Source organism: Pseudomonas fortuita, assembly GCF_026898135.2.
Classification (GTDB): domain Bacteria; phylum Pseudomonadota; class Gammaproteobacteria; order Pseudomonadales; family Pseudomonadaceae; genus Aquipseudomonas; species Aquipseudomonas fortuita.
This window is the reverse complement of the sequence record NZ_CP114035.2, coordinates 2017332-2075002: the sequence shown is the minus strand read 5'-3', so window position 1 is coordinate 2075002 and position 57671 is coordinate 2017332. Positions and strand designations below refer to the sequence as shown.

Here is a 57671-nt window from a genome sequence, read left to right as displayed (position 1 = left end):
CTTCGTGATGGGCGCCGGTTTTATCGCCGACACCGCCAGCCTGCCGTTGGTGGTATCGAACCTGGTCAACATCGTGTCCGCGGACTACTTCGGGCTCGGCTTCAACGCCTACGCCGCCGTGATGGTGCCGGTGAACCTGGTGGCGGTAGCCGCCACGCTGCTGGTGCTGTGGCTGTATTTTCGCCGCGACATCCCGCTGCGGTACGCCACCGACGACCTGCAATTGCCTGCCCTGGCAGTGCGCGATCGCGCCACGTTCCGTGCGGGTTGGGTGGTACTGGTGGTGTTGCTGGCCGCGCTGTTCGTGCTGGAGCCGCTGGGCATCCCGGTCAGCGCCGTGGCCTCGGCCTGCGCCGCCGTGCTGTTTGCCGTGGCCGCCCGCGGCCACGTGATTTCAACCCGCCGCGTGCTGCGCGAAGCACCGTGGCAGATCGTGGTGTTCTCACTGGGGATGTACCTGGTGGTGTACGGGCTGCGCAATGCCGGCCTGACCGACGCCCTTGCCGGGGTACTGGACTGGCTCGCCGGGCATGGGCTGTGGGCGGCTACGCTGGGCACCGGGCTGATTGCAGCGCTGCTTTCGTCACTGATGAACAACCTGCCCAGTGTGCTGATCGGCGCCTTGTCGATCCATGCCAGCGAAGCTCAGGGCGTGGTGCGCGAGGCGATGATCTACGCCAATATCATCGGCTGCGACCTGGGGCCGAAGATCACCCCGATCGGCAGCCTGGCCACGTTGCTGTGGCTGCATGTGCTGGCGCGCAAAGGGGTGGTGATCGGCTGGGGGTATTACTTCAAGGTCGGCGTACTGCTGACCGTGCCGGTGCTGCTGGTGACCTTGGCGGCCCTGGCACTTTGGTTGAGTGTTTGAGGTTGCCGAGCAGCTGGCTCCAATCCCTGGAGCACAGCTTCAGCCAGCGCAAAACCTCTCGTCAACCAATGCTCAGTTGCCGTCAGCGGTTTCAGCCGTCTTGCGCAAGAAGCCCTGCTGGCCACCGTTGCGGTTTGGCGCGAACCCATTGGCCTGCAGGCTTTCTTCGACGGTGTCGTAGAACACGCCGATCTTGCTGATTTCGCGGGCTTGCCTGGCGGTGGCGATCGGCCGACCGAACTCGCGCGACATGCGCACCAGCTGCTCGATCTGCTGCACCGTGGACATCTTCTCGGTCTGCGCCTGGTTCCACAGGTTGTCCTCGATGCCGCAGCGCACGTGCAGGCCCATGGCGATGCCCATCATGTTGATCGGCAGCACGTTGCGCATCGAGCTTTCCACGGTGAGCACGGCGCCGTCCGGCACGGCCCGCACGATGTTGGCGAGGCTGTAGATGTTCGGCACGTCCATGCCGCCGCCGATGGCCACCCAGTTCATCACCAGCGGGCCTTTGTAGATGCCACGGCGCATCAGGCGCTCGACCGACTCGAAACTGTTCAGGTTGTAGCACTGGAAGGCACTCTGGATACCCGCGGCGCTAAGGCGGCGCACGTGCTCCTCGACCCAGCCGGGCTGCGCGGGCACGGTCATTTCCTTGTAGGCCTCGTACACCGCCGGGTCTTCCATCGAAGTCCCGCGCACATCCTGATAGCCCCAGTGCTCGACCACGTTCATCTGCGAGGTGTTGACCGTCACCGTGACCTGATCGGGCTTGGGATCGAGCTCGGCCAGCATGTGGCGAGTATCGTCGCTCAGCCACTTGGCCGCAGCGCCTTCGGTCTCGGGGGCAAAGCTGATCGAGCCCCCCACCTGGATGATCATTTCCGGTACCGCTTCACGCACACCGGCAATCAACTCGTTGAACTTGGACAGGCGCTTGGAGCCCTTGCCATCCAGCTCGCGCACATGCAGGTGGAGCACCGTGGCACCGGCGTTGTAGCAATCCACGGCCTTCTGTACCTGCTCGGCCATGGTCACCGGGATGTCCTCGGGGAAGTCGGACGGCACCCAGGAAGGCGCATAGGGCGCTGCGGTGATGATCAACGGCTGCTGGTTCTCGGTGAACAGGTGGCCATCAAGGAAGTTCATGGGGTGTTCCTTATATTGGGATTGTTGGAAAGGTGTCGGTACAGACCGACGGCTATTGGGTTTCAGCAATGCATCTCGCGGATCAGCTTCTTGTTGATCTTGCCGACACTGGTCTTGGGGATGTCCGCCACGAAGTGCACCTGGCGCGGAATCGCCCACTTGTTGATCTGGCCACTGTCGACAAACTGCTTCAGGTGCGCTTCGAGCCCTACCTGATCGAGGCTGTCACCCGGCATGCACACCACCAGCGCAATCGGCCGCTCGCCCCAGTGCTCGTCGGGAATGCCCACCACCGCCACGGCATTGACCGCAGCGTGCTGGCTGATCAGGTTCTCCAGCGCCAGCGAGCTGATCCACTCACCCCCGGTCTTGATCACGTCCTTGATGCGGTCCTTGATCTCCAGCACCCCGTGGCGGTCGATCGAGCCCATGTCGCCGGTGTGCAGCCAACCGTCCTGCCACAGTTCGGCACCCTTTTCCGGCTCGTGCAGGTACCCCTGGGTCAGCCACGGCGAACGCACCACGATCTCGCCCAGCGACTCACCGTCGTGGGCCACCTCGACGCCCGCCGCATCAACGATGCGCAGGTCGACCATCGCCACCGGGGCGCCGGTCTTGATCCGCTGCGCCACCTGTTCGCACATGGGCAAGGCCAGGTCTTCGTCGTGCAGGTGGGTCAGGGTCAGCAGCGGGCAGGTTTCCGACATGCCGTAACCGCTGAAGATCAGCATGCCGCGCTCGCTGGCCTGACGCGCCAGGCCGTGGGTAAGCGCGCTGCCGCCGAGCAGGATCTTCCAGCGGCTGAAATCGGTGTGCCGGCCTTGCTCGCTGTCGAGCATCATCTGCAGCAAGGTGGGTACGCAGTGGGAGAACGTCACCCCCTCATCGCGGTACAGGCGCACCAGCTTGTCCGGCTCGTAGCGGCCCGGATACACCTGCTTGATGCCCAGCATCGTGGCCGTGTAGGGCACGCCCCAGGCGTGCACATGGAACATCGGGGTGATCGGCATGTACACGTCGCTGGATCGCAGCAACGGCTGGCCGTCGTAGGCGGCGAAAGTGCCTAACTGGTTCAGGGTGTGCAGCACCAGCTGGCGGTGCGAGAAGTACACCCCCTTGGGGTTGCCGGTGGTGCCGGTGGTGTAGAACAGCGTGGCCACCGACTGCTCGTCGAAGTCCTCGAACTCGGCCTCGGGGCTGGCTGCATCCAGCAGCGCTTCGTACTCGCCGAGCACCGGCAGCGACGTGGCCGCAGCCTCCCGGTCCGTCAGTTGCAGGTAGCCTTTGACCTTACCCAACTGGCCGTGCAGCTGCTCCAGCAGCGGCACGAAGTCGTCATGCACCAGCACCAGGTCATCCCCGGCGTGGTTCATGGTGTAGGCCACCTGCTCCGGCGACAGGCGAATGTTCACTGTGTGCAGCACCGCGCCAATCATCGGCACGGCGAAGAAGCATTCCAGCGAACGGTGGCTGTCCCAGTCCAGCAGCGCGACGGTGTCACCGGCCTGCACGCCGGCCGCGCGCAGCACGTTGGCCAGGCGCCGCACCCGCTGCTCGAGCTCGCGGTAGGTGTAGCGCAGCGTGTCGGCGTAGATGATCTGCTGGTCCGGCTGGTGTTGCACACCCGACATCAGCAGGCGTTTGATCAGCAAGGGGTAGGCATAGGCGCCGGCTGCCGGCGGCATTATTTTTGTCTTGGCCATGACGTTGGTTCCAGTTTCCATGTTCGAATCGACTAAGAGCTGACTACGCCTGCACCCGCGCTTGCGCGCGTGGTACCTGGGCACTGTCACGGGGCTGTGGTGCGGCTTCGCAATGCGCGGGGGCCGCCGCGACAAAGCGCTTGTCCGGCAGCAGGAAGTGCGACAGGGCCGGGATCAGCAGCAGTGCGCCGAGCATGTTCCAGAGGAACATGAAGGTCAGCAGGATGCCCATGTCGGCCTGGAACTTGATTGGCGACCACGCCCAGGCGACCACGCCGGCAGCCAGGGTGATACCCACCAGCCCGACCACCCGGCCGGTGAAGGCCACGGCGTTCTGGTACGCCTCGCCCAGGGTGCGGCCCTGCCGCTGGTAGTGCAGCTGCACACTGAGCAGGTACAGCGCGTAGTCCACGCCGATGCCGACGCCCAGGGCGATCACCGGCAAGGTGGCCACTTTCACGCCAATGCCCATGGCCACCATCAGCGCTTCGCACAGCACTGAAGTCAGCACCAGAGGCAGCAGCGCCACCAAGGTCGCGCGCCAGCTGCGGAAGGTGATCAGGCAGAACAGCGTGACCGCCAGGTAGACGAACAGCAGCATGGTGCGGTTGGCTTCGCGCACCACGATGTTGGTGGCAGCTTCGATACCGGCGCTGCCGGCGGCCAGCAGAAACTGCCGGTCGGGGCTGCTGTTTTCGCGGGCGAAGCGGTCGGCGATGGCCACCACGTCGTCCAGGGTCTGGGCCTTGTGGTCCTTGAGGTAGGCGATCACCGGCATCATCGAGCAATCGGTGTTGAACAGCTCCGGGGCGTTGACCGAAGCCTGCTGGGCGGCGTAGTTGAGCATGTCCTGGTTGCGCTGCAGGCTGCTCATCTTCGGGTTGCCTTCGAAGGCGCCTGCGGTGATCTGGCGCACGGCGTTGACCAGCGACACTGTGGTCTGCACCCCGGGGTACTGCTGCAACTGCCAGGCCAGGCGGTCGGCGAGGATCAGCGTCTTGTAGCTCAGGCAGCCTTCCGGCGGGGTCTTGATCATCACCGCGAACAGGTCGCTGGACAGCGCGTAGTGGCTGGTGATGTAGGCGTTGTCGCGGTTGTAGCGCGAATCGGCGCGCAGCTCCGGCGCGCCGCTGTCGAGGTCGCCGATCTTCAGCTGCAGGCTCACCCAGAAACCGCCCAGGCCCAGCAACGTGGCTACCAGCAACGCGCCGGTGGCCCACTTGCGCGTGGTAAAGCGGTCGAGGGCGTCCCACAACTTGCCAAAGCCCCGGTGCTCGGCGGCGCGCTGGTCGATACGCAAGGCACGCTCCGACGCCTTGCGGCCAACGCCAACGTAAGACAGCGACACTGGAATCAACAGCAACGACGTGAAGATCAATACCGCCACGCCGATGCTGGCGGTGATCGCCAGGTCCTTGATCACCGGAATGTCGATCAGCATCAGCACGGCAAAGCCCACGGCGTCCGCCAGCAGCGCCGTAACCCCGGCCACGAACAGGCGGCGGAACGTATAGCGCGCCGCCACCAGCTTGTGGGTGCCACGGCCGACGTCCTGCATGATGCCGTTCATCTTCTGCGCCGCGTGCGACACGCCGATGGCGAAGATCAGGAACGGCACCAGGATCGAGTACGGGTCGATGGCATAGCCGAGCCAACCGACAATGCCCAACTGCCACACCACCGCCGCCAGGGAGCAGAACACCACCAAGAGGGTACTGCGCACGCAGCGGGTGTACAGGAAGATAATCACCAGCGAGGTGACCACCGCCAGGGCGAAGAACATCATCACCTGGATCAGGCCGTCGATCAGGTCGCCCATCAGCTTGGCAAACCCGATGACCCGCACCTTGTACTTGCCCTCGCCTTCCTTGCCAGACGCGCGCGCCTTGCTGTCGCCGCTGTATTCGTACGTGTCGCGCAACTGCTGTTCGAGCATCTGCGAGAACTGCCGGTAGTCGATACCGCGCCCGGTAGCCAGGTCGTGGTCGAGCAGCGGCACCACCAGCATGCTGGACTTGAAGTCGCTCGCCACCAGGCTGCCGACAATACCGGCACGGTTGATGTTCTGGCGCAACTGCTCGATGTCGGCCGGTTTGCCCTGGTAGTCATCGGGCATCACCGCGCCACCCTGGAAGCCCTCCTCCGTGACCTCGGTCCAGCGCACGCCCGGGCTCCACAACGACTTCATCCAGGCACGATCGACGCCCTGGGCAAGGAACAGCTCGTCGTTGATCTTTTTCAGCACGTCCAGGTATTCGGGGTCGAAGATATCGCCCTGGGTGTTCTCCACCACCACCCGCACCGAGTTGCCCAGGCCGCGCAGCGACTTGCGGTTGTCCAGGTAGTTCTGGATGTAGGGCTGGCTCTGCGGGATCATTTTCTCGAAGCTGGGCCGCAGTTCCAGGCGAGTGACAGCCACATAGCCGAGCACCAGCGTGGCCAGCACCATGAACAGCATGAACAGCGGGCGATAGTTGAAGATCATGCGTTCGAGCAGGTTGCCGGAACGTGGATCGAAATCCCGCAGGTCGCGGATCACCGGCATGGTGTCTTGCTTGATGTTGGCCATCACGAGGCTCTCTTGGAATACTTGTGGGTCTTAGCGGGCTGGCAGCACGCGCACGCCGCGCTCACCTACCAGCACGGTGCCGTTGCCGCGGGTCTGCAGGGCAGCCGCCACAGGTGCCAGCGGCACCTGCGGTTGCAGGGCGAAGCTCTGACCGCCGTCGTGGCTGCGCAGCACATGCCCGGCCTGGCTGAACAGCCAGTAGTCACCCTGGCTGTCGAGGCTGGCGGCAGTGATGCTCTGGCCCAGCCCGGTGTCCACCTTGGTCCAGCTCTGGCCGCCGTCGAGGCTGCGCGCCACGTGGCCACGCAGGCCGTAGGCAAGCACTTCGCCGGGCTTGCCGAGAATGCCGAACCAGGTGCCCTGGTAAGGGCCAGGCAGGGCGACGAAGCGCTGCTGCCGGGCATTCCACTTAAGCAGCAGGCCCTGTTCGCCGGCCACGTAAAGGTCATCGCCGACCGCCCGGATGGCATTGAGGTGCAGGCCTTGCGGGTTGTCGGTGCGGTCCTGCATCGGCACCCAGCTTTCGCCACCGTCGTCGGTGCGCAGGATCAGGTTGAACACGCCCACCACATAGCCGTGCCGGGTGTCGGTGAACCACACACCCAGAAACGGCTTGTCGGCACCCTCCTGCTCCAGGCGCTGGCCTTCGGCGGCGAACTGCGGCCATTGCGCATCGTCGGGGTGGGCCTGTGCCAAGGCCTGGTAATGGGCCGTGACCAGTGCACCGATCTTCCGGCCATCGAGCTGCACGGCCCAGTTCACACCGCCATCACGACTGTGCAGCACCACGCCATCGTTGCCTGCCGCCCACCCTTCCTGGGGGGTTGGGAACGCCAGGGCATTGAGGTCGGCGCTGACTGGCACGCTGGCCTGGCGCCAGTCCTGGCCCTGATTGTCGGAATACACGATGTGCCCACGGGGCCCCACCGCGACCAGCCGCTCGCCGGCCCGCACCACATCGCGCAGGGCGCTGTGCACCGCTAGCGCGCTAGGCTCGGCCGGCAGGTCCAGCACATCGACATAGGCCGCCTGGGCCACACCGCAGCTGCCGCCCAGGGCGAGCGTGATTGCCAACGCCCACGGCGCATACTTGTTCAAAGAAGCCATGCCACATCCTCTGCAAAACCTGACGGCGGCCACTTGCGGGCCGCCGCCAGACGGGTCATCGGGGTCAGCGAATGCCGGCGCCGGCCAGGGCTTCCGGTGACCACTGCGCCTTGGACAGAGGGGCGATGTACTCGATACCGCCGTGCGGGCCGATCAGGCCGTTGACGTTGTAGGTGCCACCGACCAGGTCGTAGACCACGTGCGGGTTGTTGTTGGGAATCTGCACGTCGTAGCTCTGGGTGAAGAAGCTGAACGAGCCGCGATACAGCTGGCCACGGGCGTCGTACTGGTCAGAAGCCAGTGCAAACCAGCTGTCCTCGTCAAGGTAGAAGCGGCGCTTGGCATAGATGTGGCGGGCATTGCCCTTGAGGGTGCCTTCCACTACCCAGACACGGTGCTTTTCCCAGCGCACCTGGTCGGGCGAGAGGTGGTTCGGCGTGGTCAGGGCCTTCGGGTCGTGGATGTAGGTGAGCTTGTAGGTGTTGTACGGCACGTACATTTCTTTCTTGCCGAGCAGTTGCCAGTCGTATCGGTCCAGCGCACCGTTGAACACGTACACGTCGTCGAAGGTACCGGAGCCTGCGGTGCCTGGGTTGGGTGTGTCGTAGGCCAGGTTCGGCGCCAGCTTCACCCGGCGCTGCCCTGGCAGGTACTGCCAGGCGCGGCGCTCTTGTACCAGCGGGTTGGCGGCGTCCTTGAGCATCATCGACTCACCGGCGCGGCGCGCCGGGCCTTCGAAGTACAGCTTGGTCTGGAAGTAGATGTCCTTGGGTTCGATGACTTTGTTCATGTCTTCGTAGATCGGGTAGGCGTTGTACGCCAGGCCCGTGGTGGCCAGGGCCGCGACACCGGCGGAGTCGACGTTCCAGGAGTCATACTTGGCCTTCTGGGCCACACCCTGGTAGCGCAGCAGGTGGTTCCACATGGCCTCGGCGCCCGACTGCGGGATCGGGAACGGCACGCCGGGCAGCACATTTTCGATGGCCATGCCGTCCTGCAGGGACTTGGCATTGGCGGCATTTTTCAGGGTGTTGTCGAGCAGCACCTTGGGCAACGCCGCGGTGCGGTGGCTCGGGTACACATCGATGTGGAAGCTCGGGAAGCGCTTGGCCAGCTCCACGGTGGTAGCGGTCAGCGAATCCTTGTACTGGTCGACGTTCTTGCCGTCGATCACCAGCAGCGGTTTCTCCGAGGCGAAGGGGTCCGGGCGCAGGGTATCGCCCTGCTTGAAGCTGGCAGGCGGGGTGTTCAGGCCACCCTGGTAGGCCGGGATCGCGCCGTCGGCACTGGCGGCCTTGTCGGCGCCGACCATGGTCAGGTCCTTGCCCAGCCGGGCGACGTCCTGGGCCGGGGCGGCCGCATGGGCACTACCGGCAATAACGACCGCAAGCGAGGCCGACAGCAGGCTATTGAGATACTTCATCGCGTTTCTCCGCTTGTTGTTGTACTAGGAGCTTCAGAAGGTGGTCTTGAACGAGGCCGTGACCATGCCGCGATCTTTCAGCAGCGGTGCAAGCCCAGCCTGCGAAGTGATCTGACCGGGGATGCACTGGTAGCGCCCGTTGGTGCCCGGGGTGTTGTTGTCGGTGCCGGTTTCGCAGGTATCGAACTTGCCGAAGGAGTCGACGTACTTCAGGTCGAACTTGTACTTCTGGTAGACGTCGGCGGCGATCCCGATCGAGTAGCTGCCGGCGTCTTCGTTACCGCCCAGCTGCACGGCCGAGTTGCCCTTGAGGCCAACGTTGTAGGACAGCGGCAGTGTGATATCGACCCCTGGCAGCGCCTGGAACCAGGTCGGGGTGAAGTTGACTGCCAGGGTGTAGGCGTTGGTGGTGACCTTGTCGACGCCTTCGTAGCTGGCGTCGCCCTTGAAGGTTTGCTCGCCCTTGTCGACGCTGACCAGATGGGTCATGGCGCCTTCCACGGCCAGCGACGAAGCGTTCCACAACGGCGTGGCGCCGAACGACACCAAGCCGTTGAGTACCACATGCAAGGTCTTGCCGCGGGCCAGCCCGGTTTCACCGTGGCCTGGCACTTCGCCGATCAGGTTGGTGCCGCCGGCGGTGCCGGCCAGGGCACCGTACAGCGGCCCGTTGATCGTGGTGAAGTTGCTGATCAGCGGCATGTTTTCGCGGTAGTTGACGTCCAGCCCCACGCTCACCGGACCGACGCTCTTGGCCAGGCTGATGCCGTAGATATCGATATCGTCGGCATAGGCCGTCATGTAGCTAGTGCCTTCCAGGCTGCCCGTGTGCAGGTTGGGGGCATTGATCAGCACCGCGGGGGTCGGGTCGGAGGTGTTGCGGTAGTAGAAGCCCAGGGTGCCGTCGAGCCATTCCGGGCTCCACTTGGCCATTACACCGAAGTCGCCGCTGTTGTGCGGGCGGATGTCATGCCCGCGGGGTGCGCCATAGAAGGCACCGGCACCGCCGACTGCGTTGGGCACCGGCAGCCAGAAAATGTCGGCACCGTCGCCAAGCATGTCGTAGGCGCCCATGTAGGTGCCCCCTTCAGGCAGGCGCGAGTTTTCGAATTCGAGAAAGTACTGGGCCGCCAGGGTCAGTTCCGGGTTGATCGTGTAGCTCAGCGACAGCTGCTTGCGCGGCAGGAACAGTTCCTTGGTTTCGGTGCCGGGCACGTTGTACAGCTTGGCCAGGTCCAGTGCCGACTGGCCATAGTTGATGCCGTTGGCGGCGTTGAACAAGGTCTCGCCCCAGTACAGCGAGTGCCAGCCGAGCTTGCCGCTCACCATTGACTCGTCACCGATTTCGGTGCTGTAGAACACAAAGGCATCGAGGAATTCGCCAGACGGGCCGTTGTAGTACCGGTCGCTGTAATTGCTCAGGCCATGGCGCCTGGACGGGCCGCCCTGCAGCACAGTGCCAGCCGGCAGGCCACCGGCCGGGCGCGCCAGCACCAGGTTGCCGGCATTGCCCGCCTGGCCGGGAAACGGGTTGGAATTGGAGCCCACGTCGTCATAAGCGTGGTCGTACCAGCTCGCAGCACTGACACGCATGCCCATGTTGCCCTGGTACACCACGTCCAGTTCGGTCAGCAGGTCGACCCGCTGGGTCACCGCGCTGCCGACGCTGAAGTTCTTGTCACCGTCGTTGAGGTTGGCGGTGCGGGCGACCTTGGCGTTCTGGCCCTCGACGCGCTGGCCGTAGCTGAGCTTGGCGGTGTTGTCGAAGCGCACGTTCCAGTCAGGGTCGGCGAGGTCAAGCTGAAATGCCTGGGCAGCCGGCGCGCCGGCGACCAGCACCAGCGTGGCCAACAGATTGCGGCGGTGAAGGCAGAAGAGAACGTTCTTATTGTTGTTCATGCGGTATCTCTGCTTGGGATGTGCAAGGTGCCAGCAACGATCGGGCGCCGGCCTGACCCTGAGTGCGCGTGCCCCGGGCGGTTTAGCGATCGAGTTGCTGGATCAAGGCCTCGGCGTGTGGCCATGGGCCGAAGCCCGAGGCTGGGTTGAGGTGGCCAACGGCGCCGAGATCGACCAGCTCGCTGCCCCACTCGTCGGCCATGCGGGCGACGGCTTCGAAGCTCGCCAGGTGGTCGTTGCTGCTGGCCGCGACCAGGCTGGGGAATGGCAGCCGGCCGCTTGGCAGGGGTGCCCAGCCGTTGGCGCGCAGGCTGTCGGGGGTGGGATAATTGGCCGGCCAATCGGTATCCAGGTCCGGTGGGGCGGCCAGCAAGGCGCCCTTGATCGGGCGTTGGTAGCGGGCGGCCCAGTGCGCCACCATCAGCACACCGGCGCTGTGCGCGACCAGGATCACCGGGCCGTCAATGCTGGCCAGTTCGCGCTCGATCGCTTCGACGCGGGCGCTGCAACTGAGCTTGTCGGTTTCCAGCGGTGGTACCGAGCGCACCTTGCCCAGGCGCGCTTGCAGCAGGGTTTGCCAATGTTCGGGTACATGGTCGCGCAAGCCAGGCACGATCAGCACGGTTGCGGCGGTTTGCAGTTTTTCCACGTCAGGGCCCTTGCTCTGGTCAACTCGGTCGATTGCCGACTGCTTGAAGCCAGAGTAAAGAGTCGCCCTGCCAGCCGCTTTACATTGCGCGTCACGAACTTTTCAGTTGATGACACGGCTGCCGTGCCGCCCGGCCCCGGGCTCCGCTGCTCGGAAATGGCTTTGCATCTGACGACACAACCGCTATAAAAGACCACCCGCCAGCGCAGCGGAAGCTCATCAAGATCACGTGGAAAACAATAAAATGACCGTGCTCGCCCGTGCTGCAACCCTCACCAATTACCTGGAAGTTTCACGCCATCTGGGCCTCAACGGCCATGGCCTGCTGGCTCAGGCCGGCCTCAGTGCATCGCTGCTGGAAACCCCCGATCAACGCATCCCGGTGGCCGCTGCCATCAACGTGCTGGAGGAGTCGGCGCGGCTGAGCGGCTGCGAAGCCTTCGGCCTGCGCATGGCCGAACTCCGCCAATTGTCGGACTTTGGCCAGGTCAGCCTGCTGATCAGCCATCAGCACTCGCTGCGCGACGCCCTGCAGGTGATCGTGCAGTACCGCCACCTGCTCAACAACGCACTGGCCATCCACATCGAGGAAATCGGCAAGACGGTGATCATCCGCCAGGAGGTCATCACTGACCAGCCGATGCACAGCCGCCAGGCTATCGAGCTGGCCATCGGCGTGATGCACCGCTTCTGCTCGGCGCTACTGGGCTCGCACTGGCACCCGATCAGCGCCAACTTCACCCACGCCGCCCCCGCTGACCTGGCCATCCACCGGCGCATCTTCGGCTGCAAACTGGAGTTCAACACCGACTTCAATGGCATCGTCTGCTCGGCATCCGACCTGGACACCGCCAACCCCCAGGCCAACGAAGGCATGGCGCGGCTGGCGCAACGTTATGTGGGGTTGCTGCAGGACGAAAACCTGCCATCACTGACGCTGGAAGTGCGCAAGGCGATCTTCCTGCTGATGCCCATGGGCCGCGCCACCATCGAGCACATCGCCCAGACCCAGGGCATGAACGTGCGCACCTTGCAGCGGCGCCTGGAAGAAGAAGGCGCGACCTTCAGCGAGCTGGTCAACGGCGTACGCCGCGACCTGGTGGTGCGCTACCTGGAAAGCCCTGGCTATTCGCTGGGGCGCATCGCCGACATGCTCGGTTATTCCATGCACAGCTCGTTCACCCGCTGGTTCATCAACCAGTTCGGCCAGCCGCCAGCCACCTGGCGTGCGCAGCATGAGCCGCACACACAAACCAGACGCAACCGCAGCGCCGCCCAGGCGACCACCAGCGCACGCTGACGGCCCTGGGCCTCTGGGCTACAGGCCGACGTGCATCAGGCCCAGCACCAGCAGCACCAGGAACACCGTCTCGCCCACCATCAGCAAAATCGGCTTGATGCCTACGGCGGCCAGCTCCTTGAGCTGGGTTTTCATGCCCAGGGCTGCGATCGATACCACCAGGCACCCACGCGACAGTTCGTTGATACTGCCCTGCACCGCCAGCGGCACCCAGCCGGTGCTGTTGACGCAGGCAAGGATCATGAAGCCGACCGCGAACCATGGCAGCAACGGCGGGCGCTTGCCGGTACTGTCGATACCCTGGCGACGCGCGATCATGGCCGCGACGACGATCACCGGCACCAGCATGGCCACGCGCATCAGCTTGACCACCGTGGCGGTATCACCGGTTTCGGTGGACATGCTGTAGCCGGCCCCCACCACCTGCGCCACATCATGGATGGTGGCGCCGAGGAACACGCCGGCGGCTTGCGGCGACAGGCCCAGGGCATTGGCGATCATCGGGTAGAGGATCATCGCCAGGGTCGACAGCGCCGACACGCCGATCACCGTGAACAGCGTCGCCCGTTCCTTCTGCGGGTGGCTGGGCAGCGCAGCAGCCAGCGCCAGCGCCGCCGAAGCACCGCAGATCGCCGTGGCGCCGCCTGTCAGCATGCCGAACAGGCGCTGGAAGCCCATGGCCTTGGCCGCCACCATCGACACGCCGATGGTCACCACCACCAGGATCACCACCAGCGCCACCGCCTTCCAGCCAAGGCCAGCCATCTGCTCCAGGGTGATGCGCATCCCCAGCAGCGCGACGCCCAGGCGCAGCACGCTGCGCGCGGTAAACTCGATGCCGGCCTTGCACTTGCCGTCCGCGCTCAGAAAGTTCAGCGCCAGCCCCAGCAACAGGGCGAACAGCATCACCGGCGCGCCGTAGTGTTCGGCCAGGAAACTCGCCGCACCCGCGGCGATCAGGCTGACGATCAGGCCCGGGGCCAGGTCGCGCACCCGGTTGTTGACCCAGGCAAACGCCAGCGTGCTCATGCCTCCCTCTCCGCCAGGCCCGACACCGCCAGATGCATGGCCTCCAGCAAGGCCTCGGCCGGCTGCGCACCAACCACTTGCAGCCGGTCATCGAAAACGAAGCACGGCACGCCACGGCCGGCGATGTCGGCGCCGGCACTGACGAACGGCAGGCCATCGCCACGCACGCTGCCGGCCAGGGCCTCGGGGGCAAAGCCGCACTGCTCGGCGATGCACAACAGCGTAGCGCGGTCGCCCAGGTCTTCACCCTGCTTGAAATACGCAGCCAGTAACCGCTCCAGCAGTGCCTCTACCTGTGCTTCATTGCCCAGCTCACTGGCGTGAAGCAACAAGCGATGGGCGTCGGCGGTATTGGGCATGCGCTCGATGCGGCTGAATTCGATCTGCTCGCCGACGGCGCTGGCCGCTTCGCGCACCTGGGCCTGACGTTGCCGCACGGCCTGATCGCTGCCCAGGCGTCGCCGGTAAAACTCGGCGAACGGCTGGCCGTCAAATGGCAGCTCAGGCAACAGTTGCACGCCCTGCCAGGCCAGGTTGACCTCGACCTCTGGCTGCGCTGCCTTGAACTGCACCAGGGCGGCTTGCAATTGCCGGCGGCCTATCAAGCACCACGGGCAGATAAAATCGAAGTACACATCAATCGACAACAAACGCTTCACGAACGGGCCTCCAGTTCTGGCTGGACAGGTGCCTGGGCGGTTTCACCGAGCTGCAGGCGCGCCATGTCCAGGTGATAGTGACGCTTGGCATAAATGAACACCGCTGCTGCGCCGATGCTGATCAACGGCACCAGCTGGAATGCCGACTGCAAGCCGATCAGGTCAGACACCTTGCCGGTGATCAGCGGGCCGGTGGCCAACCCGAGCAGGTTGTTGCACAAGGTCAGCGTGGCAAACGCGGTGCCGTGCACCGTGTAGTGGGTGAGGTTGGCGACCATGGCGCTGGACGGGCCATTGGTGCCGGCGGCGATCATCATGCCCAGGCAAATCAGCACCAGTTGCGGCATGCCCGGCGGCAAGGCAAAGGCCACTGACAGCAGCACACAACTGCCCAGGCAGTAGGCGATGGCCAGGCTGATTTTGTAGTCCGGGCGCTTGCGCCCCATGCGGTCGCAAAGCATGCCGCACAGCACGATGCCCACCCCGCTGCACAGCACGATAATCGCAGCCACGGCGCCGGCGCGGTCAGTGTTCATGGCGTAGTAGCGGTTCAGGTAGCTGGGGAACCACACGATCACCGTGCCACCGACGAACAACTGCAAACCGCTGCCGACATAGGCGCTGATGACCGAGCGGCTTGAATACAGGGTACGCAGTGGCCGCATTGCCTTGAGCGCAGCCTTGTCGGGCGTTGCCGTCAGGCCTTTGGGGGCAATGCGCGCCTCGCGCACGATGAGCGGATACAGCAGCGCCAGCGCAAGGCCAAAGAAGGCCATGCCGGCGAATGCCCAGCGCCACCCCAGGTGCTGGGCCATCACACCGCCCAGGCCCATGCCCAGTACCGAACCGAACATGCCACCGGCCATGAACGAGCCGGCCAGGGTGGCGCGCATCTCACGCGGGAACACCGCCACCACCACGGCAATACCGACGCTGCCGTAGGCCGCCTCGCCGACACCAACCAGAAAGCGTGCGATGAACATCTGCTGGTAGTTTTCCGCCAGGGCGCAACCCAAGGTCGCCAGGCTCCACATCACGGCCATGAACGTCAGGCTCTTGATCCGGCCAATGCGGTCGGCCAGCAACGACAGGGGGAAGGTCAGCAAACCGACCATCAGCGCGACGATGCCGCTGAGCAGCCCCAGCTGGCTGTCGCTGAGCTGCCATTCCTGCTTGAGCAGCGGGAATACGGCGTTGAGCACTTGCCGCGACATGTAGTCGGAAATCAGCAGGCCGAAGGTCAGGGCGAAAACGATCCAGGCGTAGCGCCGTGGAATGCCGAGCGAAGTATCAGTGCCTGGTTCTGCCGCACTGGCGTGATAGGTGGCCATGCTGCCTCCTCGGATATCTGAGTTTTATTGTTGTTATTGCTTACAGGCTATCGCGTAGCGATTGGGGCCGCATTGCGGCCCCAACGTGTCTGGCGGGTCAGAAAGTCGCATCCCCCATGATCCCGGCGCGCTCCATCTTGCGGTGGCAGGCGGGGTAATCCATGACGGCGTAATGCTGGGTACTGCGGTTGTCCCAGATGGCAATGCTGTTGGGCTTCCAGCGCCAGCGCACCTGGTACTCGGGGATGTAGGCCTGGCTGATCAGGTAGCGCAGCAATTCGCCCGCGCCGGGGTTGGCGTCCTGGCCGAAACGCACGCGCTCGGGGGTGTGGTAGTTGCTGAAATGGGTGGCGAAGGCGTTGACGAACAGCACCTTCTCGCCGGTTTCCGGGTGGGTACGCACCACCGGATGCTCGGCATCGGGAAAGAGGGCCTTGAGGGCAAGGCGCTTTTCGATCGGCATGGCGGCGCCGAAGCTGGCCTCGATGCTGTGCCGGGCACGCAGGCCCTCGATGCGCGACTTGATCTCGGTAGGCAGGTTGTCGTAGGCCAGCACCATGTTGGTCCACAGGGTGTCGCCGCCCACCGCAGGGCTTTCCACGCAGCGCAGCACGCACCCCATCGGCGGTGCTTCACGCCAGGTGGCGTCGGTGTGCCAGGCATTTTCATAGCGGTCTACCGGCGTTTCCGGCGATTTGTAGATCCGCACCAGGCCGGGGTGGTCCGGGTCGCTGCCGACCACGGGGTGGTCCTCCAGCTCGCCAAAGCGGCGGGCGAACGCCACGTGGTCGGCGCGGCTGATGTCCTGGTCGCGCAGGAACAGCACCCGGTGCTTGAGCAACTGGGCACGGACCTCTGCAAACAGGCCGTCATCATGAATCGCATCGGCCAGCCTGACGCCAAGCAGTTCAGCACCGATGGCGCAGGTCAATTGTTCGACTTGCATGGCAGTGCCCTCCTCAGATGACGAAGATCGACGAACCGGTGGTCTTGCGCGACTCCAGATCACGGTGCGCCTGAACTGCGTCCTGCAAGGCGTAGTGCTGGTTGATCTCGATCTTGATGCGGCCACTGGCCACATGGCCGAACAGCTCGCCTGCTAGGGCGGCTTTCTCAGCCGGGTCGGCGATATAGTCGGCCAGTGCCGGGCGGGTCAGGAACAACGAGCCCTTCATCGCCAGGATCTGCGGGTCGAACGGTTCGATGGTGCCAGAAGCGGTGCCCACGCAGACCATCAGGCCACGGCGCTTGAGCGAGTCCAGCGAGCCCATGAAGGTAGTGCGCCCGACGCTGTCGAACACCACGTTGACGCCAACCCCATCGGTCAGCTCGCGCACGCGCTTGGCCACGTCTTCGTGGCTGTAGTTGATGGTGTGGTCGCAACCATGGGCACGCGCCAAATCGGCCTTGGCGTCGGTGGACACGGTACCGATCACGGTCAGCCCCAGCAGCTTGGCCCACTGCGAGACGATCAAGCCGACACCACCCGCAGCGGCGTGCAGCAGGATGCTGTCACCCGGTTTGAAGTCGTACAGGCGACGCATCAGGTACGAGGCCGTGAGGCCGCGCATGGTCATGGCCGCGGCCGTTTCGAACGCGATGGTTTCCGGCAGCTTGATCAGCGGCGCGGCAGGGATCAGGCGCTCGGTGCTGTAGGCGCCGAGGGTATTCATGAAGCCGGTGTAGGTCACCCGGTCGCCGACCGCTACGTCGCTGACACCCTCGCCCACCGCCTGGACCACGCCGGACGCTTCCACGCCCATGCCGTTGGCCAGCGGGATCGGGTAGGTGCCGTTGCGGAAATAGGTGTCGGCGTAGTTCAAGCCGACCGCCACGTGCCGCAGGCGCACCTGCCCAGGGCCCGGTTCGCCGACTTCGACGTCTTCGTAGCGCAGGACCTCAGGCCCTCCGGTTTCGTAGAAACGTACCGCTTTGGCCATGCCAATCTCCCTTCTTGTAGTTTTTGTTGAACAGCAACATGCGTCTTGAAGGGCAATTTAGGCCGTTGCGCAATACGCCGCTTATCATCGGACGACAACGGTTTTTCAGTTCATGACAGCGCCCCCGGTTTCAGTGCCGGGGCGCGGCTGGAATGGCTCAGAACGCCGAAATACCGCCATCCACGGCGATCGCCTGGCCGGTCATGTAGCTGTTTTCACGGGCGCACAGCATCAGCATGGCCGCCACGATTTCGTCGGGGGTACCCAGGCGCTTCATCGGCGAGCCCTGGGCGAGAAACGCCTGTTCCTCGCCCACATCGCTCCCGGTAACCATGGGCGTGGCGCTGTAGAACGGGCACAGCGCATTGACGCGGATGCCTCGGCGGGCGTATTCGACCGCTGCGGTTCGGGTCAGCCCGACCACCGCATGCTTGGCCGCCGCATAGGCGGCCAGCTTGGGCGCACCGCCGAGCCCGGCCATGGAGGCGATGTTGAGGATCACCCCGCCCCCTTGCGGCAACATCTGGCGCAGCTGTTGTTGCATGCAGAAGAAGACGCCCTTGGTGTTGACCGCGTGGCTGCGGTCCAGCTCTTCTTCGGTGGTGTCGACGAAGCGCTTCATCGGCGTAAGTATCCCGGCGTTGTTCACCCCCACATCGAGGCGGCCGAAGGTGGCCATGGCCGCGTCCACCAGCGCCTTGACCTGCACCTCACGGGTCACGTCGCACGGCACCGCCAGCACTGTGGCGCCGGCCTCGCGCAAGGTGCCGGCCACCCGCTCCAGGCCCGTCACGTTGCGGTCGCCGAGCACCAGGTGGGCGCCCAACCCGGCCAGGCGCTCGGCCAACAATGCGCCAAAACCGCTGGCGGCGCCGGTGATCATCACCACCTGGTTGCGATAGCTGTCCAGGTTCATCCGGCCACCCCCGGCGCGGTACGGGCGAGGATCTTCTTCGCCAGGCTCATGCGGTGCACTTCGTTGGGGCCGTCATAGATGCGGAAACTGCGCGCATCGCGGAAAATCCGCTCGACGATCGACTCGCCGGTAACGCCCTGCCCGCCGAGCACCTGCACACAACGGTCGATCACCCGCCAGATGGCCTCGGAGCTGAGCACCTTGGCCATGCTCGACTCGAAGTTGCCGCGCTCGCCCTGGTCCAGTACCCAGGCGCAGTGCCTGATCGACAGGCGCGTGGTGTGCAGGTCCATATCGTTGTCGGCGAGCATGAAGCCTACGCCCTGATGCTCGCCCAGCGGCTTGCCGAACGATACCCGGTGGTTGGCGTAGCGGCAGGCTTCGTCATGGGCACGACGGGCCTGGCCGAGCCAGCGCATGCAATGAGTCAGGCGCGCCGGGGCCAGGCGCACCTGGGCGTAACGGAAACCTTTGCCCACTTCGCCCAGCACATCGCTGGCGGGAATGCGCAGGTTGTCGAAGCGCAGCACCGCGTGGCCGCCGGCGAAACAGCTGTCGAGCGAGTCCATCATGCGCTCGAGGATGAAACCGGGGCGGTCGGTGTCGGAGAGGAACATGGTCGCGCTGCCGTCTTCCATGCGCGCCATGATGATTGCCACTTGCGCGCCTTCGGCACCGGTGATGAACCACTTCTGGCCGTTGATGATGTAGTCGTCGCCGTCGCGTACGGCCTGGGTGGTGAGCATCGAAGGATCGGAGCCGGCGCCCGGGCTTGGCTCGGTCATGGCGAAGCAGGAGCGGATCCGGCCCTGCACCAGCGGCTTGAGCCAGCGGTCTTTTTGCGCAGGCGTTGCCACTTGTTCCATCAGGTGTATGTTGCCTTCGTCGGGGGCATGGATGTTCAGGGCTACCGGCCCAAGCGGCGAATAGCCGGCCTCTTCAAAGATGATCGCCTTCTCGATGTGGCTCAGTCCCAGCCCGCCCATCTCACGCGAGGCATGCGGAGTCAGCAGGCCGTGTTCACGGGCGCGCTCGATCAGCACCTGGCGCAGCTCGGGCGACGGACCGTGGGGTGTCTGGCGCCGGTCGCGCTCCAGGGGGATGACGACGTCAGCGACGAACTGCCGTACTTTGGCTTGCAGGGCAGTCAACTCGGCAGACAGGGCGAAATGCATGGCGGTATTCCTTAGCAGGGTCATCAGGGTCAGGCGAGCAGGCGACGTGGGTCGATGGAGGCGTGCACATGCTCCATGACGGTCTGGTCGATCGTTGCCTTGGCAGGGTCGTAGGCTGAGTAGTTGAGGGTGCGGATGTAGGCACGCAGCGCCTGCGGGCCCGCCATGTCGATGTCGACGATGTTCAGGCAGGCCGGGTCTTGCTCGAAGGCAGCCAAGGCACCAAGGCCGGCGCCGCAGGCCCAGGCCAGAAGAATGCGGTTGACCGCATCGTGGCTGACCAGCAGCAGCGCGTTCCAGTCAGGTGCTTCCAGCAACTGCTGGAAGCTGCCCAGCACGCGTTGCTGGAACGCGGCCCAAGGCTCACCGCGCAAAAAGGCTGCGTCGGGGTGATCGGCGAGCTGGTAGGCCTGGGCCACTTCACGGTGCAGGTATTCACGGGGGATTTCCCGCAAGCGGCCGGCACGGATCTCACGAAACCCGGCGTGCTCTTCCACAGGCTGGACGCGGCCGCCCAGGAGCTGGTCGAGGGTTTGCCGGGTGCGCGGGTAGTCTGAGCACACGGCGCGGTCGAATGGCGTGTGCGCCAGCACCTGCCCCAGCGCCTGGGCCTGGGCTACGCCATTGGCCGACAACGCCACGCTGCGCGGGTCGAGGGGACGGCCGCTGGTGTCGAAGTAGTCGACATGGCCATGGCGGACCAGGTAGCAGCGGCGGCGGCGCACCGGCTGGGCAGGCTGTTCAGTCATGGGCCAATACCTTGGGGTTGGTGATGCTCAGTTGTGCACGGTTGATGGTGCGCAGTGCCGCCAGCAGGTGGGCGCGGGGCTCGCCGGCCTGGTCGAAGGCACCCAAGCGAATACGCTGGGCGAGTTCGCTGCGGGCTTGCTCGAGCGAGGCCTGGCCTTGCACCAACCCGGCCATGGCCTGGCGTTCGATGTCGGCACAGGCCGCACCCTGGGCAGCCTCGCGGCTGGCGATCAGCAAGGCGCTGGCCACCATCCGCGCCTCGTAGTGCAAGTGTGCCGGCAATGCGGGCAACAACTGTCTGAGCAGGGCGTCACGCGCCGTCAGCAGCAAGTCCTGGGCATCGGGCGGGTTCATGCGCGGCCTCCTTGGGTGAGCAACAGCAGTTCCTGTTCGAGCTCGCTGACCATGCGCCCGGTCAGCGCCAGTTCCAGCGAGCGTTGCTGGCCTGAGGCATGGCGTTCGGCCTGCTGCAGGGCGATCACCGCCCAGCGCAGGTGGGCCATGACCTGCCAGAAACGCAGCGTTTCGCTGTCCAGGTCGAGTGGCGAGACGCTGCGGTAGCCGGCGAGCAGGTCGTCCAGGCGGCCGATGCCGCCCGCCGCCAGGTCCGGCCGGGCAAACCGCCAGCAGCGTGCGGTGAACCAGCCCAGGTCTTCGCGGGGGTCGCCCCAACCGGCAAATTCCCAGTCCAGCACGCCGCAGAGCTCACCTTCCTCGACCATGTAGTTGCCTGTGCGGTAGTCGCGGTGGATCAGGCAAGTGGCAAGGGGGGCAGGCTTGTTCAGCTCGCACCAGCGCAGGCCCCATTCGATGATCGGGTGGCTACCCGGCAAGGCATCGAGGAACAGGCGGTACTGGTCGACGCTGGCCTGCACGGCATCGGCCACCGGTGCAGGCAGGAACGCCAGCGCCGCTTGCGGCGGGCGCAGCTGGTGCAAGCGTGCGAGGTTGGCCCCAAGCGCCCGGCACAGCCCCGGGTCGCCCTCGGGGGCGCCTTGGCTGCTGGTCAAGTGGTGGCCGCCAGCGTGGCCGGCCAGGGCCTGCATGATGAAGAAATCGCGCCCGATCACTTGTGGCATCTGGCACAGCCACAGTGGCTCGGGCACCTTCACACCCACTTGGTGAGCGGCGCTGAGCACGGCGAACTCCTGCGCGCGGCTCATGCTGGCGGCCACGGCGGAAGCCGCATCGGTACGCAGTACCCAACGTTGCGGCACACCGGCAACCTCGGCCTTGATCAACCAGTTCTCCTGGATGGCGCCACCCGACAATCGCTCGCTATGGGTAATGCGCACCGGCTGGCCGTGAAGGCGCTCCTGTAAATAGGCAGACAGCACCTCATGGGCGTCTGCGACGTCGATGCGAGCACTGGATTGCTGCGCTAAATGACTGCTTGGCATGGTCGGTCCAACTCACTGTTCACGAGTGCCGTGGCTCTAAGCAAGATGGTTGCCAGCTTCCTATGAATTAAATATTCGCTTAAAAATCAATAAGTTGTATCTAATCTTTCAGCGCACTCAACGCCATTCAAATCAGACTTGAACAGCGCCATTGCACAGCTGAAACCGCCGTTCAATTCTGCACAGCAAGCCACTGCCCTCCCCCAGCAGAATTTCCCCGCGCCGGGCGTGCGCTCGGCTAGGATGTCTGGCCAAACCGATGGAACCTGCTAGCCATGCATCTTCCCGCGCTCAAACCGAACCAGCTTCGCCCGCCCGCCGAGCCGACCAGGGGGGTGGTGCGAGCGCGGCTGCTCGACCAGTTGGCCAACGCCCTGGACGAAGGCAGCGTCGTGCTCCTGCAAGCACCGCTGGGCTATGGCAAGAGCACACTGCTTGGCCAGTTCACCCGCAGCCTGGCCGGGCCTTGGGCATGGCTGCGCCTGACCCGCGCCGAGAACCAGCCACAGGCCCTGCTGCTGCACCTGCACGCTGCGCTGCAACTGCCTGCGCAACAACGCGATACACCGCAGGCCGAGCACCTGTGGAGCCTGATTCTGGCCGACCTGGAGGCGCGCCAGGCGCCGCTGACGCTGCTGCTCGACGACCTGCACCTGCTCAACGCCGCGCCCGCCTGGCAGTACCTGGACACGCTGCTGCATGACCCGCCGCCTGCGCTGCGCCTGGTCGCCGCCAGCGAAGGACCGCCCCCGCTGCCGCTGGCCCACTTGCGCCGCGAGGGTCGGTTGATTGTGCTGGGCGCCCGTGACCTGGCCCTGGACAGCGAAGAGACGCGCCAGTTGGCACAGGCCCGGGACGTCAACCTGGGCAGCGATGCGCTGTACCAGCTGCGCGCCGGCAGCGAAGGCTGGCTTAGCGGTGTGCTGTTCTGGTTCGAGGCCTACCGCGAGGCGCTGCACAGCACCGGCCAGGCCCCTGCTGACCTGCGCCCGATCACCCGCCAGGCCTATGCCCATGCCCGGCAGTTTCTCGAAGAAGAACGGCTGCAGCGCTTGCCCGTGCCGTTGCGGATATTTCTGGAACACACCGCCGTGGCCCAGGTGTTTGATGCAGGCCTTGCCAGCGAACTGGCCGCCGATGCCGATGTGCCCGCCGCGCTGCGCCAGCTGCAGCGCCTGGACCTGATCATCGAAGTCCCCCAGGGCAGCCACGCCGAGTACCGCTACCACCCAGCCCTGCGCAACAGCCTCTACCAACGCCTGGAACAACGCGACCCCCAACGCCTGCGCCAGCTGCACCGCCAGGCTGCCAGCTGGCTGCTGGCCCAGCGCCGCTACACCGAGGCGATCTACCAGTTCGGCCGGGCACGCGACCTGGATGCCGTGCTCAACATCGTCGACCGGCACGGTTTCGAGCTGCTGCGCGAGGGCAAGGTCAACACCCTGGTCGATGTGCTCGACGAGGTCGCTGGCCACGCTGGCAACGACAGCTTCACCTTGGCGGTGACCGAGGCCTCCACGGTGATGGTCACCAACGATATCGCCCAGGCCTGCCAGTGCCTGCACCAGCTACACGCCTTGCAGCGCCGCCAGGCAGTGCCGCGCCACCCCGAGCGGGTGCAGCAGACGGTAATGTTCTTGCGCAGCCGCCTGGCCTACCTGGGCGGCAACCTGGGGCACGCCCTGGCCCTCGCGGCGCGGGCACTGCAGCGGTTTCCCCAGCACAACGCAGCGCGCTCGGTGCTGTATTTCGACCGCGCCAACTGCCTGGCGGCGCTCGGCCAACTGGAGCAGGCCCACACCGAAGGCAGCCGCGCCCTACGCGAGCTGCAGGGCTTTGGCCTGAGCGGCTACACCAACCTGCTGCAACTGTTGCTGGCGCAGATCGAACTGGCCCAGGGTGCCAACGATGCTGCCTGGGCGCGCCTGCAAGGCATGGCCGAGCTGCCTGCCGCCGGCAGTTCGGGGCGCTTCTATGAACTGTTCCGCCACCTGGGCAAAGGCCTGGCACTGCTGCAAGCCAACCGCCTGGCCCAGGCACGCCAAGCCCTGGCCCAGGCCGAGGTGCTGGCACTGGGCTTCCCCCACAGCGCTGCGCTGCCCTGGGTGTTTCACCACCAGGCATGCCTGCACTGGGCGCTGGGCGAGACCGGCCAGGCCAGGGCACGCTGGGCAGAGGTACGCCGGCTGGCCCGCCAAAACCGTTTGCTTACCCTCTACCGCCAGGCCGGCGCCTGGCTCGCGCGCCTGGCCTTGCGCGACAATGACCAGGACTACCTGCCCGACTGGCTCGACCAATGGCACTGGTGCCGGCGCCAATATGGCGAGCAACTCTTACCGGAAGAGTGGCTTGCCTATGCCTGGGTGCAACGCCACCTCGGCCAGCGCGACAAGGCCTGGCAGATCCAGCAGAGCTTGCAGGCTCAAGCGCAGGCCCAAGGCAACCGCCGCCTGCTGGTCGACGCACTGCTGCTCCACGCTGCCCTGCTACAGGACCGTGGCGCCCGCGACGACGCCCTGCTCAGCCTCGAACAGGCGCTGCAACTGGCCTGCACCTACGGCTTCGGCCAACTGCTGCAGTATGAAGGTGACGTCTGCCTGGAGGCCCTGCGCCAACTGCTGCTGCCCCAGGTGCGCCAACGCCTGGGCCTGCAGGCCCCAGCGCCCTTGCGCGAGCACCTGAATGCCCTGTTCCGGCCATTGCTGGCAAACAAGGAAAACGTGGAAAGCGCCCTGATCGTGCCGCTCTCGCGCCGTGAGCTGGAAGTGTTGCAGCGCATGGCCCGCGGGCAGAGCAACGGGCAGATCGCCGAGGCGATGTTCATCAGCCTTAGCACGGTCAAGACCCACATCAACAACCTGTTCCGCAAGCTCGACGTGGCCGACCGCGACAGCGCCCTGTGTTCGGCGCGCGAACTGCAACTGCTGGGCTGACCTCCACCTGGCCCTCGCCGCGATTCCACCCGCCATTCCACCCCGGGGTGGACGCGGTGCCCGGGCCTGCCTGTTACAACATGCCGAGTCCACCCAGCCAGGAGTTCGGCATGCCCAGCTACACCGCCCCATTGCGCGATATCACCTTTGTTGCCCAGGAGCTGCTCGGCCTGAGCCGCCACTACCAACAACTGACTGGCTGTGAAGCCCCGGACGCGGCTACCTTCGCCGCCATCGTCGAAGAAGGTGCCAAATTCGCCGAACAGCAGCTGGCCCCGCTCAACGCCGTGGGCGACCAGCACGGCTGCCAGTGGCAGGACGGCAAGGTGACAACCCCGCCCGGCTTTGCCGATGCCTACAAACGCTTCGCCGACAACGGCTGGCTGGGCCTGGACAAGAACCCGGCCTTCGGTGGCCAGGGCCTGCCGCCGTCGCTGGGGTTCGTCAACTACGAGATGGTGTGCAGCGTCAACCACGCCTGGGGCATGTACGGCAACCTCGCCGGAGGCGCCATCAGCACCCTCAGCGAGCACGCTGACGAAGCCCTGCAGCAGCGCTTGCTGCCACCGATGATCGCCGGCCGCTGGGGCGGCACCATGTGCCTGACCGAAGCCCACTGTGGTTCGGACCTCGGCCTGCTGCGTACCAGCGCCAAGCCTCAAGCCGACGGCACCTACCAGGTCAGCGGCAGCAAGATGTTCATCTCCGCCGGTGAGCACGACATGACCGAAAATATTATCCACCTGGTGCTGGCGCGCATCGAAGGCGCGCCGGCGGGGGTCAAAGGCATTTCGCTGTTCGCCGTGCCGAAGATCCAGGTCGATGCCCAAGGCCAGCTTGGCGCGCCCAACGGTGTGAGCTGCGGCTCCATCGAGCACAAGATGGGCATCCACGGCAACGCTACCTGCGTGCTCAACTTCGACAGCGCCACAGGCTACCTGCTGGGCGAGGCCAACCGTGGCCTGAACGCCATGTTCACCTACATCAACGAGTCGCGCCTGGCGGTGTCCCAGCAGGCCCAGGCTCACGCCGAAGCGTCGTTCCAGGGTGCCTTGGCCTATGCCCGGGACCGCGTGCAGATGCGCGCCACACCCCGCCTGCGCAGTGACCAGCCAGCCGACCCGATCATCGGCCATGCCGATGTACGGCGCATGCTGCTGACCCAAAAAGCCTATGCCGAAGGTGGCCGCATGCTTGCCTACACCTGCGCCAAGGGCGTCGACCAGTTGCACCACGGCGCCAGCGCCGGCGTGCGCGAGGCGGCGGCACGCCGCCTCGCGCTGCTCACGCCGATTGCCAAAGGCTTTCTCACCGAAACCGGCAACGAGGCCGCGCAACTGGGTATTCAGGTATTCGGTGGCCACGGCTACATCCGCGAGTGGGGCATGGAGCAGATTGCACGCGACGTGCGCATCACCGCGATCTACGAAGGCACCAACACCATCCAGGGCCTCGACCTGCTGACCCGCAAGGTGCTCGCCGATGGTGGCGAAGCCCTGGGCGAACTGCTCGGTGAAATCGAAGACTTCACCCAGAGCACAAGTGCCCCGACCCACCTGGCCCAGGCCCTGCTCAAGCAAGTGATTGCCTGGCGCGAAGTCAGTGCCTGGCTGAGTGACGCCAGCGCAGGCGATGCCAACCTGATCGGCGCCAGCGCCTACGACTACCTGATGCTCAGCGGTTACACCCTGCTCGGCTACCTCTGGCTGCGCGCTGCGTGCGTGGCCGAACGGGCACTGGCTGCCGGCAGCGACGAGGCGGCCTTCTACCAAGGCAAGCGCGAGACCGCACGCTTCTACCTGCAACGCCTGCTGCCACGCGCCAACCTGCACGAAACGCTGATTCGCACCGGTAGCAACAACCTGATGGACATCAGCGAGGCCGCATTCGCCCGCTGATACCAGCGCGCCGGTCAAAACCCCGGCAAGCGGCGCTTTACCCTGTGGGAGCGGGCTTGCCCGCGAAGAAAACACCGCGGTGCATGGCACCGGCTTCGCCGGTGTTCGCGGGCGAGCCCGCTCCCACCGGGTCGGGCGTGCGCCCACGGCCCACTAACAGGAAGGTTACCCCATGCAACTCATCGACTATCGCCGCGAAAACCAACTGGCCCTGATCGGCCTGCGCCACGCGCCGGTCAACGCCCTTGGCCATGACTTGCGCCAGGCACTGATGCAGGCCTGCAGCCGGGCCGCTGCTGACCCCGAAGTGCAGGCCATTATCCTGCACGGTGAGCAACTGCCGTTCAGTGCCGGTGCCGACATCAGCGAGTTCGGCAGCCCACGCACCTGGGAGGCGCCGGCACTGCCCGAACTCCTCGATGCCCTGACCCGCATCGAAAAACCCCTGATTGCCGCCATCGACGGGGTGGCCCTGGGCGGCGGCCTGGAACTGGCCCTGGCTTGCAGCCATCGTCTGGCTACCGCCACCGCACGCCTGGGGCTGCCCGAAGTCCGCCTGGGCCTGCTGCCCGGTGCTGGCGGCACCCAGCGCCTGCCGCGCCTTATCGGCGTGGCCCCGGCGTTGGAGATGATGCTCAGCGGCGACCCGATCGATGGCCGCCAGGGCCTTGCCCTGGGTCTGATCGATCGCCTGGTCGAAAGCCGGCAGGACTTACTCGAAGCAGCCTGCACTTTGGCTCGCGAGCAACTGGCCCAACCGGCACTGCCAAGCGCCCCTGCAACACCTTTGGCCGACGGCCTGGCAAGCGATTTCTTCGCCAGCCGCGAGGCACAGCTGATCGCCCGCAAGCCCGGCCAGACTGCGCCCCTGCGCGTGCTCGCCGCGGTCCGCGCCGCCTGCGAGATGCCCCTGGCCGAGGGCCTGGCCCGCGAGCAGGTACTGTTCCGCGAAGCCCTGCAAGACCCACAGGCCACCGCCCTGCGCCACCAGTTCTTCGCCGAGCGCGAGGCGCTGCGCGTACCCGGCATCGACGCCAGCACGGCGCTGCGCGGCATTGACCGGGTAGCGGTGATCGGCGCCGGCACCATGGGCGCCGGCATCGCCATGAACTTTATCAACGCCGGTATCCCGGTACGCCTGCTGGAGCTCAAGCCCGAAGCGCTGGACCGGGGCCTGGCGCAGATCCGCAAGACCTACGAAGGCAGCATCAAGCGCGGCAAGCTTAGCGCCGAGCAGCTCGATCAACGTATGAACCTGCTGCAAGGCACCCTCGACTACGCCGACCTGGCCGACGCCGACCTGGTGATCGAGGCGGTGTTCGAGGACCTGTCGATCAAGCAGCAGGTGTTCCGCACCCTGGACCGGGTGTGCAAGGCGGGCGCGATTCTCGCCAGCAACACCTCGACCCTTGACGTCGACCGCATCGCCGCCTGTACCCGCCGACCGCAGGACGTGGTCGGCCTGCATTTCTTCAGCCCGGCGAACGTCATGCGCCTGCTCGAAGTGGTGCGCGGCCGGCTGACGGCGCCCGACGTGCTGGCCACCACGTTGCAGGTCGCCAAGCGCATCGGCAAATTGCCGGTGGTGTCGGGCGTGTGCTTTGGCTTCATCGGCAACCGCATGCTCGAACCCTATGCCCGCGAAGCCCACCGCCTGGTGCTTGAAGGCGCCTCGCCAGCCCAGGTGGACAAGGTCCTCACCGGCCTGGGCCTGGCCATGGGCGTGTTCGCCATGTACGACCTGGCCGGCATTGATGTCGGCTACCTGGTGCGCCAGGCACGGCGCAGTGAAATCGCCCACGACCCGAGCTACTTCCGCCTGGCCGACGAACTCTACAGCCTGGGCCGCTACGGCCAGAAGAGCGGGCGCGGGTTCTACCGCTACGAAGGCCGCGAACGCATCGAAGACCCGGAAGTGGAGCAGACTGCGGTGCAACTGGCGGCCAGGCTGGGCATCACCCGGCGCACCATCAGCGACGCCGAAATCCACGACCGCTGCCTGTTCATGCTGATCAACGAGGGCCTGCAGGTGCTCGATGAAGGCATTGCCCTGCGCAGTGGCGACATCGACCTGGTGTGGACCAACGGCTACGGCTTCCCGGCCTGGCGTGGGGGCCCACTGCACTATGCCCGCGAGCTGGGCCTGGACAACGTGCTGGCGGGCATCGAGCAACAGCGCGAAGCGCTCGGCGCCTATGGCCACATGTGGCTACAGCCAGCCCCGTTGCTGCGGCGCCTGGCTTCCAGTGCGAAGTTGCGCACGGCCAGCCTATGAGCCGTTCTCCCCTGTTCATCAAGGAACCCCGGACATGAAAGAAGCCGTCATTCTCTCCACTGCCCGTACCCCGATCGGCAAGGCCTTTCGCGGCGCGCTGAACAACACCCGCTCGCCGAGCCTGGCCGCGCAGGCCATCCAGGCGGCGGTGGTCCGCGCCAGCATCGCCGGTGATGAAATCGAAGACCTGGTAATGGGTACCGCGATGCCCTCCGGCACCGCTGGCTGGAACCTGGGCCGCATGAGCGCGCTGGCTGCCGGCCTGCCGGTGTCGGTCAGCGGCCAGACCCTGGACCGCCAGTGCGCCTCCGGGCTGATGGCAATCGCCACCGCCGCCAAACAGATCATGGTCGATGGCATGCAGGTGACCGTCGGCGCCGGCCAGGAAAACATCAGCGCGGTACAGGCGCGTAACCTGGAATGGGCATTGGCCGAGCAGGACAGCCGCGTGATTCAACGTGTCCCACATGCCTACATGCCGATGCTGCAGACTGCCGAGCACGTGGCCAAGCGCTATGGCATCAGCCGCGACGCCCAGGACGCCTACGCCCTACAGTCACAGCTGCGCACCGCCGCCGCCCAGCGCAACGGGTTGTTCGAGACCGAAATCGTGCCCGTGACAGCGCAGCAGTTGATCAAAGACAAGCAGACCGGCGAGGTCAGTTACCGCGAGGTGACCCTGACGCAGGACGAAGGCAACCGCCCGCAGACACGCCTGGAGGACCTGACCGGCTTGAAACCCGTGCTCGAAGGCGGCTGCATCACCGCCGGCAATGCCAGCCAGCTGTCCGACGGTGCCAGCGCCTGCGTACTGATGAACGCGCGCCTGGCCGAGCAGCGCAACCTTGAGCCGCTGGGCCTTTACCGGGGCATCGCGGTGGCCGGCCTGGCCCCGGAAGAGATGGGCATTGGCCCGGTATACGCCGTGCCGCACCTGCTCAAGCAGCATGGGCTGAAGGTGGGCGACATCGGCCTGTGGGAACTCAACGAAGCGTTCGCCTGCCAGGTGCTGTATTGCCGCGACAAGCTGGGTATCGACCCCGCGCGGCTGAACGTCAACGGCGGCGCCATCGCCATCGGCCATCCCTATGGCATGAGCGGTGCGCGGATGGTCGGGCATGCCTTGCTCGAAGGCAAACGGCGCGGGGAGCGGTTCGTGGTTGTGACCATGTGCGTGGGCGGTGGCATGGGTGCCGCCGGCCTGTTCGAAGTACTTTGACCAAGGGCCGACAGCATGCTTGCAAACACATTTTCCTTGACTGGCAAGACCGTGCTGGTCACCGGGGCCTCCAGCGGCCTGGGCGCGCATTTCGCACGCCTGGCCCAGGCTGCTGGCGCCCGGGTGGTGCTGGCAGCGCGCAGGGTCGAGCGCCTGCAGGCGCTGGCCGACGCACTGCAGGCCAACGGCGGTGAAGCACTTGCCGTGGCACTGGACGTGACCCGCCGCGACAGCGTCGAGCAGGCCTTCGACCAAGCCGAGGCACGCTTTGGCGTGGTCGACGTGATCATCAACAATGCCGGTATCGGCGACCCCGGGCGCTTTCTCGATATGAGGGAGCAGGACTGGCAACGCATGCTCTCGACCAACCTCGACGGTGTGTTTCATGTTGCCCAGTGCGCAGCCCAGCGCCTGGTCAAGGCCGGGCAGCCAGGCAGCATCGTCAACATCGCCTCGATCCTCGGCCTGCGGGTCGGCAGCGGCCTGAGCCACTACTGCACGGCCAAGGCCGCCGTGGTGCAACTGACCAAGGCCATGGCACTGGAGCTGGCCCGCTACCGGATCCGCGTCAATGCCATTGCCCCAGGCTACTTCAGGACCGAGATGAACGAAGACTACTTCGACAGCGAGGACGGTCAGGGTTACATCAAAAACCACGTGCCGATGCGCCGCCTGGGGCAACTGCACGAACTGGACGGCCCTTTGCTGTTGCTGGCCAGTGATGCCGGCGCATTCATGACCGGCAGCATCGTGGCCGTGGATGGCGGGCACCTGGTAAACCCTCTGTAATGCCCCAATTGCTGTAGACAAGGAGCCTGTATGCCCGTCACCGCTTACCTGCCCCGCGTGGTTGCGCTGGTTACCCACCTGCATCGCCCCGCCGCTCCCAGCCGCATGGCGCAACTGATCGAGCAAGTAAGCGCCGACTACCGGCAACAAGCCCGTATAGAGGTCATCGAAACCAGCCTGGCCGACCTGCTGCCACTGGCGCGCAAGCTGGAAAGCCACCAGCAGGCAGACGTCATTCTGTGTTCCGGGGCTGCCGCCGATTACTTGCGACATCACCTGATTACCTCGGTGCGAACCCTGCACCTGGGCGAGTTCGACCTGATCCGTGCCCTGGTGCAGGCCCGCGACCGGGCCAGCCGGGTGGGTATCCTCAGTTTCGCCCAGCCGTACCCGGAACTGGCGGCGATGCAGGCGCTGTTCACCCTGCAGATTCGCGAGCACACCTACACCAGCCTGGAGCAGGCCCGGGATCAGGTCGAACGCTTGGTCGCGGATGGCTTCGAGGTGATCATCGGCTCGCCAACGGTATGCCAGTTGGCCGACGCCGCGGGTGCCCAAGGCGTGCTGGCGCTGGATGCCGAAAGCCTGCGCCATACATTCGACAGCCTGGTGACCCTGAGTGCCAAGGCTGGTGAGCCCCCCACACACCGCCTGCCACGGCGCGGCCGTGAACAGCCCGATGCGCGCCCGTTCAAGGCGCGCCATCGCTTCGAGCAACTGCTCGGTGACGCGCCGGCATTTCGCGCCATCCTGAGCCTGGCTCAGCGCTACGCACAGGCCGACGCCACGGTGCTGATCACCGGCGAGAGTGGTACCGGCAAGGAGTTGCTGGCGCAAAGCATGCACCACGCCAGCCCGCGCCAACAGGGGCCGTTCGTGGCGATCAACTGTGCGGCGCTGCCCGAGTCGCTGCTTGAAAGTGAACTGTTCGGCTACGAGGACGGTGCCTTCACCGGTTCGCGCAAAGGCGGCAAGCCCGGCCTGATCGAGCTGGCGCACACCGGCACCTTGTTCCTCGACGAAATAGGTGACATGCCGGTGGCCCTGCAAACCCGCCTGCTGCGGGTGCTGCAGGAGCGCGAGGTGCTGCGTTTGGGCGCCTGCCAGCCGAAGGCAGTGGATATCCGGGTGATTGCCGCCACCCATTGCGACCTGCCCGCGCGCATCGCCGACCAGCGCTTTCGCCAGGACCTGTATTACCGCCTGAATATCCTGCGCCTGGCCGTACCGCCGCTACGCGAGCGGATCGCAGACATCGTGCCGCTGTTCAATGCCCTGCTTGCGCGCCACTGCCGAGCCAGGGGCTTGCCGCCTTCAAGTGACGAGCACGTGCAGCACATTCTGCCATTGATGCTGCGCCACCCTTGGCCGGGCAACATGCGTGAGCTGGAGAACATCGCCGAGCGCGCGGCCTTGTGCCTGAGTCCGCAGGGCCACGATGACAAGGTCGACTTGGCCACGTTGTTCCCGGAGTTCTTCGAGGCCGGCGCGGCTGCAGCGGCGAAGCTGCCCCATGCCGCCACCGACAACCTGCGTAGCCTGGGCAAAGCAGCCGAAACGGCCCATGCGCGTCAGGTGCTGGCTTGCTGCGACGGCGACATGGACGAGGCCGCGCGGCGCCTGGGGGTCAGCCGCAGCACCGTCTGGCGGCGGGTGCGCAGCTTGGCCTGACCGGTCGTGGTTCCGGTTTGCATCCTGCGCGTGGGCTCCTACAGTTTGAACGTAGCAACGCTGACGAGACCCCAGATGCGCAGCAATGAAGAAAGCGGCGCCGTTAATGCCAGCCGAACCTTGCCAAAGATCCCGCGCAGTGTCTGGGCGCTGGGCTTCGTGTCGATGTTCATGGACATTTCCTCGGAGATGATCCACGCCCTGCTGCCACTGTACATGGTCACCGTGCTCGGCACTTCGGTGGTTGCTGTGGGCGTTATCGAAGGTATCGCCGAGGCAACCGCCTCGATCACCAAAGTGTTTTCCGGCGCGCTCAGCGACCGGCTGGGCAAGCGCAAGCTGCTGACCGTGCTCGGCTACGGCTTGGGCGCGCTGACCAAGCCAGTATTCCCCATGGCCTCCGGGCTGGAGTGGCTGATCGCAGCACGTTTCGTCGACCGGGTCGGCAAAGGCATCCGTGGGGCGCCGCGTGATGCGTTGGTGGCTGATGTCACGCCCCCCGAGTTGCGTGGTGCCGCCTTTGGCCTGCGTCAGGCGCTGGATACGGTTGGCGCTTTCCTCGGGCCATTGCTGGCGATCGTGCTGATGTGGCTGACCGCGAGCCACTTCCAGAGGGTGTTCTGGGTGTCGGTGATCCCAGCGTTGGTGGCGGTGTACATCCTCATCGCCTTCGTGCGCGAACCTGAAACGCCTGCCACGACACCGCCCGTGCGCGCACCGCTGGCGGTGCACGAACGGGTACGCCTGGGCCCGGCCTACTGGCGGCTGATCGGCCTGGCCACCTTGTTCACCCTTGCCCGCTTCAGCGAGGCCTTCCTGCTACTGCGCGCCCAGGACATGGGCCTGGCGCCAATGTGGGCGCCTGCGGTGCTGGTGCTGATGGCGCTGGCCTACTCGGTGTCGGCCTACCCTGCCGGGGTAATGTCGGACCGTCTGGGGCGCCGCGGCGTGCTGATGACGGGGCTGGGGCTGCTGATCGCCGCCGACCTGTTGCTGGCCCTGCTGTCTGGCTGGGCGGGGCTGGCCTTGGGGGTTGCCGCCTGGGGCCTGCACCTGGGCTTCACCCAAGGCATCTTCGCGGCCATGATCGCCGACAGCGCACCGGCCAACCTGCGCGGGACCGCCTTCGGCCTGTTCAACCTGCTGACCGGGGTGGCACTGCTGACGGCCAGCGTGGTGGCAGGGTTGTTGTGGGATGGTGCGGGGTTCCAGGCAACCTTCCTGGTCGGCGCAGGGCTTGCCAGCACCACCCTGGTGGGGGTGATGCTGTTACGTTGAGCACACCGGACTAGGCCAACGCCGGCTCTTGCTTGAGCAACGACCAGCCCCCGTGCCCATCCACCTCCAGCCGGTGAGTATGGAACCCCGCCAGTGTGCTGCGATGGCCAACACTGACCAGCAGCGCACCCGGCATTTCCGTGCGCAGCAGCGAATACAGGGCGTGCTCGAGCCCTTCGTCCATCGCCGAAGTGGACTCATCGAGGAACACTACCTGAGGCCGGTTGAACAGCACCCGTGCGAACGCCAGGCGCTGCTGCTCGCCCACCGAGAGAATATGCGACCAGTCGCAACTGACCTCCAGCCGCTCCGCCAGATGAGCCAGGTTGACCTGGCGCAAGGCCTGTTGCATACGTACTTCGTCCTCGGGCTTGCTGGCTGCCGGGTAGGCGATGACCGCCCGCAAGTCCCCCAGCGGCAGGTAGGGGCGCTGCGACAGGAATAACGCCTGATGGCCTGGCGGGCGCCTGACCTTACCTTCAGCGTAAGGCCAAAGGCCCGCCAGGGCTCGCAGCAGGGTAGTTTTACCACTGCCCGACGGGCCCTTGATCAACAATGCCTGACCGGCGTGCAGGCTCAGGCCAAGGTCAGCGACAAGGGCATGCCCGTCTGGCCGCAGCACCTGCAGATCAATGATTTCCAGCCCATGCTGCTGAGCCTCGAGGGTGACACGCGGCAAGGCGCTCGCCTGCTGGTTGGCATCAAGAAAACCGGTCAGACGGTCGAGGGTGGCCCGGTATTGAGCGAACGCATCGTAAGATTCGCGGAAGAACGACAATGAATCCTGCACCTGGCCAAAGGCCTGGGCGGTCTGCATCACGTCACCCAACTTGATCGCACCGCTGAAGAAGCGTGGCGCCTGGAGTATAAACGGGAACACCACGGCAACCTGGCTAACACCCAGGTTGAAACCACTGAATTTCAGGTTCCGGAACACCAGCGCCCAGGCATTGACGATCAAGGCGCCAAAGCGGCCCAGTAACGTGCCACGCTCCACCGAGGCGCCTTGGTAGAAGGCAATGTTCTCGGCATTCTCGCGCAGGCGCATCAGCGCATAGCGAAAGTTGGCGGTGAGTTTTTCATTGAGGAAGTTCAGACGGATCAACGGGCGCCCCAGGCGGAAGGCAATCCAGGTGGCAACGATGACATACAGGTACACGGCAAACACCATCGCCCGGGGGACTTCCACACCGGCAACCGCCAGCGGTGCCGACAGCGACCAGAGGATCCCGGTGAAGGCCACCAGCGACACCAGTGCACTGACAGCACCCAAGGCCAGGGTGACCGAGTTGGTGACAAATGCATTGGCATCCAGTTCGATACGCTGGTCAGGGTTGTCCACCGGCTCGGCCAGAAACTGACCACGGTAGTAGGCATCGCCATGCATCCAGTCGTGGGTCAGACGCTCGGTGAGCCAGACCCGCCAACGAATGCTGAATGCCTGGGTTACATAGAAGGTGAACAGCGAACGCAGTACATGGATGGTGGCCAGTACGGCAAAGACGCCGAGCATGTACCAGAAAGCGGATTGATCCAGGCCTTGCAAGGCACTGTAGAAGCCGTTGTACCAGAACGAGAACAGTACGTTGAGGCGCACCGAGAACAGCGTCAACACCAGCAACAGCGCAAACACCAGCAGTGGGCGCCAACTGCGCCTGAAACTGAAGTAGGGCCCGGCAAGCTGCCAGAACTGGCTGCCCCAGCGCGTGCAACGTACAGCCAGTGTCGCGGCAGCGGTAAAGCAGACAAGGGTGATGAACGAAGCGATTGCCAGCCATCGCAGGCTCTCTTGCAGGGCCTGGTGCCAGTTCATGTCCATGGTGGGTATCCGTGCTGAGTATTTCCGCGAGCGTAGCATTGCCCTACGTTTCATCAGGCATAGATGACGTACATTTCATGATCCTGACCTGTTGCCACAGACCCTGCAGGAGCGGCCTTGTGTCGCGATCGGCGACTTACCACAGACCCCTGTAGGAGCAGCCTTGTGCTGCGAAGAGGCCATTGCAGCCGAAGATAATCTTTAGCCTTACCGGCCTCTTCGCAGCACAAGGCTGCTCCTACAGGGGTTCGGGCAGGGCTGAATTTTTTGCCCACAAAGACAAAACCCCTACCTGCATGCGCAGATAGGGGTTTTGCGAAATGAATCTTGACGATGACCTACTCTCACATGGGGAAACCCCACACTACCATCGGCGATGCATCGTTTCACTGCTGAGTTCGGGATGGGATCAGGTGGTTCCAATGCTCTATGGTCGTCAAGAAATTCTGTAGCCAGAATGTCCAGATGGACAGCCCAGCGAATCCGGATATGTGATGTTTGTGGTTCGTTGCGAACTTTCGGTTCGTATCATCTTCACCACCGCAATCTGCGTCAGCAAATTGCTTGGGTGTTATATGGTCAAGCCTCACGGGCAATTAGTATTGGTTAGCTCAACGCCTCACAGCGCTTACACACCCAACCTATCAACGTCGTAGTCTTCGACGGCCCTTTAGGGGATTCAAGATCCCAGTGAGATCTCATCTTGAGGCAAGTTTCCCGCTTAGATGCTTTCAGCGGTTATCTCTTCCGAACATAGCTACCCGGCAATGCCACTGGCGTGACAACCGGAACACCAGAGGTTCGTCCACTCCGGTCCTCTCGTACTAGGAGCAGCCCCTCTCAAATCTCAAACGTCCACGGCAGATAGGGACCGAACTGTCTCACGACGTTCTAAACCCAGCTCGCGTACCACTTTAAATGGCGAACAGCCATACCCTTGGGACCGGCTTCAGCCCCAGGATGTGATGAGCCGACATCGAGGTGCCAAACACCGCCGTCGATATGAACTCTTGGGCGGTATCAGCCTGTTATCCCCGGAGTACCTTTTATCCGTTGAGCGATGGCCCTTCCATACAGAACCACCGGATCACTAAGACCTACTTTCGTACCTGCTCGACGTGTGTGTCTCGCAGTCAAGCGCGCTTTTGCCTTTATACTCTACGACCGATTTCCGACCGGTCTGAGCGCACCTTCGTACTCCTCCGTTACTCTTTGGGAGGAGACCGCCCCAGTCAAACTACCCACCATACACTGTCCTCGATCCGGATAACGGACCTGAGTTAGAACCTCAAAGTTGCCAGGGTGGTATTTCAAGGATGGCTCCATGAGAACTGGCGTCCCCACTTCAAAGCCTCCCACCTATCCTACACAAGCAAATTCAAAGTCCAGTGCAAAGCTATAGTAAAGGTTCACGGGGTCTTTCCGTCTAGCCGCGGATACACTGCATCTTCACAGCGATTTCAATTTCACTGAGTCTCGGGTGGAGACAGCGCCGCCATCGTTACGCCATTCGTGCAGGTCGGAACTTACCCGACAAGGAATTTCGCTACCTTAGGACCGTTATAGTTACGGCCGCCGTTTACCGGGGCTTCGATCAAGAGCTTCGCTTGCGCTAACCCCATCAATTAACCTTCCGGCACCGGGCAGGCGTCACACCCTATACGTCCACTTTCGTGTTTGCAGAGTGCTGTGTTTTTAATAAACAGTCGCAGCGGCCTGGTATCTTCGACCGGCATGGGCTTACGGAGCAAGTCCTTGACCCTCGCCGGCGCACCTTCTCCCGAAGTTACGGTGCCATTTTGCCTAGTTCCTTCACCCGAGTTCTCTCAAGCGCCTTGGTATTCTCTACCTAACCACCTGTGTCGGTTTGGGGTACGGTTCCCAGTTATCTGAAGCTTAGGAGCTTTTCTTGGAAGCATGGTATCAACCACTTCGTCGCCTAAAGGCAACTCGTCATCAGCTCTCGGCCTTGAAATCCCGGATTTGCCTAAGATTCCAGCCTACCACCTTAAACCTGGACAACCAACGCCAGGCTGGCCTAACCTTCTCCGTCCCTCCATCGCAATAACTGGAAGTACAGGAATATTAACCTGTTTTCCATCGACTACGCTTTTCAGCCTCGCCTTAGGGACCGACTAACCCTGCGTCGATTAACGTTGCGCAGGAAACCTTGGTCTTTCGGCGTGCGAGTTTTTCACTCGCATTGTCGTTACTCATGTCAGCATTCGCACTTCTGATACCTCCAGCAAGCTTCTCAACTCACCTTCACAGGCTTACAGAACGCTCCTCTACCGCATCATCATAAGATGATACCCGTAGCTTCGGTGCATGGTTTGAGCCCCGTTACATCTTCCGCGCAGGCCGACTCGACTAGTGAGCTATTACGCTTTCTTTAAAGGGTGGCTGCTTCTAAGCCAACCTCCTAGCTGTCTAAGCCTTCCCACATCGTTTCCCACTTAACCATGACTTTGGGACCTTAGCTGACGGTCTGGGTTGTTTCCCTTTTCACGACGGACGTTAGCACCCGCCGTGTGTCTCCCATGCTCGGCACTTGTAGGTATTCGGAGTTTGCATCGGTTTGGTAAGTCGGGATGACCCCCTAGCCGAAACAGTGCTCTACCCCCTACAGTGATACATGAGGCGCTACCTAAATAGCTTTCGAGGAGAACCAGCTATCTCCGAGCTTGATTAGCCTTTCACTCCGATCCACAGGTCATCCGCTAACTTTTCAACGGTAGTCGGTTCGGTCCTCCAGTCAGTGTTACCTAACCTTCAACCTGCCCATGGATAGATCGCCCGGTTTCGGGTCTATACCCAGCGACTAAACGCCCTATTAAGACTCGCTTTCGCTACGCCTCCCCTATTCGGTTAAGCTCGCCACTGAATATAAGTCGCTGACCCATTATACAAAAGGTACGCAGTCACCTAACAAAGTAGGCTCCCACTGCTTGTACGCATACGGTTTCAGGATCTATTTCACTCCCCTCTCCGGGGTTCTTTTCGCCTTTCCCTCACGGTACTAGTTCACTATCGGTCAGTCAGTAGTATTTAGCCTTGGAGGATGGTCCCCCCATATTCAGACAAAGTTTCTCGTGCTCCGTCCTACTCGATTTTATTGATAAGAGATTTTCGTGTACGGGGCTATCACCCACTATGGCCGCACTTTCCAGAGCGTTCCACTAATCTCAAACCAACTTAAGGGCTGGTCCCCGTTCGCTCGCCACTACTAAGGGAATCTCGGTTGATTTCTTTTCCTCAGGGTACTTAGATGTTTCAGTTCCCCTGGTTCGCCTCTTGCACCTATGTATTCAGTACAAGATAACCAGCTTGTGCTGGCTGGGTTCCCCCATTCAGAGATCTCTGGATCACAGTCTGTTTGCCGACTCCCCAAAGCTTTTCGCAGGCTACCACGTCTTTCATCGCCTCTGACTGCCAAGGCATCCACCGTATGCGCTTCTTCACTTGACCATATAACCCCAAGCAATCTGGTTATACTGTGAAGACGACATTCGCCGAAAATTCGCACGTCGCTCTTTCGAGCAGAACTCACAAATTTTACCTTAGCCTGATCCACCAGCAGTGAAACTGGTGTTCAGTCTATTTCTATCACATATCCGAATTTTTAAAGAACGATCTGACAAAAGTCAGAAATCAACATTCATCTACGAATGTTCATTTCTAAGTTCTGATCAGGTAAAGCGAGTGGTGGAGCCAAGCGGGATCGAACCGCTGACCTCCTGCGTGCAAGGCAGGCGCTCTCCCAGCTGAGCTATGGCCCCGCATATTGGTAGGTCTGGGCAGATTTGAACTGCCGACCTCACCCTTATCAGGGGTGCGCTCTAACCAACTGAGCTACAGACCTATATAGGGTCTTGATCGTCTTCGACAATGAATCAAGCAATTCGTGTGGGAGCTCATCAGCAGGCTGATGTCGTCGATTAAGGAGGTGATCCAGCCGCAGGTTCCCCTACGGCTACCTTGTTACGACTTCACCCCAGTCATGAATCACACCGTGGTAACCGTCCTCCCGAAGGTTAGACTAGCTACTTCTGGTGCAACCCACTCCCATGGTGTGACGGGCGGTGTGTACAAGGCCCGGGAACGTATTCACCGCGACATTCTGATTCGCGATTACTAGCGATTCCGACTTCACGCAGTCGAGTTGCAGACTGCGATCCGGACTACGATCGGTTTTGTGAGATTAGCTCCACCTCGCGGCTTGGCAACCCTCTGTACCGACCATTGTAGCACGTGTGTAGCCCAGGCCGTAAGGGCCATGATGACTTGACGTCATCCCCACCTTCCTCCGGTTTGTCACCGGCAGTCTCCTTAGAGTGCCCACCATAACGTGCTGGTAACTAAGGACAAGGGTTGCGCTCGTTACGGGACTTAACCCAACATCTCACGACACGAGCTGACGACAGCCATGCAGCACCTGTGTCAGAGTTCCCGAAGGCACCAATCCATCTCTGGAAAGTTCTCTGCATGTCAAGGCCTGGTAAGGTTCTTCGCGTTGCTTCGAATTAAACCACATGCTCCACCGCTTGTGCGGGCCCCCGTCAATTCATTTGAGTTTTAACCTTGCGGCCGTACTCCCCAGGCGGTCAACTTAATGCGTTAGCTGCGCCACTAAAATCTCAAGGATTCCAACGGCTAGTTGACATCGTTTACGGCGTGGACTACCAGGGTATCTAATCCTGTTTGCTCCCCACGCTTTCGCACCTCAGTGTCAGTATCAGTCCAGGTGGTCGCCTTCGCCACTGGTGTTCCTTCCTATATCTACGCATTTCACCGCTACACAGGAAATTCCACCACCCTCTACCGTACTCTAGCTTGCCAGTTTTGGATGCAGTTCCCAGGTTGAGCCCGGGGCTTTCACATCCAACTTAACAAACCACCTACGCGCGCTTTACGCCCAGTAATTCCGATTAACGCTTGCACCCTCTGTATTACCGCGGCTGCTGGCACAGAGTTAGCCGGTGCTTATTCTGTCGGTAACGTCAAAACACTAACGTATTAGGTTAATGCCCTTCCTCCCAACTTAAAGTGCTTTACAATCCGAAGACCTTCTTCACACACGCGGCATGGCTGGATCAGGCTTTCGCCCATTGTCCAATATTCCCCACTGCTGCCTCCCGTAGGAGTCTGGACCGTGTCTCAGTTCCAGTGTGACTGATCATCCTCTCAGACCAGTTACGGATCGTCGCCTTGGTGAGCCATTACCTCACCAACTAGCTAATCCGACCTAGGCTCATCTGATAGCGCAAGGCCCGAAGGTCCCCTGCTTTCTCCCGTAGGACGTATGCGGTATTAGCGTTCCTTTCGAAACGTTGTCCCCCACTACCAGGCAGATTCCTAGGCATTACTCACCCGTCCGCCGCTGAATCGAAGAGCAAGCTCTTCTCATCCGCTCGACTTGCATGTGTTAGGCCTGCCGCCAGCGTTCAATCTGAGCCATGATCAAACTCTTCAGTTCAATACTGCTTGGGTTTTTAAGAAACCCTAAACTTGGCTCAGCAATCTCAAATGACTATGTGATTTCTCGCATGGTCACTTGTGATGCTGATAATCTTTTTGACTATCAGTCCATACTCACAAGCACCCACACGAATTGCTTGATTCAATTTGTTAAAGAGCGTTTGGTTAAGATCTTTTCGTCTCAACCGAGGCGCGCATTCTACGCTTTCCTCAGAGCCTGTCAAGCGTTTATTTTGAAGTTCTTTGCGAGAAACGCGTTTAGCTTCAAACACTTAACTCAACTGGGTGGCTAGTTCTACTTCGCTGCCCCGTTGGAATGGTGCGCATTATAGGGCGGTCCTGCAGAAGGTCAACCTTTAATTTCAATGATTTGAAAAATGACTGGCGGAGTCACTTAAGGGCTATCACGCGCCCCACCAATTGCGCACTATATTGCTCACTCCACACACCGCCCAAGGATCGCCGCACCTAAATGAACACCCAACCCCGCGGCCTGGCCGCCACCCTCTTCCCGATCGGCCTGCTGCTTATTGCCATGGCATCGATCCAGTCCGGTGCGTCCCTGGCCAAAAGCATGTTCCCCATCATCGGCGCACAAGGCACCACTGCACTGCGCCTGATTTTCGCCAGCATCATCATGCTGCTGCTATTGCGCCCGTGGCGGGTACGCATGACCGCCACCACCCTACGCAACGTGGTCATCTATGGCATGGCGCTGGGTGGCATGAACTTCCTCTTCTATATGGCACTGCAAACCGTTCCGATCGGCATCGCCGTGGCCTTGGAGTTTACCGGCCCTTTGGCGGTGGCAATCTTCTCCTCGCGCCGACCGATCGACTTCCTGTGGATCGCCTTGGCGATAGCCGGACTGCTGCTGTTGATGCCGGCTGGCCACAGCGGCCAGGCACTCGACCCGGTGGGGGCTGCTTATGCTTTGGGTGCTGGCGTATGTTGGGCCCTCTATATCCTGTTCGGGCAGCGTGCCGGCGCCGAGCACGGTATTCAGAGTGCGGCCCTGGGGGTGGTGGTAGCCGCCCTGTTCGTAGCGCCGATAGGTATCGCACACGCCGGCAGCGCACTGCTCACACCTGCGTTGATCCCCGTGGCCCTGGCCGTTGCGGTGCTGTCCACCGCCCTGCCCTACAGCCTGGAAATGGTTGCACTCACACGCATCCCGGCGCGCACGTTCGGCACCCTGATGAGCATTGAACCTGCATTCGGCGCACTGTCCGGCCTGCTGTTCCTCGGCGAGGTGCTGACGCTCACCCAATGGCTGGCGATTGGAGCAATCATCGCCGCTTCGGTTGGCACTACCCTGTCCATGCGCAAGGAGCCCGCCCCGGTTGTTGCGGCAGATTGATATGAGAAATATTTTCATTTGAGACAGGATTAGTGATTGTAGCCACCCGCCTCGCTGATTAAGCTGTCATAAAATCATCATCTTTACGCTATCTACTGGACCAAACACGGACGCTGGGGATATTTTCAGGAAGAAGCGAAGCGATAACGACAGGGCCAGACAACTGATCCGCCCTGCATTTAAGGACAGGAATGAAACGTATTTTTCTTATCCTGGCCATCTTGGCTATTGCTGGATGTGCCGCTACAGCCAAGACTGAGGTCAAAAGGGGCAAGAAGGGCCTGCATATCAATTGCTCAGGTCTTTCCTCTTCATGGGACAACTGCTACAGCAAGGCCGCGACCTCGTGCAGCACACGCGGCTACCGGGTCGTTGCACGCTCGGGCGATAGCGATGAAGAGGCCGGTGACTACTTGTTCGGCATCAACCCGGCGGGGTACACCAGCCGCAGCATGATCGTCATCTGCAAGTAGAAGAAAGGGCAGCTCACAGGCTGCCCTTTTTCATTTGCCCTTACAGGGGCTCGGTACGCACCTGCAGCCAGGCCAGCGCATCACCCTTGAGCAGCGGTGCCAGGCGTTCACGCACGTTCGCGTGGTAGCCGTTCAGCCACTCCACCTCTTCCTTGGCCAGCAGCTCGGGCAACAGGCAGCGGGTATCGATCGGGCACAGCGTCAAGGTCTCGAAGCACAGGAAGTCACCAAAGGCACTCTTGCCTGCTTCGCGGTTGACCACCAGGTTCTCGATACGCACGCCCCACTGCCCCGGGCGATACGTACCCGGCTCGATGGAGCTGATCATGCCCAACTGCATCGCCGTCTGCGGTGTGGGTGCCGCCTGGTAGGCAATCACTTGAGGCCCTTCGTGCACGTTCATGAAGTAGCCAACACCATGCCCGGTACCGTGGCCATAATCCACCTGGTCAGCCCAGATTGGCGCCCGGGCAATGGCGTCGAGCAACGGCGACAGTATTCCTCGCGGGAAGGTGGCACGCGACAGGGCGATCATGCCCTTGAGTACCCGGGTGCAGTCCTGCTTCTGTGCGTGGCTGGGGTTACCGACTGGCACCATACGGGTGATGTCGGTGGTGCCACCCAGGTATTGCCCGCCAGAGTCGATCAGCAGCAAGCCATCCCCCTCAATGACCGCATGCGACTGCTCGGTGGCACGGTAGTGTGGCATGGCGCCATTGCCATTGAAGGCGGCAATGGTTGAAAAACTCAGCGACACGAAGTTCGGACGCCGGGCACGTGCGGCACTCAATTGCTCATCGACTGTCAGCTCGGTAATGACCTCCTGGCGAAGGTTGGCCTCGAACCAGGCGAAAAACTCGCACAAGGCCGCACCGTCCTGCTCCATGACATGGCGGATATGCACCAGGTCATCGTCACCTTTGCAGGATTTGCTCAGGCTGGTGGGGTTGAGCCCCTCGACCAGCACCACCTCTGCCGCCAGGTTGCCCAGCAGGCCGCAGGTGACACGGGCAGGGTCCACCAACAACCGCGCCCCCACCGGAACAGCGGCCAAGGCGTTGCCTGCCTCGCTATAGTCGCGCACCTCGATGCCGTCCACCGCCAGCACCTGACGCAAATGCGCGTCCACCTTGTCCTGGCCCACGAACAGAATGGCCTGCTGCTGACTGATCAAGGCAAAGGCCAGGAAAACCGGGTTGTACGAAACATCACTGCCACGCAGGTTGAACAGCCAGGCGATGTCATCCAGGGTTGCAATAAAGTGCCAGTCGGCCCCTTTGGCCTGGAGGCCCTGGCGCAATTGCGCGAGCTTTTCCGCCCGGCTTACCGTGGCGTGCGGCGGCAAGTGCTGGTACACCGGGTTGGCGGGCAGCGCTGGGCGCCCTTCCCAGACCTGGGCTAGCAGGTCCTGGTCGGTCACCAGCCTTGCCCCACGGGCCTTGAGCCGCTCACCCAGCTGGCGCGCCGACGCCAGCGCCATGACGGCCCCATCCACCGCGACGTTGCCATCGGGCTCGACATTATCGCCCAGCCACTCCAGCGCCCCAGGCTTGCCGGGTAGCAGCTTCATCAGTTCGATACCGCTACCAGCCAGCTCGTGATCCGCTTGCTCCCAGTACCGGCTATCGACCCACAACCCTGCAAAGGCGGGCGTGACTACCAGCGTGCCGACCGAGCCGTGAAAACCCGAAAGCCACTGGCGCCCCTGCCAGTAACCGGGCAGGTATTCGGAAAGGTGGGGGTCGGCCGAGGGTACCAGCAAGGCATCGATGCCCCCTGCGGCCATGGCCTGGCGCACGTGCGCCAGTCGCTCTGGCACGGTTTGCTCAAGGGTGGTCTGAACGTTCATGCGCTCTCCTGCGGCTACATCACGGTTAATCCAGTACCCGATAATGGAACAGCCGCCAGAGCGCTGCAATCGCGGCGACCAAGACACGGCATGCATTGCCCGCCACGCCCTGTGCCAACAGGACGCTTCCTACAAACGGACAGGACCACCGATCAAGTCCCGCTGAACTTCCCCAAAACACCGGCTTCAGACACAGTACATTCATTGCACACAGGCAAATGACCATGCCCAGTGCCTGCGACCGGAAAACCGGCGTGGTGTTGCTCGACACCCGCGAACATACGCCAGAACATGAGCATGTCGTGCACCTCAAGCTCGCCGATGGCCTGGCAGGCCTGCTCGGCTGCCCGCACATACACCCCCCCCATTCAACAACCGCCGCTGACAGCTATTATTACTTGCCTACCGAAACCCTGATCGAGCCAAAACGCCATGCCGCCATGGGCATCCGCAGCGAGCAGGACCTGTTCGGCGGCCTGGTCGCACACCCTTACATGGCGACCAAGGCAATCTCCCACCCGTTGCCGGCCGGAGCCAGCTTTCCGCCAGGCTGGACCGATGACTTCGCCCGACAGGCAAGCGACGCTTTGCTGCGCGGCTATACCGTTTTCAGCAAAGCCGATGCGCGCACCGCCGCTCAGTTGTTATTGCTCGACGGCCCCCTGAGGGTCAAGCCCGTGCTGGCCTGCGCAGGCCGAGGGCAGCAGGTCATCTCAACGGCGAGCGCGCTAGAGCCACTGCTGGCCGCCATGGATGACCAGGACCTGGCACTGTGGGGGCTGGTACTCGAAGAAGATCTGAGCGACGTGCAAACCTTCAGCGTTGGCCAGGTGCGTGTCGCCGGCCTGACCTGCAGCTATCACGGCACCCAGCAACTGACCCACGATCATCAGGGCACCGAGGTGTATGGCGGTTCTGACCTGGTAGTAGTACGTGGTGACTATCAGGCGCTGCTGCAACTGCCGCTGGAAGACCACCTGCGCCTTGCCATCAACCAGGCCATGGCCTACGAGCAGGCTGCCGAGCAGCACTTCCCTGGCTTCATCGCCTCGCGGCGCAACTACGACATCGCTCGCGGCCTGAACCCTCAGGGCCACCTGCGTAGCGGCGTGCTCGAACAATCCTGGCGCCTGGGCGGTGCGAGCAGTGCCGAGCTGCTGGCCCTGCAGGCTTTTGCCGATGATCCGGCATTGCAGCGGGTGCGAGCCTCCACGCACGAAGTATTCGGTACGCCCGACCTGCCCGCTGACGCCACCCTCTTCTACCAAGGAAACGACAGTGAACTCGGACAACTCAGCAAATTTGCACGGATTCACGAACATGGCCGTTCAGAGTGAAACCGTTGAACTGCAAGTCGACAACGACAGCATTGTCGGCACGCTGGTCAGCCCTGGCAGCAAGATGCCAGGCATCCTCTTCGTGCACGGTTGGGGCGGCAGCCAGCAGCGTGATCTGGCCCGTGCCCGACACATCACCGGGCTGGGCTGCGTGTGCATGACCTTCGACCTGCGCGGCCATGAAAAGACCGAAAGCCAACGCCTGACGGTCACCCGTGAACAGAACCTGCAGGACCTGCTGGTGGCCTACGACCGGCTGGTCAGCCATCCAGCCGTAGACAGCAGTGCCATCGCCATCATCGGCAGCAGCTATGGTGGCTACCTGGCAACCTTGCTGACCCGCGAGCGGCCAGTCAGATGGCTGGCCCTGCGCGTACCCGCCATGTATTGGGACGACGAATGGAACACCCCCAAGCAAACCCTCGACCGCCAACGCCTGAATGCCTACCGCCAGCGATCGCTGGGCCCGGCAGACAATCGCGCACTGGCGGCGTGCGCCGAATTCGGCGGGGATGTGTTGCTGGTGGAGTCCGAGCAGGACGACTATGTGCCGCATAGCACATTGATGAGCTACCGTTCGGCATTCGTCGGCGCCCACTCGCTCACCCATCGCATCGTCGACGGTGCCGACCACGCGCTGTCCAGCGAAGCGAGCCAGAAGGCCTACAGCTCGATCCTGGCAGCGTGGATCAGCGAAATGGTGATCGGTGCCCGCCTGGACCGCTACCCGCACTATGCCCCCTGGTATGCCTGAGGCTCACCCCACCTCGCACTGCAGACCACCATCGGCGCCGCGCACCAGGCTGCGCAAGGCCTGGTAGGCGGCAAAGTTTACGCCACGCGCCTGATGCTGACCCAGCAGTTCAAGGAAGGGTTCCTCGACGAAGTACTCGGCTGCCGCTACCCAGGCTTGGCGTGACTGCCACTGCAGGTACTGGAGCACCCGGCTGCCATCGTCACTGGCCTGGATGCTGACACCCTGCAGCCCTTCACAGCGCGTGGCCAGCGCTTCGCTGCGCGCCACCAACGCCAGGGCCAGCGCTTGCTGGCACATGCTGGGCACTTCATATTCGATCATTTGGGTGAACCACAGGGCATGAGGGCTTGCCGACATCGACGTTCTCCTGGTTACGGACGCATGCTTCGCGATGCCGAGCAGGGTAAAACCTCAAGTGAAGTCAAGGTCAAGTGGTTTCTGCCTGCCCCTGGCCTGATACCGCAAAACGCCGCCGATAGTCACTCGGGGTCAGGCCAGTGATGCGCTGGAACACCTTGCGAAACGCGCCCGGGTCCTGGTAACCGACACCCCAGGCGATCTGTTCGACGTTGCGCCGGGTGAATTCCAGCAAACGGCACGCCCGCCCTACCCTCACCTGCTGACAATACTCGGTCGGTCGCAACCCGGTAGCGGCACGAAAGCGCCGCAGAAAGGTGCGGGCTTCCAGCCCTGCACACGCAGCCATGGCGGCGAGGTCGGCTTCCTGCCCGCCACTGCCCTGCAACCAGTGCTGCACTTTCAGCACCGCCTCGTCACCGTGGTCCAGACGCGGATTGAACACAGCCCCAGGCAGCGGTGCCGCGACCGGGTCGACGGCGAGATAGCGGGCAGTCTCCCGTGCCACCGTAGGCCCCAAAAAACGCTCCAGCAAGCGCAAGCCCAGGTCAGTCCAGGCCATAAGCCCGGCCGAGGTCACGATATCACCGTCATCCAGCAATGGCTGCTGAGACTCTACTCGCACCTTGGGGAAGCGCTGGGCTAGCGCCTGCACGTAGTTCCAGTGCGTGCAGGCCGGGCGACCGTCGAGCAGGCCGCTGGCGGCAATGAAGAACACACCGATACACACCGACGCCAGTACCGTACCGTGCCCGTGCAGCTGGCACAGCGACGCACGGTGACGTTCGAGCAGCTCGGCTTGTGGAGCCGACTCCAGGCTCGGCGGAATGACCAGTACACGCAGGCCCGGCGCGGCGACCGCCGGGCTATCTGGGACAGGCAGCAACTGCCCCGCCTCATCTGCCTGCCAGAAGCTGACACGAATGTGCGGCAGTTCGACGGCCCCCAGCTCCGCCACAACCCGGTTGGCCACCAGGAACAGGTCAGCCAGGCCATGCACAGCGGCGCGCTGCACGCCGGGGTACAGCAGCAGGCCGATGTCCAGGCTGGCGAGGGTGTCAGTTTTTGCCTGCATAGTGTCGTTCGCGCCAATCCTCAGGTCAGTGCACACAGCCTATAACTAACGTCTCCCGACGACTACTGCCACAGGAGGCAGCATGAGCAAGCAGGCGCTGATCATCATCGACATCCAGAACGACTACTTCCCGGGCGGCAAGTGGCCCCTCGTGGGCGCCGACCAGGCGGCCGACAACGCCGCCCGGCTGCTGGCGGCGGCGCGCCAGCGCGGCGAGCTGGTGGTACATGTGCGGCATGAATTCGACAGCGTCGATGCACCATTCTTCGCGCCCGGCTCGCTGGGTGCGGCCATTCACAGCAAGGTCGAGCCGGTAACAGGTGAACCGGTGGTGCTCAAACACAAGGTCAACGCCTTCCTCGGTACCGACCTTGAGCTCACGCTGGACCGGCATGGCGTCGAAGCCCTGACCATCGTTGGCAGCATGAGCCACATGTGCATTGACGCCGCTACCCGCGCTGCAGCTGACCTGGGCTACACGGTGACCGTGGCGCATGATGCTTGCGCTACCCTGCCACTGGAGTTCAATGGCAAGCAGGTGCCGGCTGCGCAGGTGCATGATTCGGCTATGGCGGCCTTGGCGTTTGCCTATGCCTCGGTGGTGAAGACGGATGAGCTACTGAAAAACTGATCGGGTTAACGCTCTTCAGGGAGCGGGCTGGGCAATCGGCTACAGGTATCGCTGCAGGCATCAGGCTTGCCCGATGCCTGCAGCGACTCAAATCACCACATTGCGCACAAATCTCACCGCAACCCCAGCATCATTACGGTAGGCGTACCGGCAATTGCTGGGAAACACATGAAACTGCCCCACCTGCAGGCAATGCTCGATCCCTTCGATAATCAGCGTCAGTTGCCCTTCAGCCACATAGATCTGCTCGCTCCAGCCTTCGGCATCAGCCTCGCTGGAATAGCACTCGCCCGGTGCAAGGGTCCACTCCCAAAGCTCCACCTCACGCCGTGCCGCACTGCTACCCAGCAGCACTGCCCGGCTCTGCGGGTATACCCCGGCCCAGGCCAATTCCTCGATGCGGCCGGGGTCGCGCTGGTCAGGCGCCTGAATCAGGGTGCTGAACGCCACCCCCAAGGCTTCGGCGATCAGGTCGAGGGTAGTCAGGCTGACGTTCTTCTCGCCTGCCTCGATCGCCACCAGCATGCGCCGGCTGACGCCTGAGCGCTCGGCCAACGCCGTCTGGCTCAACCCGCCAGCGTTGCGCAGGCTGCGTACGTTGAGGCTCACATGCTGCAGCACCGATGCCCGATGCGAAGTATCTTTGTGCACTATATTGCTCACTGGTCAAGATTGCGCAGTATACTGCCCACTTTGCGGCGATTGTGCGCCGCCCCCTCCGAGTGCGCAAGACCATGAGCCAGGCCCGCAACACACCCACCCCCGCCGTTACCTTCCGCCTGAGCAAGGCAGAACTGGTGCTGGTGTTCATCACCATGTTGTGGGGCGGCACCTTCCTGCTGGTGCATAACGTAATGACCGTCAGCGGCCCGATGTTCTTCGTCGGCCTGCGCTTCGCTGCGGCAGCGCTGTTCGTGGGCGTGGTTTCGGCGCGGGCGTTGCCCGGGCTGACCTTCACCGAGCTCAAGGCCGGCCTGCTGATAGGCGTGTCGATCATGCTCGGCTACGGCCTGCAAACCATGGGTCTTCAGACCATCAGCAGCAGCCAGTCGGCGTTCATCACTGCGTTGTACGTGCCGTTCGTGCCGCTGTTGCAGTGGCTGGTGCTGGGCCGCCGGCCTGGCCTGATGCCCAGCATCGGCATTTGCCTGGCGTTCATCGGCCTGATGCTGCTGGCCGGCCCGGAAGGCGGCAGCCTGCACTTCAGCGAGGGCGAGGTGGTTACCCTGGTCAGCGCCGTCGCCATCGCTGCCGAAATCATCCTGATCAGCCGTTACGCCGGCCAGGTCGATGTGCGCCGGGTCACCGTCGTGCAACTGGCGACCGCTTCGCTGCTGGCGTTCCTGATGATCGTACCGACCCAGGAACGCATCCCCGACTTCTCCTGGCTGCTGCTGGCCAGCGCAATAGGCCTGGGTGCCATGAGCGCGGTGATCCAGGTGGCCATGAACTGGGCGCAGAAGTCGGTCTCGCCCACCCGCGCCACCCTCATTTATGCCGGTGAACCGGTGTGGGCCGGGATCGTCGGGCGCATCGCCGGCGAACGCCTGCCGGGCGTGGCGCTGCTCGGTGGCCTGCTGATCGTGATCGCGGTGGTGGTCAGCGAACTCAAGGTACGCCGCCCCCGCGAAACCGTCGAAGCACACGACGTCCAGAGTGAAGGCGAGCGCCAGACCGGCCTGTAAAGATGACAACAGCGACTATGCTTTGTAAAAAACTGTTATAAAAAAACAGCTTGTCACAGCCTGTTTGTAGGATTCTGCGACAGCTTGCGTGTTGGTGATCACTTCCCCGGCACGTATGATCTTTGCAAACTTCTCCAGAATAGGCCCCTATGTCATTGATAGTGCTATTGCTTCTGCCGTTCGTGGGCAGTTGCCTGGCAGCCGTGCTGCCGCACAACGCACGTAACGCCGAGTCCATTCTCGCCGGGCTCGTGGCCTTGGTCGGCACCGTCCAGGTAGCACTGCTGTACCCTCAAATTGCCCACGGGGGCGTGATTCGCGAAGAATTCCTCTGGCTGCCCAGCCTGGGGTTGAACCTGGTACTGCGCATGGACGGCTTTGCCTGGCTGTTCTCGCTGCTGGTGCTGGGCATCGGCACACTGGTGTCGCTGTATGCGCGCTACTACATGTCGCCACAGGACCCGGTGCCGCGTTTCTTCGCCTTCTTCCTGGCCTTCATGGGCGCCATGCTCGGCCTGGTAATCTCCGGTAACCTGATTCAGCTGGTGTTCTTCTGGGAACTGACCAGCCTGTTCTCATTTCTTCTTATCGGTTACTGGCACCACCGCGCTGACGCCCGCCGCGGCGCCTACATGGCGCTCATGGTGACCGGCGCGGGTGGCTTGTGCCTGCTGGTGGGTGCCCTGCTGCTCGGCCATGTGGTCGGCAGCTATGACCTGGACAAGGTCCTGGCTGCCGGCGACACCATCCGCCAGCATGCGCTTTATCCGGTGCTGCTGCCCCTGATCCTCATTGGCGCGCTGAGCAAAAGCGCACAGTTCCCCTTCCATTTCTGGCTGCCCCATGCCATGGCAGCGCCCACTCCGGTATCGGCCTATTTGCACTCTGCCACCATGGTCAAGGCCGGGGTATTCCTGCTAGCGCGGTTCTGGCCGGTGCTGTCAGGCAGCGAAGAGTGGTTCTGGATCGTCGGCGGTGCCGGCGCCCTCACCCTGCTGCTCGGCGCTTTCGCCGCCATGTTCCAGAACGACCTCAAGGGGCTGCTGGCCTATTCGACCATCAGCCACCTGGGGCTGATTACCCTCCTGCTGGGCCTGAACAGCCCGCTGGCCGCGGTCGCCGCCGTGTTCCACATTCTCAACCACGCCACCTTCAAGGCCTCGTTGTTCATGGCCGCCGGCATCATCGACCACGAAAGTGGAACCCGCGACATCCGCCGCCTCAGCGGCCTGATCCGCCTGGTGCCATACACTGCCACCCTGGCCATGGTGGCCAGCGCCTCGATGGCCGGCGTGCCGCTGATGAACGGCTTCCTGTCCAAGGAAATGTTCTTCGCCGAAACGGTGTTTATCAGTTCCACTGCCTGGGTCGAAGCAACGTTGCCGGTGATCGCCACCCTGGCCGGTACCTTCAGCGTGGCCTACGCCCTGCGCTTTACCGTGGATGTGTTCTTCGGTCCCACCGCCCAGGACCTGCCCCACACCCCGCACGAGCCGCCACGCTGGATGCGTGCTCCGGTCGAGCTGCTGGTACTCACCTGCCTGGTGGTGGGCATCTTCCCCGCCCAGTCGGTCGGTCCGCTGCTGGCCGCCGCAGCCCTCCCGGTAGTAGGCGGTACTTTGCCGGAGTACAGCCTGGCGATCTGGCATGGCTGGAATGCGCCACTGATCATGAGCCTGGTGGCCATGAGCGGCGGCATCGTGCTGTACCTGCTGCTGCGCAAGCAACTGCGCCTGGGCCGCTTCCCCTACCCACCGTTGATCGAACGTTTCAATGGCAAGCGCCTGTTCGAGCACGGGCAGGTTCACCTGATGCTGCTGGCGCGGCGCATCGAACGCCTGTTCACCACCCGCCGCCTTCAGTCGCAGCTGTTCATGCTGGTGCTCGCGGCCTTCCTCGCCGGCCTCACGCCCATGCTCTACAGCGGGCTCAGCTGGGGCGACCGGCCTAAGATCCCGGGTTCCGGCGTGTTCGTCGCGCTGTGGCTGATCGCCATCGCCTGTGCCATCGGCGCCGCGTACCAGGCCAAGTACCACCGCCTGGCAGCACTGATCATGGTCAGTGTCTGCGGCCTGATGACCTGCATCACCTTTGTCTGGTTCTCCGCACCCGACCTGGCCCTGACCCAGCTGGTGGTCGAAGTGGTCACCACCGTGCTGATCCTGCTTGGCCTGCGTTGGTTGCCACGGCGTATCGAAGGGGTATCGCCACTACCGGGCAGCCTGGAGCGTGCGCGCATGCGCCGCCTGCGCGACCTGCTGCTGGCGGTGCTGGTGGGTGGCGGGATGGCCTTGCTGTCCTACGCCATGCTGACCCGGCCGACCCCCAACGACATTTCCTCGTTCTACCTGAGCCGTGCACTGCCCCAAGGCGGCGGCACCAATGTGGTCAATGTCATGCTGGTCGACTTCCGCGGCTTCGATACCCTCGGTGAAATCACTGTGCTGGTGGCCGTGGCGCTGACCGTGTTCGCCCTGCTGCGGCGCTTCCGCCCGCCCAAAGAGAGCATGCAGTTGCCTGCGCAACAACGCCAGCTGGCGCGTGACGTGGTCACCGACCTGATCAACCCGCGGCATGCCACCGACACCGCCCTGGGCTTCATGATGGTGCCTGCGGTGCTGGTGCGCCTGCTGTTGCCAATCGCCCTGCTGGTGTCCATGTACCTGTTCATGCGCGGCCACAATCAGCCAGGCGGCGGCTTCGTCGCCGGCCTGGTGATGTCGGTGGCGTTCATCCTGCAATACATGGTGGCGGGCACCCAGTGGGTGGAGGCGCAGATGAGCCTGCGCCCACTGCGCTGGATGGGCACCGGGTTGCTGTGCGCCACCCTGACCGGAATCGGCGCCATGCTGCTGGGCTACCCGTTCCTGACCACCCATACCGCCCACCTGCACCTGCCTTTGCTCGGTGATGTGCACGTGGCCAGCGCGCTGTTCTTCGATGTTGGCGTGTACACCGTGGTGGTCGGCTCGACCCTGCTGATCCTCACTGCCCTGGCGCACCAGTCGGTGCGCGCCTACCGCCCGGGCAATTCATCGAAAACCAGCCAAGCAGGAGCCGCCTGATGGAAGAAGTCATTGCAGTCGCCATCGGCGTGCTGGCCGCCTCGGGGGTGTGGCTGATTCTGCGCCCGCGGACCTACCAGGTAATCATGGGCCTGTGCCTGCTGTCGTACGGCGTAAACCTGTTCATCTTCAGCATGGGCAGCCTGTTCATCGGCAAGGAGCCCATCATCAAGGAGGGCGTCACGCAAGACCTGCTGCACTACACCGACCCGTTGCCTCAGGCCCTCGTGCTTACGGCCATCGTCATCAGCTTCGCCATGACGGCGCTGTTTCTGGTGGTGTTGCTGGCCTCGCGCGGCCTGACCGGTACCGACCACGTGGATGGCCGGGAGCGTGACGAATGAATGGCATGAGCCAACTGATCGTCGCGCCCATTCTCCTGCCACTGGTGACGGCAGCGGTAATGTTGCTGCTGGGCGAGAAACATCGGCGTATCAAGGCCCGGCTCAACCTGCTGTCGACCTTCGCCGGCCTGGCCATCGCCGTCAGCCTGCTGCTGTGGGTGCGCACCCAGGGCCAGGCGGAATCGATCGGCGTCTACCTGCCGGGCAACTGGCCAGCACCGTTCGGTATCGTCCTGGTGGTGGACCACCTGTCGGCATTGTTATTGACCCTCACCGGTGTCATCGGCTTCAGCGCCCTGCTGTTTGCCCGCGCCCGCTGGGACGGTGCCGGGGCCAGTTTCCATGCGTTGTTTCAGATTCAGCTGATGGGGCTTTACGGCGCCTTTCTCACCGCCGACCTGTTCAACCTGTTCGTGTTCTTCGAGGTGCTGCTGGCAGCCTCCTATGGCTTGCTGCTACATGGCTCGGGGCGTGCGCGGGTACGAGCCGGCCTGCACTACATTGCCATCAACCTGTTCGCTTCGTCGCTGTTCCTGATCGGCGCAGCGATGCTGTATGGGGTAACCGGCACCCTGAACATGGCCGACCTGGCGCTGAAGATTCCACTGGTACCGGAGGCGGACCGCGGCCTGCTGCATGCCGGCGCGGCGATCCTGGCCATGGCCTTCCTGGTCAAGGCCGGCATCTGGCCGCTGAACTTCTGGCTGGTGCCGGCCTACGCCTCAGCCAGCGCGCCGGTAGCCGCGTTGTTCGCCATCATGACCAAGGTCGGCCTTTACGCCCTCCTGCGCCTGTGGACGTTGCTGTTCTCCGGGCAGGCCGGCGCATCGGCGCATTTCGGTGGCGAGTGGCTGGTGTACGGTGGCCTGGTCACCCTGGCGGTGGCTGCAGTGTCGATCCTGGCCGCACAGCGCCTGGAGCGCATGGCAGCGCTCAGCATCCTGGTTTCGGCCGGCACCCTGCTCGGCGCCGTCGGTTTTGCCCAGTCGGCGGTGACTGGTGCGGCGCTGTTCTACCTGGTCAACTCGACCCTGGCGCTGTGCGCGCTGTTCCTGCTTGCCGAACTGGTCGAACGCTCGCGCTCGGCCAACGAAGTGCCGCTGGACGAAGAAGAAGACGCCATGCCGCCACCGCTGGAGTCGTTACACCCGCCCAAAGGTATCAACCTCGACGACGAGCAGAAGGTGGTGATTGGCCAGATCATCCCCTGGACCATGGCGTTCCTCGGCCTCAGCTTCATCGCCTGCGCCTTGCTGATCATAGGTATGCCGCCGTTGTCAGGCTTCGTCGGCAAGCTCAACCTGATCAGCGCACTGTTCAACCCGCAAGGCCTGGGCGTGCCGGCCGAGCAGCCGCTGAGTGCGGCGGGCTGGGGCCTGGTGGCGCTGCTGATCCTGTCCGGCATGGCCTCGCTCATCGCCTTCGGCAGGGTCGGTATCCAGCGCTTCTGGAAACCCGAAGAGCGCCCGTCGCCAGTGCTACGCCGCTATGAGTGCCTGCCCATCGTCATCCTGCTAGGCCTGTGCATCATCCTCAGCCTCAAGGCCGAGCCGTTGCTGCGCTACACCCAGGACACCGCTGCCAGCCTGCAGGCCCCCGATGCCTATATCGAAGCCGTGATGGCCGCACGGCCGATTTCTGGGCCCACCTCGCTCGACGTACAGGTGCAGCCATGAACCGACTGTTCCCCGCCCCGCTGCTCTCGGTTTCGCTATTCGGCCTGTGGCTGCTGCTGAATCTATCGGTCAGCCCTGGCAACCTGCTGCTAGGTGCCGTACTCGGCGTGCTGGCGCCACTGCTGATGGCGCCGCTGCGCCCACAGCATGCCCACGTGCGTCGGCCAATCGTCATCGCCCGGCTGATTGGCCGGGTAGGCATGGATGTGATCATGTCCAATTTGCTGGTGGCCCGTGGCGTCCTGCGTGCCGGCAAGCAACCACCACGCTCGGCGTTCGTGCATATTCCGCTGGCCCTGCACGACGCACATGGGCTCGCGGCACTGTCGATGATCACCACTGTAGTGCCCGGCACGGTCTGGTCCGAGCTGGCGCTGGACCGCAGCGTATTGCTGCTGCACGTGTTCGACCTGGAGGATGAGGCTGCCTTTATCCAGCACTTCAAGGACACCTACGAACGCCCGCTGATGGAGATATTCCAATGACAGGCCTGCTCGCCAACGCTGTCCTCGCCAGCCTGTTCATCTTCACCTTGGCCATGGGCCTGGCGCTGGTCCGGCTGTTCCGTGGCCCGTCCGCCCAGGACCGGGTGCTGGCGCTGGACTACCTTTACATCCTGGCCATGCTGACCATGCTGGTGCTGGGAATCCGTTATGCCAGTGACACCTACTTCGAAGGTGCCCTGCTGATTGCGCTGTTCGGCTTCGTCGGTTCGTTTGCCCTGGCGAAGTTTCTGCTGCGCGGTGAGGTAATCGAATGACCGAAACCCTGGTACTGCCCTTCTGGCTGGAAGTGGTCACCGCCGCGCTGCTGCTGGCCGGCAGCCTGTTCGCGCTAGTCGGAGCAATAGGCCTGGTGCGCCTGAAGGATTACTTCCAGCGCATGCACCCACCTGCGCTGGCGTCGACCATTGGCGCCTGGTGTGTAGCGCTGGCTTCGATCATCTACTTCTCGTGGCTCAAGGAAGCCCCGGTCCTGCACGCCTGGCTAATTCCCATTCTGCTGTCGATCACCGTGCCGGTCACCACGCTGCTGCTGGCCCGGGCGGCGTTGTTTCGCAAGCGCATGTCTAAAGAGCCAGTGCCTGAAGAAGTCAGCAGCGGCCGCGACCGGGGCAACTGAAGGGCCGCCGTCTCAGCCTTGGCTGAGGCGCTGCAGCTCCCGCCGCACCATGGCGACATAAGGGGGCGGGCCGAGTTGGTACAGCTCACCCGCGACCCAGTTCAACCATGCGCCTTGCAGCTCCCCACGCCTGCCCAGCAAACGTTCGGCCTCAGCCACAGCATCCGCCTGGTGCAGCCGATGAAATTCGGCACGCGAGGCAGGTGCACTATCGCTGTCGGTCATTCACTGGCCTTGAAGGTGGTCAGCTCGCCTTTGCGCCATTTGGCAACCTTGCCGGTCACCGCCTTGAGCAATTTGCCCAGGCCTTCCTGCACCTGCTGTTGCGCGGCGAAAACCAGCATTACGCCGTGCCCCTCGCGCAACACGATGCCCTCGCCTTGAGGTACCGAGACGAAGGCATAATCGCCCACGCCATACACATTCAGTTTGATATCGCGAAAGCGCATTTCCAGCTTGCCACCTTCGCGGCTGGGCAACACGGCAGCGCGGAAGTGGTCGCCGACTTTCAGTTCGAGGCGCTGCTTGTCATCGACCACCAATGCGTTTTCGGTGTCGATCTCGGCCATGTAAAGGCCTTCAGGAGTTTGTTCGGTAACGTAGATAAAACGACCCTGGAACAGCTGGGCCAATTTACCGCGCAAGTCGCCCAAGGCGAACAACGCATGGGTATCAAGTGTGCTGACTGCCAATGAAGTAATCCTCAACCG

At 63.4% G+C, this 57671-nt stretch carries 44 protein-coding genes, 2 tRNA genes, 3 rRNA genes and 1 pseudogene (1 of these 50 only partly in view); 21 read left to right on the top strand and 29 right to left on the bottom strand.

Going from position 1 to position 57671, the window contains the following annotated elements; all coding sequences use genetic code 11:
• Positions 1–871, top strand: the 3' portion of a protein-coding gene (locus OZ911_RS09555) for an arsenic transporter (protein ID WP_070086480.1). Its footprint begins 413 nt before the window's first position; 871 of the gene's 1284 nt are visible here — the last part of the coding sequence; its start codon lies beyond the left edge, outside the window; it ends in the stop codon at positions 869–871.
• Between the two features lie 72 nt (positions 872–943).
• Here the strand turns inward: OZ911_RS09555 and OZ911_RS09550 are convergent, their stop codons facing one another.
• The 7 genes from OZ911_RS09550 to OZ911_RS09520 all read right to left on the bottom strand — a co-directional run bounded on the left by OZ911_RS09550 (position 944) and on the right by OZ911_RS09520 (position 11370).
• Positions 944–2020 (bottom strand): beta-keto acid cleavage family enzyme, encoded by a 1077-nt coding sequence (locus OZ911_RS09550; protein WP_016485864.1) that lies wholly within the window; start codon positions 2018–2020, stop codon positions 944–946.
• 62 nt (positions 2021–2082) lie between these two features.
• Positions 2083–3723 carry a fatty acid--CoA ligase gene (locus OZ911_RS09545; RefSeq protein ID WP_016485863.1) on the bottom strand — a complete coding sequence of 547 codons (1641 nt, stop codon included), beginning with the start codon at positions 3721–3723 and terminating at the stop codon, positions 2083–2085.
• Between the two features lie 43 nt (positions 3724–3766).
• Complete coding sequence (locus tag OZ911_RS09540; RefSeq protein WP_268968640.1) at positions 3767–6292, bottom strand: efflux RND transporter permease subunit; 2526 nt, start codon at positions 6290–6292, stop codon at positions 3767–3769.
• 30 nt (positions 6293–6322) lie between these two features.
• The gene (locus OZ911_RS09535; protein WP_016485861.1) at positions 6323–7399 is read right to left on the bottom strand and encodes a WD40/YVTN/BNR-like repeat-containing protein; all 1077 of its coding nucleotides are present in this window, start codon (positions 7397–7399) and stop codon (positions 6323–6325) included.
• Positions 7400–7463: 64 nt separating this feature from the next.
• Positions 7464–8822 (bottom strand): DUF1329 domain-containing protein, encoded by a 1359-nt coding sequence (locus OZ911_RS09530; RefSeq protein WP_070086481.1) that lies wholly within the window; start codon positions 8820–8822, stop codon positions 7464–7466.
• Between the two features lie 33 nt (positions 8823–8855).
• A complete protein-coding gene (locus OZ911_RS09525) occupies positions 8856–10721 on the bottom strand; it encodes a DUF1302 domain-containing protein (protein WP_016485859.1) in 1866 nt (621 codons plus the stop codon).
• Positions 10722–10803: 82 nt separating this feature from the next.
• Entirely contained in the window at positions 10804–11370 is a 567-nt protein-coding gene (locus OZ911_RS09520; protein WP_016485858.1) for an RBBP9/YdeN family alpha/beta hydrolase, read from the bottom strand.
• Positions 11371–11614: 244 nt separating this feature from the next.
• Here OZ911_RS09520 and OZ911_RS09515 point away from each other — a divergent pair, with 244 nt between their 5' ends.
• Complete coding sequence (locus OZ911_RS09515; RefSeq protein ID WP_016485857.1) at positions 11615–12670, top strand: AraC family transcriptional regulator; 1056 nt, start codon at positions 11615–11617, stop codon at positions 12668–12670.
• 18 nt (positions 12671–12688) lie between these two features.
• Here OZ911_RS09515 and OZ911_RS09510 read toward each other — a convergent pair whose 3' ends face one another.
• The 10 genes from OZ911_RS09510 to OZ911_RS09465 all read right to left on the bottom strand — a co-directional run bounded on the left by OZ911_RS09510 (position 12689) and on the right by OZ911_RS09465 (position 21870).
• Positions 12689–13699 carry a YeiH family protein gene (locus OZ911_RS09510; protein ID WP_016485856.1) on the bottom strand — a complete coding sequence of 337 codons (1011 nt, stop codon included), beginning with the start codon at positions 13697–13699 and terminating at the stop codon, positions 12689–12691.
• Positions 13696–14358: a DsbA family oxidoreductase gene (locus OZ911_RS09505; RefSeq protein WP_016485855.1), complete on the bottom strand. Its 663-nt coding sequence runs from the start codon at positions 14356–14358 to the stop codon at positions 13696–13698. The genes OZ911_RS09510 and OZ911_RS09505 overlap by 4 nt, the downstream gene beginning before the upstream one ends.
• Positions 14355–15689, bottom strand: a complete 1335-nt coding sequence (locus tag OZ911_RS09500) for an MFS transporter (RefSeq protein ID WP_023049160.1) — start codon at positions 15687–15689, stop codon at positions 14355–14357. The genes OZ911_RS09505 and OZ911_RS09500 overlap by 4 nt, the downstream gene beginning before the upstream one ends.
• A 97-nt stretch (positions 15690–15786) precedes the next feature.
• Positions 15787–16635 carry a TauD/TfdA dioxygenase family protein gene (locus OZ911_RS09495; protein ID WP_023049159.1) on the bottom strand — a complete coding sequence of 283 codons (849 nt, stop codon included), beginning with the start codon at positions 16633–16635 and terminating at the stop codon, positions 15787–15789.
• Positions 16636–16648: 13 nt separating this feature from the next.
• Positions 16649–17629: a quinone oxidoreductase family protein gene (locus OZ911_RS09490; RefSeq protein WP_070086482.1), complete on the bottom strand. Its 981-nt coding sequence runs from the start codon at positions 17627–17629 to the stop codon at positions 16649–16651.
• A 157-nt stretch (positions 17630–17786) separates the two neighbouring features.
• Complete coding sequence (locus OZ911_RS09485; protein ID WP_016485851.1) at positions 17787–18545, bottom strand: SDR family NAD(P)-dependent oxidoreductase; 759 nt, start codon at positions 18543–18545, stop codon at positions 17787–17789.
• Positions 18542–19720, bottom strand: a complete 1179-nt coding sequence (locus OZ911_RS09480; RefSeq protein ID WP_268968639.1) for an acyl-CoA dehydrogenase family protein — start codon at positions 19718–19720, stop codon at positions 18542–18544. The genes OZ911_RS09485 and OZ911_RS09480 overlap by 4 nt, the downstream gene beginning before the upstream one ends.
• Positions 19721–19749: 29 nt before the next feature.
• On the bottom strand, positions 19750–20469 hold the full coding sequence (locus OZ911_RS09475) for a histidine phosphatase family protein (protein WP_016485849.1): 720 nt from the start codon (positions 20467–20469) through the stop codon (positions 19750–19752).
• Complete coding sequence (locus OZ911_RS09470; RefSeq protein WP_016485848.1) at positions 20462–20824, bottom strand: DUF6285 domain-containing protein; 363 nt, start codon at positions 20822–20824, stop codon at positions 20462–20464. Before OZ911_RS09470 ends, OZ911_RS09475 begins: the two co-directional genes overlap by 8 nt.
• Complete coding sequence (locus OZ911_RS09465) at positions 20821–21870, bottom strand: phosphotransferase family protein (RefSeq protein ID WP_060519016.1); 1050 nt, start codon at positions 21868–21870, stop codon at positions 20821–20823. The genes OZ911_RS09470 and OZ911_RS09465 overlap by 4 nt, the downstream gene beginning before the upstream one ends.
• A 275-nt stretch (positions 21871–22145) precedes the next feature.
• Here OZ911_RS09465 and OZ911_RS09460 point away from each other — a divergent pair, with 275 nt between their 5' ends.
• The 7 genes from OZ911_RS09460 to OZ911_RS09430 all read left to right on the top strand — a co-directional run bounded on the left by OZ911_RS09460 (position 22146) and on the right by OZ911_RS09430 (position 33933).
• On the top strand, positions 22146–24803 hold the full coding sequence (locus tag OZ911_RS09460; RefSeq protein ID WP_070086483.1) for a LuxR C-terminal-related transcriptional regulator: 2658 nt from the start codon (positions 22146–22148) through the stop codon (positions 24801–24803).
• Positions 24804–24913: 110 nt separating this feature from the next.
• Complete coding sequence (locus tag OZ911_RS09455; protein WP_070086484.1) at positions 24914–26701, top strand: acyl-CoA dehydrogenase C-terminal domain-containing protein; 1788 nt, start codon at positions 24914–24916, stop codon at positions 26699–26701.
• A gap of 172 nt (positions 26702–26873) precedes the next feature.
• A complete protein-coding gene (locus OZ911_RS09450) occupies positions 26874–28976 on the top strand; it encodes a 3-hydroxyacyl-CoA dehydrogenase NAD-binding domain-containing protein (RefSeq protein WP_070086485.1) in 2103 nt (700 codons plus the stop codon).
• Between the two features lie 34 nt (positions 28977–29010).
• Entirely contained in the window at positions 29011–30195 is a 1185-nt protein-coding gene (locus tag OZ911_RS09445; RefSeq protein WP_023049523.1) for an acetyl-CoA C-acyltransferase, read from the top strand.
• 15 nt (positions 30196–30210) lie between these two features.
• A complete protein-coding gene (locus tag OZ911_RS09440; protein WP_016485843.1) occupies positions 30211–30984 on the top strand; it encodes an SDR family NAD(P)-dependent oxidoreductase in 774 nt (257 codons plus the stop codon).
• Between the two features lie 30 nt (positions 30985–31014).
• A complete protein-coding gene (prpR, locus tag OZ911_RS09435) occupies positions 31015–32655 on the top strand; it encodes a propionate catabolism operon regulatory protein PrpR (RefSeq protein ID WP_016485842.1) in 1641 nt (546 codons plus the stop codon).
• Positions 32656–32730: 75 nt separating this feature from the next.
• Complete coding sequence (locus OZ911_RS09430) at positions 32731–33933, top strand: MFS transporter (RefSeq protein ID WP_070086486.1); 1203 nt, start codon at positions 32731–32733, stop codon at positions 33931–33933.
• A gap of 10 nt (positions 33934–33943) precedes the next feature.
• Here OZ911_RS09430 and OZ911_RS09425 read toward each other — a convergent pair whose 3' ends face one another.
• The 6 genes from OZ911_RS09425 to OZ911_RS09400 all read right to left on the bottom strand — a co-directional run bounded on the left by OZ911_RS09425 (position 33944) and on the right by OZ911_RS09400 (position 41228).
• Positions 33944–35752 (bottom strand): ABC transporter ATP-binding protein/permease, encoded by a 1809-nt coding sequence (locus OZ911_RS09425; RefSeq protein ID WP_023048219.1) that lies wholly within the window; start codon positions 35750–35752, stop codon positions 33944–33946.
• Between the two features lie 325 nt (positions 35753–36077).
• Positions 36078–36193, bottom strand: a 5S ribosomal RNA gene (gene rrf, locus OZ911_RS09420).
• Between the two features lie 134 nt (positions 36194–36327).
• Positions 36328–39220, bottom strand: a 23S ribosomal RNA gene (locus OZ911_RS09415).
• 235 nt (positions 39221–39455) lie between these two features.
• Positions 39456–39531: transfer RNA gene (locus tag OZ911_RS09410), tRNA-Ala, on the bottom strand.
• 6 nt (positions 39532–39537) lie between these two features.
• Positions 39538–39614, bottom strand: a tRNA-Ile gene (locus OZ911_RS09405).
• A 77-nt stretch (positions 39615–39691) separates the two neighbouring features.
• A 16S ribosomal RNA gene (locus tag OZ911_RS09400) occupies positions 39692–41228 on the bottom strand.
• Together the 16S, 23S and 5S rRNA genes with 2 tRNA genes alongside form the textbook arrangement of a ribosomal RNA operon.
• Positions 41229–41702: 474 nt before the next feature.
• Between OZ911_RS09400 and rhtA the strand changes: the two genes are divergently transcribed.
• A complete protein-coding gene (gene rhtA / locus OZ911_RS09395; protein WP_023047812.1) occupies positions 41703–42590 on the top strand; it encodes a threonine/homoserine exporter RhtA in 888 nt (295 codons plus the stop codon).
• A gap of 191 nt (positions 42591–42781) precedes the next feature.
• Entirely contained in the window at positions 42782–43063 is a 282-nt protein-coding gene (locus OZ911_RS09390) for a hypothetical protein (RefSeq protein WP_016485838.1), read from the top strand.
• Positions 43064–43103: 40 nt separating this feature from the next.
• On the opposite strand, the gene OZ911_RS09385 is transcribed toward OZ911_RS09390, so the two are convergent.
• Entirely contained in the window at positions 43104–44912 is a 1809-nt protein-coding gene (locus OZ911_RS09385; protein WP_070086430.1) for an aminopeptidase P family protein, read from the bottom strand.
• A gap of 218 nt (positions 44913–45130) precedes the next feature.
• On the opposite strand from OZ911_RS09385, the gene OZ911_RS09380 reads away from it, so the two are divergent.
• Together OZ911_RS09380 and OZ911_RS09375 are read left to right on the top strand one after the other, a co-directional pair.
• A complete protein-coding gene (locus OZ911_RS09380; protein ID WP_070086431.1) occupies positions 45131–46249 on the top strand; it encodes a DUF3182 family protein in 1119 nt (372 codons plus the stop codon).
• Positions 46233–47003 carry an alpha/beta hydrolase family protein gene (locus tag OZ911_RS09375; RefSeq protein ID WP_016485835.1) on the top strand — a complete coding sequence of 257 codons (771 nt, stop codon included), beginning with the start codon at positions 46233–46235 and terminating at the stop codon, positions 47001–47003. The genes OZ911_RS09380 and OZ911_RS09375 overlap by 17 nt, the downstream gene beginning before the upstream one ends.
• On the opposite strand, the pseudogene OZ911_RS09370 reads toward OZ911_RS09375, so the two are convergent.
• Both OZ911_RS09370 and OZ911_RS09365 read right to left on the bottom strand, forming a co-directional pair.
• A pseudogene (locus OZ911_RS09370) lies at positions 46982–47363 on the bottom strand (antibiotic biosynthesis monooxygenase). The gene OZ911_RS09375 and the pseudogene OZ911_RS09370 sit on opposite strands and share 22 nt — an antisense overlap.
• A 70-nt stretch (positions 47364–47433) precedes the next feature.
• On the bottom strand, positions 47434–48438 hold the full coding sequence (locus OZ911_RS09365) for a GlxA family transcriptional regulator (protein WP_023049248.1): 1005 nt from the start codon (positions 48436–48438) through the stop codon (positions 47434–47436).
• Positions 48439–48520: 82 nt separating this feature from the next.
• Here OZ911_RS09365 and OZ911_RS09360 point away from each other — a divergent pair, with 82 nt between their 5' ends.
• Entirely contained in the window at positions 48521–49069 is a 549-nt protein-coding gene (locus OZ911_RS09360; RefSeq protein WP_016485833.1) for a cysteine hydrolase family protein, read from the top strand.
• Positions 49070–49156: 87 nt separating this feature from the next.
• Here OZ911_RS09360 and OZ911_RS09355 read toward each other — a convergent pair whose 3' ends face one another.
• Positions 49157–49720, bottom strand: a complete 564-nt coding sequence (locus OZ911_RS09355) for a helix-turn-helix domain-containing protein (protein WP_016485832.1) — start codon at positions 49718–49720, stop codon at positions 49157–49159.
• Positions 49721–49803: 83 nt separating this feature from the next.
• Between OZ911_RS09355 and OZ911_RS09350 the strand changes: the two genes are divergently transcribed.
• The 7 genes from OZ911_RS09350 to OZ911_RS09320 all read left to right on the top strand — a co-directional run bounded on the left by OZ911_RS09350 (position 49804) and on the right by OZ911_RS09320 (position 56961).
• Positions 49804–50754 (top strand): DMT family transporter, encoded by a 951-nt coding sequence (locus tag OZ911_RS09350; RefSeq protein WP_016485831.1) that lies wholly within the window; start codon positions 49804–49806, stop codon positions 50752–50754.
• A 149-nt stretch (positions 50755–50903) separates the two neighbouring features.
• Positions 50904–53819: a monovalent cation/H+ antiporter subunit A gene (locus OZ911_RS09345; protein ID WP_016485830.1), complete on the top strand. Its 2916-nt coding sequence runs from the start codon at positions 50904–50906 to the stop codon at positions 53817–53819.
• Positions 53819–54163, top strand: coding sequence for a Na+/H+ antiporter subunit C (locus OZ911_RS09340; protein ID WP_012315281.1), 345 nt, complete (start codon positions 53819–53821; stop codon positions 54161–54163). The genes OZ911_RS09345 and OZ911_RS09340 overlap by 1 nt, the downstream gene beginning before the upstream one ends.
• Positions 54160–55839: a monovalent cation/H+ antiporter subunit D gene (locus OZ911_RS09335; RefSeq protein ID WP_023049016.1), complete on the top strand. Its 1680-nt coding sequence runs from the start codon at positions 54160–54162 to the stop codon at positions 55837–55839. Before OZ911_RS09340 ends, OZ911_RS09335 begins: the two co-directional genes overlap by 4 nt.
• The gene (locus tag OZ911_RS09330; protein WP_023049015.1) at positions 55836–56324 is read left to right on the top strand and encodes a Na+/H+ antiporter subunit E; all 489 of its coding nucleotides are present in this window, start codon (positions 55836–55838) and stop codon (positions 56322–56324) included. The genes OZ911_RS09335 and OZ911_RS09330 overlap by 4 nt, the downstream gene beginning before the upstream one ends.
• On the top strand, positions 56321–56599 hold the full coding sequence (locus OZ911_RS09325; RefSeq protein ID WP_016485827.1) for a K+/H+ antiporter subunit F: 279 nt from the start codon (positions 56321–56323) through the stop codon (positions 56597–56599). Before OZ911_RS09330 ends, OZ911_RS09325 begins: the two co-directional genes overlap by 4 nt.
• Positions 56596–56961, top strand: coding sequence for a Na+/H+ antiporter subunit G (locus tag OZ911_RS09320; protein WP_016485826.1), 366 nt, complete (start codon positions 56596–56598; stop codon positions 56959–56961). The genes OZ911_RS09325 and OZ911_RS09320 overlap by 4 nt, the downstream gene beginning before the upstream one ends.
• Positions 56962–56973: 12 nt before the next feature.
• Here the strand turns inward: OZ911_RS09320 and OZ911_RS09315 are convergent, their stop codons facing one another.
• Both OZ911_RS09315 and OZ911_RS09310 read right to left on the bottom strand, forming a co-directional pair.
• On the bottom strand, positions 56974–57186 hold the full coding sequence (locus OZ911_RS09315; RefSeq protein ID WP_023049014.1) for a hypothetical protein: 213 nt from the start codon (positions 57184–57186) through the stop codon (positions 56974–56976).
• Positions 57183–57653, bottom strand: a complete 471-nt coding sequence (locus OZ911_RS09310; RefSeq protein ID WP_033732504.1) for a hypothetical protein — start codon at positions 57651–57653, stop codon at positions 57183–57185. The genes OZ911_RS09315 and OZ911_RS09310 overlap by 4 nt, the downstream gene beginning before the upstream one ends.
• Positions 57654–57671 lie beyond the last annotated feature (18 nt).

Excerpts from the sequence above, each read along its gene's own strand:
- OZ911_RS09350 (WP_016485831.1), top strand. The coding sequence starts at position 49,804 with ATGAGCCAGGCCCGCAACACACCCACCCCCGCCGTTACCTTCCGCCTG.
- OZ911_RS09380 (WP_070086431.1), top strand. The coding sequence starts at position 45,131 with ATGACCATGCCCAGTGCCTGCGACCGGAAAACCGGCGTGGTGTTGCTC.
- OZ911_RS09345 (WP_016485830.1), top strand. The coding sequence starts at position 50,904 with ATGTCATTGATAGTGCTATTGCTTCTGCCGTTCGTGGGCAGTTGCCTG.
- OZ911_RS09450 (WP_070086485.1), top strand. The coding sequence starts at position 26,874 with ATGCAACTCATCGACTATCGCCGCGAAAACCAACTGGCCCTGATCGGC.
- OZ911_RS09485 (WP_016485851.1), bottom strand. The coding sequence starts at position 18,545 with ATGAACCTGGACAGCTATCGCAACCAGGTGGTGATGATCACCGGCGCC.
- OZ911_RS09530 (WP_070086481.1), bottom strand. The coding sequence starts at position 8,822 with ATGAAGTATCTCAATAGCCTGCTGTCGGCCTCGCTTGCGGTCGTTATT.
- OZ911_RS09460 (WP_070086483.1), top strand. The coding sequence starts at position 22,146 with ATGCATCTTCCCGCGCTCAAACCGAACCAGCTTCGCCCGCCCGCCGAG.
- OZ911_RS09445 (WP_023049523.1), top strand. The coding sequence starts at position 29,011 with ATGAAAGAAGCCGTCATTCTCTCCACTGCCCGTACCCCGATCGGCAAG.
- OZ911_RS09440 (WP_016485843.1), top strand. The coding sequence starts at position 30,211 with ATGCTTGCAAACACATTTTCCTTGACTGGCAAGACCGTGCTGGTCACC.
- OZ911_RS09375 (WP_016485835.1), top strand. The coding sequence starts at position 46,233 with ATGGCCGTTCAGAGTGAAACCGTTGAACTGCAAGTCGACAACGACAGC.
- OZ911_RS09515 (WP_016485857.1), top strand. The coding sequence starts at position 11,615 with ATGACCGTGCTCGCCCGTGCTGCAACCCTCACCAATTACCTGGAAGTT.
- OZ911_RS09465 (WP_060519016.1), bottom strand. The coding sequence starts at position 21,870 with ATGCCAAGCAGTCATTTAGCGCAGCAATCCAGTGCTCGCATCGACGTC.
- OZ911_RS09455 (WP_070086484.1), top strand. The coding sequence starts at position 24,914 with ATGCCCAGCTACACCGCCCCATTGCGCGATATCACCTTTGTTGCCCAG.
- OZ911_RS09385 (WP_070086430.1), bottom strand. The coding sequence starts at position 44,912 with ATGAACGTTCAGACCACCCTTGAGCAAACCGTGCCAGAGCGACTGGCG.
- OZ911_RS09495 (WP_023049159.1), bottom strand. The coding sequence starts at position 16,635 with ATGCAAGTCGAACAATTGACCTGCGCCATCGGTGCTGAACTGCTTGGC.
- OZ911_RS09340 (WP_012315281.1), top strand. The coding sequence starts at position 53,819 with ATGGAAGAAGTCATTGCAGTCGCCATCGGCGTGCTGGCCGCCTCGGGG.
- OZ911_RS09390 (WP_016485838.1), top strand. The coding sequence starts at position 42,782 with ATGAAACGTATTTTTCTTATCCTGGCCATCTTGGCTATTGCTGGATGT.
- OZ911_RS09545 (WP_016485863.1), bottom strand. The coding sequence starts at position 3,723 with ATGGCCAAGACAAAAATAATGCCGCCGGCAGCCGGCGCCTATGCCTAC.
- OZ911_RS09525 (WP_016485859.1), bottom strand. The coding sequence starts at position 10,721 with ATGAACAACAATAAGAACGTTCTCTTCTGCCTTCACCGCCGCAATCTG.
- OZ911_RS09535 (WP_016485861.1), bottom strand. The coding sequence starts at position 7,399 with ATGGCTTCTTTGAACAAGTATGCGCCGTGGGCGTTGGCAATCACGCTC.
- OZ911_RS09480 (WP_268968639.1), bottom strand. The coding sequence starts at position 19,720 with ATGCATTTCGCCCTGTCTGCCGAGTTGACTGCCCTGCAAGCCAAAGTA.
- rhtA (WP_023047812.1), top strand. The coding sequence starts at position 41,703 with ATGAACACCCAACCCCGCGGCCTGGCCGCCACCCTCTTCCCGATCGGC.
- OZ911_RS09540 (WP_268968640.1), bottom strand. The coding sequence starts at position 6,292 with ATGGCCAACATCAAGCAAGACACCATGCCGGTGATCCGCGACCTGCGG.
- OZ911_RS09315 (WP_023049014.1), bottom strand. The coding sequence starts at position 57,186 with ATGACCGACAGCGATAGTGCACCTGCCTCGCGTGCCGAATTTCATCGG.
- OZ911_RS09335 (WP_023049016.1), top strand. The coding sequence starts at position 54,160 with ATGAATGGCATGAGCCAACTGATCGTCGCGCCCATTCTCCTGCCACTG.
- OZ911_RS09475 (WP_016485849.1), bottom strand. The coding sequence starts at position 20,469 with ATGACTGAACAGCCTGCCCAGCCGGTGCGCCGCCGCCGCTGCTACCTG.
- OZ911_RS09500 (WP_023049160.1), bottom strand. The coding sequence starts at position 15,689 with ATGGCCACCTATCACGCCAGTGCGGCAGAACCAGGCACTGATACTTCG.
- OZ911_RS09510 (WP_016485856.1), bottom strand. The coding sequence starts at position 13,699 with ATGAGCACGCTGGCGTTTGCCTGGGTCAACAACCGGGTGCGCGACCTG.
- OZ911_RS09470 (WP_016485848.1), bottom strand. The coding sequence starts at position 20,824 with ATGAACCCGCCCGATGCCCAGGACTTGCTGCTGACGGCGCGTGACGCC.
- OZ911_RS09320 (WP_016485826.1), top strand. The coding sequence starts at position 56,596 with ATGACCGAAACCCTGGTACTGCCCTTCTGGCTGGAAGTGGTCACCGCC.
- OZ911_RS09490 (WP_070086482.1), bottom strand. The coding sequence starts at position 17,629 with ATGGCCAAAGCGGTACGTTTCTACGAAACCGGAGGGCCTGAGGTCCTG.
- prpR (WP_016485842.1), top strand. The coding sequence starts at position 31,015 with ATGCCCGTCACCGCTTACCTGCCCCGCGTGGTTGCGCTGGTTACCCAC.
- OZ911_RS09325 (WP_016485827.1), top strand. The coding sequence starts at position 56,321 with ATGACAGGCCTGCTCGCCAACGCTGTCCTCGCCAGCCTGTTCATCTTC.
- OZ911_RS09430 (WP_070086486.1), top strand. The coding sequence starts at position 32,731 with ATGCGCAGCAATGAAGAAAGCGGCGCCGTTAATGCCAGCCGAACCTTG.
- OZ911_RS09550 (WP_016485864.1), bottom strand. The coding sequence starts at position 2,020 with ATGAACTTCCTTGATGGCCACCTGTTCACCGAGAACCAGCAGCCGTTG.
- OZ911_RS09360 (WP_016485833.1), top strand. The coding sequence starts at position 48,521 with ATGAGCAAGCAGGCGCTGATCATCATCGACATCCAGAACGACTACTTC.
- OZ911_RS09330 (WP_023049015.1), top strand. The coding sequence starts at position 55,836 with ATGAACCGACTGTTCCCCGCCCCGCTGCTCTCGGTTTCGCTATTCGGC.
- OZ911_RS09365 (WP_023049248.1), bottom strand. The coding sequence starts at position 48,438 with ATGCAGGCAAAAACTGACACCCTCGCCAGCCTGGACATCGGCCTGCTG.
- OZ911_RS09425 (WP_023048219.1), bottom strand. The coding sequence starts at position 35,752 with ATGGACATGAACTGGCACCAGGCCCTGCAAGAGAGCCTGCGATGGCTG.